Origin of the sequence: Microbacterium sp. NPDC079176, assembly GCF_040686675.1 — a bacterium.
Classification (GTDB): Bacteria; Actinomycetota; Actinomycetes; order Actinomycetales; family Microbacteriaceae; genus Microbacterium.
Genome location: NZ_JBFBLM010000005.1, coordinates 75,127 through 128,918, shown reverse-complemented (window position 1 = coordinate 128,918; position 53,792 = coordinate 75,127). Strand labels below are relative to the sequence as shown.

57 protein-coding genes (3 of these 57 cut by a window edge) are annotated in these 53,792 nt (G+C 68.9%); 14 read left to right on the top strand and 43 right to left on the bottom strand.

All coding sequences use genetic code 11. From position 1 onward, the window contains the following. The 4 genes in view from AB0P11_RS13630 to AB0P11_RS13615 are tightly spaced (each overlapping or abutting the next) and all read right to left on the bottom strand, a layout consistent with a single transcriptional unit that may run on beyond the window. On the bottom strand, positions 1-207 hold the start of the coding sequence (locus tag AB0P11_RS13630) for a DUF6286 domain-containing protein (protein WP_053098098.1). Its footprint begins 378 nt before the window's first position; 207 of the gene's 585 nt are visible here — the first part of the coding sequence; the start codon lies at positions 205-207; its stop codon lies off the left edge, out of view. Then, on the bottom strand, positions 204-599 hold the full coding sequence (locus AB0P11_RS13625; protein ID WP_056275353.1) for a hypothetical protein: 396 nt from the start codon (positions 597-599) through the stop codon (positions 204-206). Before AB0P11_RS13625 ends, AB0P11_RS13630 begins: the two co-directional genes overlap by 4 nt. Then, positions 599-787 carry a DUF2273 domain-containing protein gene (locus AB0P11_RS13620; protein ID WP_053098100.1) on the bottom strand — a complete coding sequence of 63 codons (189 nt, stop codon included), beginning with the start codon at positions 785-787 and terminating at the stop codon, positions 599-601. The genes AB0P11_RS13625 and AB0P11_RS13620 overlap by 1 nt, the downstream gene beginning before the upstream one ends. Further along, positions 784-1,308, bottom strand: a complete 525-nt coding sequence (locus AB0P11_RS13615) for an Asp23/Gls24 family envelope stress response protein (RefSeq protein WP_363522468.1) — start codon at positions 1,306-1,308, stop codon at positions 784-786. The genes AB0P11_RS13620 and AB0P11_RS13615 overlap by 4 nt, the downstream gene beginning before the upstream one ends. Before the next feature lie 223 nt (positions 1,309-1,531). Between AB0P11_RS13615 and AB0P11_RS13610 the strand changes: the two genes are divergently transcribed. Together AB0P11_RS13610 and AB0P11_RS13605 are read left to right on the top strand one after the other, a co-directional pair. After that, the gene (locus tag AB0P11_RS13610) at positions 1,532-2,107 is read left to right on the top strand and encodes an isochorismatase family protein (protein WP_363522467.1); all 576 of its coding nucleotides are present in this window, start codon (positions 1,532-1,534) and stop codon (positions 2,105-2,107) included. A 10-nt stretch (positions 2,108-2,117) separates the two neighbouring features. Then, the gene (locus AB0P11_RS13605) at positions 2,118-3,020 is read left to right on the top strand and encodes an SDR family NAD(P)-dependent oxidoreductase (RefSeq protein ID WP_285363482.1); all 903 of its coding nucleotides are present in this window, start codon (positions 2,118-2,120) and stop codon (positions 3,018-3,020) included. Positions 3,021-3,035: 15 nt separating this feature from the next. On the opposite strand, the gene AB0P11_RS13600 is transcribed toward AB0P11_RS13605, so the two are convergent. Together AB0P11_RS13600 and AB0P11_RS13595 are read right to left on the bottom strand one after the other, a co-directional pair. Further along, positions 3,036-3,401, bottom strand: coding sequence for a cupin domain-containing protein (locus AB0P11_RS13600; protein ID WP_072592087.1), 366 nt, complete (start codon positions 3,399-3,401; stop codon positions 3,036-3,038). A gap of 52 nt (positions 3,402-3,453) precedes the next feature. Beyond that, positions 3,454-3,825: a DUF4406 domain-containing protein gene (locus AB0P11_RS13595; protein ID WP_171821956.1), complete on the bottom strand. Its 372-nt coding sequence runs from the start codon at positions 3,823-3,825 to the stop codon at positions 3,454-3,456. A 68-nt stretch (positions 3,826-3,893) separates the two neighbouring features. On the opposite strand from AB0P11_RS13595, the gene AB0P11_RS13590 reads away from it, so the two are divergent. Next, on the top strand, positions 3,894-4,643 hold the full coding sequence (locus tag AB0P11_RS13590) for a DeoR/GlpR family DNA-binding transcription regulator (RefSeq protein ID WP_056275362.1): 750 nt from the start codon (positions 3,894-3,896) through the stop codon (positions 4,641-4,643). A gap of 6 nt (positions 4,644-4,649) precedes the next feature. Here the strand turns inward: AB0P11_RS13590 and AB0P11_RS13585 are convergent, their stop codons facing one another. Both AB0P11_RS13585 and AB0P11_RS13580 read right to left on the bottom strand, forming a co-directional pair. Then, positions 4,650-5,321, bottom strand: coding sequence for a GPP34 family phosphoprotein (locus AB0P11_RS13585; protein ID WP_363522465.1), 672 nt, complete (start codon positions 5,319-5,321; stop codon positions 4,650-4,652). A gap of 120 nt (positions 5,322-5,441) precedes the next feature. After that, positions 5,442-6,086: an aquaporin gene (locus AB0P11_RS13580; RefSeq protein ID WP_053098105.1), complete on the bottom strand. Its 645-nt coding sequence runs from the start codon at positions 6,084-6,086 to the stop codon at positions 5,442-5,444. 211 nt (positions 6,087-6,297) lie between these two features. Between AB0P11_RS13580 and AB0P11_RS13575 the strand changes: the two genes are divergently transcribed. The 3 genes from AB0P11_RS13575 to AB0P11_RS13565 all read left to right on the top strand — a co-directional run bounded on the left by AB0P11_RS13575 (position 6,298) and on the right by AB0P11_RS13565 (position 9,868). Beyond that, on the top strand, positions 6,298-7,680 hold the full coding sequence (locus AB0P11_RS13575; protein WP_363522462.1) for an APC family permease: 1,383 nt from the start codon (positions 6,298-6,300) through the stop codon (positions 7,678-7,680). Beyond that, positions 7,667-7,891: a hypothetical protein gene (locus AB0P11_RS13570; RefSeq protein WP_053098107.1), complete on the top strand. Its 225-nt coding sequence runs from the start codon at positions 7,667-7,669 to the stop codon at positions 7,889-7,891. Before AB0P11_RS13575 ends, AB0P11_RS13570 begins: the two co-directional genes overlap by 14 nt. Before the next feature lie 171 nt (positions 7,892-8,062). Continuing rightward, positions 8,063-9,868, top strand: a complete 1,806-nt coding sequence (locus AB0P11_RS13565; RefSeq protein WP_363522460.1) for a sigma-70 family RNA polymerase sigma factor — start codon at positions 8,063-8,065, stop codon at positions 9,866-9,868. 205 nt (positions 9,869-10,073) lie between these two features. Here the strand turns inward: AB0P11_RS13565 and AB0P11_RS13560 are convergent, their stop codons facing one another. Then, a complete protein-coding gene (locus AB0P11_RS13560; protein ID WP_285363491.1) occupies positions 10,074-11,090 on the bottom strand; it encodes a magnesium and cobalt transport protein CorA in 1,017 nt (338 codons plus the stop codon). Between the two features lie 45 nt (positions 11,091-11,135). Next, complete coding sequence (locus AB0P11_RS13555) at positions 11,136-12,419, bottom strand: serine hydrolase domain-containing protein (protein ID WP_072592090.1); 1,284 nt, start codon at positions 12,417-12,419, stop codon at positions 11,136-11,138. 90 nt (positions 12,420-12,509) lie between these two features. On the opposite strand from AB0P11_RS13555, the gene AB0P11_RS13550 reads away from it, so the two are divergent. Both AB0P11_RS13550 and AB0P11_RS13545 read left to right on the top strand, forming a co-directional pair. After that, positions 12,510-12,833: a DUF2470 domain-containing protein gene (locus tag AB0P11_RS13550; protein WP_056277548.1), complete on the top strand. Its 324-nt coding sequence runs from the start codon at positions 12,510-12,512 to the stop codon at positions 12,831-12,833. A 55-nt stretch (positions 12,834-12,888) separates the two neighbouring features. Next, on the top strand, positions 12,889-13,536 hold the full coding sequence (locus AB0P11_RS13545) for a biliverdin-producing heme oxygenase (protein ID WP_053098119.1): 648 nt from the start codon (positions 12,889-12,891) through the stop codon (positions 13,534-13,536). A gap of 12 nt (positions 13,537-13,548) precedes the next feature. Here AB0P11_RS13545 and AB0P11_RS13540 read toward each other — a convergent pair whose 3' ends face one another. Next, complete coding sequence (locus tag AB0P11_RS13540) at positions 13,549-14,943, bottom strand: AAA family ATPase (protein ID WP_053098120.1); 1,395 nt, start codon at positions 14,941-14,943, stop codon at positions 13,549-13,551. Between the two features lie 159 nt (positions 14,944-15,102). On the opposite strand from AB0P11_RS13540, the gene AB0P11_RS13535 reads away from it, so the two are divergent. Continuing rightward, positions 15,103-16,176 carry a hypothetical protein gene (locus tag AB0P11_RS13535; RefSeq protein ID WP_363522457.1) on the top strand — a complete coding sequence of 358 codons (1,074 nt, stop codon included), beginning with the start codon at positions 15,103-15,105 and terminating at the stop codon, positions 16,174-16,176. Between the two features lie 18 nt (positions 16,177-16,194). Here the strand turns inward: AB0P11_RS13535 and AB0P11_RS13530 are convergent, their stop codons facing one another. The 4 genes from AB0P11_RS13530 to AB0P11_RS13515 form a co-directional block, all read right to left on the bottom strand. After that, positions 16,195-18,204, bottom strand: coding sequence for a cytochrome c oxidase assembly protein (locus AB0P11_RS13530; protein ID WP_363522455.1), 2,010 nt, complete (start codon positions 18,202-18,204; stop codon positions 16,195-16,197). Positions 18,205-18,289: 85 nt separating this feature from the next. Then, entirely contained in the window at positions 18,290-18,577 is a 288-nt protein-coding gene (locus tag AB0P11_RS13525; RefSeq protein WP_042541574.1) for an HU family DNA-binding protein, read from the bottom strand. 321 nt (positions 18,578-18,898) lie between these two features. Continuing rightward, complete coding sequence (locus AB0P11_RS13520; protein ID WP_363522453.1) at positions 18,899-19,444, bottom strand: helix-turn-helix transcriptional regulator; 546 nt, start codon at positions 19,442-19,444, stop codon at positions 18,899-18,901. A 109-nt stretch (positions 19,445-19,553) separates the two neighbouring features. Next, positions 19,554-20,162, bottom strand: a complete 609-nt coding sequence (locus AB0P11_RS13515) for a TetR/AcrR family transcriptional regulator (RefSeq protein WP_187249222.1) — start codon at positions 20,160-20,162, stop codon at positions 19,554-19,556. Positions 20,163-20,287: 125 nt separating this feature from the next. Here AB0P11_RS13515 and AB0P11_RS13510 point away from each other — a divergent pair, with 125 nt between their 5' ends. After that, entirely contained in the window at positions 20,288-21,115 is an 828-nt protein-coding gene (locus tag AB0P11_RS13510) for an alpha/beta fold hydrolase (protein WP_363522450.1), read from the top strand. 141 nt (positions 21,116-21,256) lie between these two features. Here the strand turns inward: AB0P11_RS13510 and AB0P11_RS13505 are convergent, their stop codons facing one another. The 9 genes from AB0P11_RS13505 to AB0P11_RS13465 all read right to left on the bottom strand — a co-directional run bounded on the left by AB0P11_RS13505 (position 21,257) and on the right by AB0P11_RS13465 (position 30,646). Beyond that, a complete protein-coding gene (locus AB0P11_RS13505) occupies positions 21,257-22,081 on the bottom strand; it encodes a DUF559 domain-containing protein (RefSeq protein ID WP_363522448.1) in 825 nt (274 codons plus the stop codon). A gap of 247 nt (positions 22,082-22,328) precedes the next feature. Next, the gene (rpsN, locus tag AB0P11_RS13500) at positions 22,329-22,634 is read right to left on the bottom strand and encodes a 30S ribosomal protein S14 (RefSeq protein WP_042540535.1); all 306 of its coding nucleotides are present in this window, start codon (positions 22,632-22,634) and stop codon (positions 22,329-22,331) included. 3 nt (positions 22,635-22,637) lie between these two features. Further along, positions 22,638-22,808: a 50S ribosomal protein L33 gene (gene rpmG, locus AB0P11_RS13495; protein ID WP_017203558.1), complete on the bottom strand. Its 171-nt coding sequence runs from the start codon at positions 22,806-22,808 to the stop codon at positions 22,638-22,640. Continuing rightward, positions 22,808-23,044, bottom strand: a complete 237-nt coding sequence (gene rpmB, locus AB0P11_RS13490) for a 50S ribosomal protein L28 (RefSeq protein ID WP_042540533.1) — start codon at positions 23,042-23,044, stop codon at positions 22,808-22,810. Before rpmB ends, rpmG begins: the two co-directional genes overlap by 1 nt. A gap of 160 nt (positions 23,045-23,204) precedes the next feature. Beyond that, positions 23,205-25,325, bottom strand: coding sequence for an alpha-galactosidase (locus AB0P11_RS13485; RefSeq protein WP_363522446.1), 2,121 nt, complete (start codon positions 25,323-25,325; stop codon positions 23,205-23,207). A 63-nt stretch (positions 25,326-25,388) separates the two neighbouring features. Next, a complete protein-coding gene (locus AB0P11_RS13480) occupies positions 25,389-26,720 on the bottom strand; it encodes an extracellular solute-binding protein (protein WP_056275394.1) in 1,332 nt (443 codons plus the stop codon). 88 nt (positions 26,721-26,808) lie between these two features. After that, a complete protein-coding gene (locus AB0P11_RS13475; RefSeq protein ID WP_053099297.1) occupies positions 26,809-27,705 on the bottom strand; it encodes a carbohydrate ABC transporter permease in 897 nt (298 codons plus the stop codon). Positions 27,706-27,710: 5 nt separating this feature from the next. Further along, complete coding sequence (locus AB0P11_RS13470) at positions 27,711-28,640, bottom strand: sugar ABC transporter permease (RefSeq protein ID WP_053098126.1); 930 nt, start codon at positions 28,638-28,640, stop codon at positions 27,711-27,713. Beyond that, on the bottom strand, positions 28,637-30,646 hold the full coding sequence (locus AB0P11_RS13465; RefSeq protein ID WP_363522443.1) for a beta-galactosidase: 2,010 nt from the start codon (positions 30,644-30,646) through the stop codon (positions 28,637-28,639). The genes AB0P11_RS13470 and AB0P11_RS13465 overlap by 4 nt, the downstream gene beginning before the upstream one ends. Before the next feature lie 140 nt (positions 30,647-30,786). Here AB0P11_RS13465 and AB0P11_RS13460 point away from each other — a divergent pair, with 140 nt between their 5' ends. Continuing rightward, complete coding sequence (locus AB0P11_RS13460; protein WP_056275400.1) at positions 30,787-31,797, top strand: LacI family DNA-binding transcriptional regulator; 1,011 nt, start codon at positions 30,787-30,789, stop codon at positions 31,795-31,797. Here the strand turns inward: AB0P11_RS13460 and AB0P11_RS13455 are convergent. From AB0P11_RS13455 to AB0P11_RS13400, 12 genes are all read right to left on the bottom strand, one after another. After that, a complete protein-coding gene (locus AB0P11_RS13455) occupies positions 31,737-32,465 on the bottom strand; it encodes a DNA-3-methyladenine glycosylase (RefSeq protein WP_363522441.1) in 729 nt (242 codons plus the stop codon). The genes AB0P11_RS13460 and AB0P11_RS13455 overlap by 61 nt on opposite strands. Positions 32,466-32,469: 4 nt before the next feature. Then, positions 32,470-34,329, bottom strand: coding sequence for an Ig-like domain-containing protein (locus AB0P11_RS13450; RefSeq protein ID WP_363522439.1), 1,860 nt, complete (start codon positions 34,327-34,329; stop codon positions 32,470-32,472). Next, complete coding sequence (locus AB0P11_RS13445) at positions 34,319-35,110, bottom strand: TIGR03943 family protein (protein ID WP_232224497.1); 792 nt, start codon at positions 35,108-35,110, stop codon at positions 34,319-34,321. Before AB0P11_RS13445 ends, AB0P11_RS13450 begins: the two co-directional genes overlap by 11 nt. Beyond that, on the bottom strand, positions 35,103-36,137 hold the full coding sequence (locus AB0P11_RS13440) for a permease (RefSeq protein WP_150115130.1): 1,035 nt from the start codon (positions 36,135-36,137) through the stop codon (positions 35,103-35,105). The genes AB0P11_RS13445 and AB0P11_RS13440 overlap by 8 nt, the downstream gene beginning before the upstream one ends. Beyond that, entirely contained in the window at positions 36,134-36,550 is a 417-nt protein-coding gene (locus AB0P11_RS13435; RefSeq protein ID WP_042540517.1) for a transcriptional repressor, read from the bottom strand. The genes AB0P11_RS13440 and AB0P11_RS13435 overlap by 4 nt, the downstream gene beginning before the upstream one ends. Positions 36,551-36,594: 44 nt before the next feature. Next, a complete protein-coding gene (locus tag AB0P11_RS13430) occupies positions 36,595-37,473 on the bottom strand; it encodes a metal ABC transporter permease (protein ID WP_187249213.1) in 879 nt (292 codons plus the stop codon). Further along, positions 37,470-38,318, bottom strand: a complete 849-nt coding sequence (locus AB0P11_RS13425) for a metal ABC transporter ATP-binding protein (RefSeq protein ID WP_295104374.1) — start codon at positions 38,316-38,318, stop codon at positions 37,470-37,472. Before AB0P11_RS13425 ends, AB0P11_RS13430 begins: the two co-directional genes overlap by 4 nt. Further along, a complete protein-coding gene (locus tag AB0P11_RS13420; RefSeq protein WP_072592100.1) occupies positions 38,315-39,310 on the bottom strand; it encodes a zinc ABC transporter substrate-binding protein in 996 nt (331 codons plus the stop codon). Before AB0P11_RS13420 ends, AB0P11_RS13425 begins: the two co-directional genes overlap by 4 nt. Positions 39,311-39,463: 153 nt before the next feature. Then, positions 39,464-41,143 carry a glycoside hydrolase family 13 protein gene (locus AB0P11_RS13415; protein WP_363522435.1) on the bottom strand — a complete coding sequence of 560 codons (1,680 nt, stop codon included), beginning with the start codon at positions 41,141-41,143 and terminating at the stop codon, positions 39,464-39,466. A gap of 45 nt (positions 41,144-41,188) precedes the next feature. Then, the gene (locus AB0P11_RS13410) at positions 41,189-42,067 is read right to left on the bottom strand and encodes a carbohydrate ABC transporter permease (protein ID WP_053098134.1); all 879 of its coding nucleotides are present in this window, start codon (positions 42,065-42,067) and stop codon (positions 41,189-41,191) included. Next, complete coding sequence (locus tag AB0P11_RS13405) at positions 42,067-43,068, bottom strand: sugar ABC transporter permease (RefSeq protein ID WP_230100920.1); 1,002 nt, start codon at positions 43,066-43,068, stop codon at positions 42,067-42,069. The genes AB0P11_RS13410 and AB0P11_RS13405 overlap by 1 nt, the downstream gene beginning before the upstream one ends. Beyond that, complete coding sequence (locus tag AB0P11_RS13400) at positions 43,065-44,408, bottom strand: extracellular solute-binding protein (RefSeq protein ID WP_083569407.1); 1,344 nt, start codon at positions 44,406-44,408, stop codon at positions 43,065-43,067. The genes AB0P11_RS13405 and AB0P11_RS13400 overlap by 4 nt, the downstream gene beginning before the upstream one ends. A gap of 101 nt (positions 44,409-44,509) precedes the next feature. Between AB0P11_RS13400 and AB0P11_RS13395 the strand changes: the two genes are divergently transcribed. Together AB0P11_RS13395 and AB0P11_RS13390 are read left to right on the top strand one after the other, a co-directional pair. Continuing rightward, positions 44,510-45,730, top strand: a complete 1,221-nt coding sequence (locus tag AB0P11_RS13395; protein ID WP_230100918.1) for an ROK family protein — start codon at positions 44,510-44,512, stop codon at positions 45,728-45,730. 4 nt (positions 45,731-45,734) lie between these two features. After that, positions 45,735-46,274: a 2'-5' RNA ligase family protein gene (locus tag AB0P11_RS13390; RefSeq protein WP_230100917.1), complete on the top strand. Its 540-nt coding sequence runs from the start codon at positions 45,735-45,737 to the stop codon at positions 46,272-46,274. On the opposite strand, the gene AB0P11_RS13385 is transcribed toward AB0P11_RS13390, so the two are convergent. The 5 genes from AB0P11_RS13385 to AB0P11_RS13365 form a co-directional block, all read right to left on the bottom strand. Then, on the bottom strand, positions 46,265-47,179 hold the full coding sequence (locus AB0P11_RS13385) for an aldo/keto reductase (protein ID WP_363522431.1): 915 nt from the start codon (positions 47,177-47,179) through the stop codon (positions 46,265-46,267). The two genes, AB0P11_RS13390 and AB0P11_RS13385, sit on opposite strands and share 10 nt — an antisense overlap. Positions 47,180-47,246: 67 nt before the next feature. Beyond that, the gene (locus AB0P11_RS13380) at positions 47,247-48,602 is read right to left on the bottom strand and encodes a dihydrolipoamide acetyltransferase family protein (RefSeq protein ID WP_053098139.1); all 1,356 of its coding nucleotides are present in this window, start codon (positions 48,600-48,602) and stop codon (positions 47,247-47,249) included. Between the two features lie 36 nt (positions 48,603-48,638). Continuing rightward, positions 48,639-49,619, bottom strand: coding sequence for an alpha-ketoacid dehydrogenase subunit beta (locus AB0P11_RS13375; RefSeq protein WP_363522429.1), 981 nt, complete (start codon positions 49,617-49,619; stop codon positions 48,639-48,641). A 115-nt stretch (positions 49,620-49,734) separates the two neighbouring features. Next, positions 49,735-50,862: a pyruvate dehydrogenase (acetyl-transferring) E1 component subunit alpha gene (gene pdhA, locus AB0P11_RS13370; protein WP_053099303.1), complete on the bottom strand. Its 1,128-nt coding sequence runs from the start codon at positions 50,860-50,862 to the stop codon at positions 49,735-49,737. Positions 50,863-50,958: 96 nt separating this feature from the next. Beyond that, positions 50,959-52,032 (bottom strand): histidinol-phosphate transaminase, encoded by a 1,074-nt coding sequence (locus AB0P11_RS13365; protein ID WP_171821958.1) that lies wholly within the window; start codon positions 52,030-52,032, stop codon positions 50,959-50,961. 52 nt (positions 52,033-52,084) lie between these two features. On the opposite strand from AB0P11_RS13365, the gene AB0P11_RS13360 reads away from it, so the two are divergent. Continuing rightward, a complete protein-coding gene (locus AB0P11_RS13360; protein WP_053098140.1) occupies positions 52,085-52,489 on the top strand; it encodes a phage holin family protein in 405 nt (134 codons plus the stop codon). 27 nt (positions 52,490-52,516) lie between these two features. Here AB0P11_RS13360 and AB0P11_RS13355 read toward each other — a convergent pair whose 3' ends face one another. Next, on the bottom strand, positions 52,517-53,792 hold the 3' portion of the coding sequence (locus tag AB0P11_RS13355; RefSeq protein WP_072592105.1) for a hypothetical protein. The gene runs 2 nt beyond the window's last position; only the last 1,276 of its 1,278 coding nucleotides appear in the window; only part of the start codon is in view: it crosses the right edge, with 1 base visible at position 53,792; its stop codon occupies positions 52,517-52,519. Continuing rightward, a protein-coding gene (locus tag AB0P11_RS13350; protein ID WP_072592106.1) for a hypothetical protein crosses the window boundary here: on the bottom strand, positions 53,791-53,792 show a 2-nt sliver of it. The gene runs 262 nt beyond the window's last position; only 2 of the gene's 264 nt are visible here; the start codon falls outside the window, past its right edge — the gene reads right to left on this strand; the stop codon is cut by the window's right edge — 2 of its three bases fall inside, at positions 53,791-53,792. The genes AB0P11_RS13355 and AB0P11_RS13350 overlap by 4 nt, the downstream gene beginning before the upstream one ends.

The following is a 53,792-nucleotide window of genomic DNA, read 5'->3' as shown; positions in this document are numbered from 1 at the left end:
CGGCTGTGCCGTGGGCAGGCCGACCAGCCATCCGCCCGCCGCGGCGGGACCCAGCAGGAGAGCGGGCTGCGCCGCGAGGCTCAGCACGATCTCGAGCCCGATGTAGGCGAGGGCGAGGATGAGGAGGATGACCGCGACGAACATCGCGACGGTGCGCGGCGAATGCGTCTCGCGTCGGACGACGCGACGAAGAACCGGGGTGCTCATCGCACTCGTCTCCTCTCTGGGATGGTGGCACCGGTGATGGTGAGGGTGATGCGGGTCACGTCACGTCCGAGAAGACCACTGAGACTCTCCTGCAGCTGCTCCTGCAGCTGACGAGCTCGGTCGAGGACGGGGACGCTCTGGGAGATCGCGACGGTGTCGTCGAGATCGGGGACGGGAAGCGGGGTCGCTATGCGCACGGCGATCCCGCCCGGGTGCTCGGCGACGTCGACCTTCACGTCACCGCGCGGCACACCGATCAGGGTTGCGGACGCCTTCTCGGTGACCGTGCGGTAGACGCGTTCCTTCACGTCGATGCGCCCAGGGACGGTGGCCTCTGCGGTGGCGGCCCGCGCGGGGCCGCCACCGGCGACGAGGTGCTGGTCGACGCGCATCAGGAGGTGCGCCGCCCTGTGAAGGCGTCGGCGAGACCGCGGACGTCGAGCTTGCCGGAGGCGATCCGGCCGATGACGGCTCCGACGCCGGCGAACAGGGCCATGAGGAGGAATCCCCAGAACCCGAACAGCAGAGCGGCCAGGGCCAGGAGTGCGCCGATCAGGGCGCCTGTGGTGGTGGGGGTCATGAGACTCGCGACTCCTCGTTCTCCTGGTTGTCGTCACCGGGGACGTGCACGTCGTTGACCTCGACGTTGACCTCGACGACCTCGAGACCGACCAGGCGGCTGATCGCACCGGCGACGGCGGCGCGCACGTTGCTCGCGACCTCCTGGATCGGGGCGGGGTACTCGACGACGATGGTCAGGTCTGCGGCGGCCTGCGTCTCGCCGACCTCGACCTTGACGCCCTGCGTCAGGTCGGTGGCGTTGACGGCGTCACGGATGGCGCCGAAGGCACGTGCTCCGCCACCACCGAGCGCGTAGACACCGGCGACCTCACGGGCGGCGATGCCGGCGACCTTGGCGACGACGCCGTCGGCGATGACCGTCTTGCCCGCGGCATCCGAGTCGGCGGGGACGCGCGACGTCGAGAAGGCCGACGTGCGGTCGACGCGCGAACCCGAGGCAGCCGGCTTCGGCGCGGTCGGCGTCTGAGCGAGCTCCTTGTCGGCGGGGCTGGTGGGGGTGTTCTGATCCTGAGTTGCCATGACCATTCCTTCGTCTCACGATGTGCCGGCCGGGCCGTGGTGGCTTCGCCGGGAGCGTGTGTGGGTCGCTCACAGATAGGACGGGCGCCGAGCGGGATTCGTCACAGATTCGTCGGGAGAATCTGCGAGACAGGCGCCCGAGCGGCGATCGACGGCAGAGAACACGCGGTCGCTGGCCGTGCAGGCACTGGCCGTCGCGGGCCGGGACCGCGAGGATGATCGGATGAGCCACGACTCCCCCGCCACCGCCCTGCTCGTGATCGACGCGCAGGAATCCTTCCGCCAGCGACCCGACGAGTGGGCGGCCACCGCCAACCCGGGCGTCATCGACAACATCTCCCAGCTCGTCGCGTACGCGCGTCGGTCGGGAGACGCCGTCGTGTGGGTCACGCACTCCGAGCCGGGCAGCGGAGGAGTCTTCGATCCGGCCAACGGCTTCGTCCGGGTGGTCTCCGACCTCGACCCGCAGAGCGACGAGATCGCCGTGACGAAGACCACCGTCAACGCGTTCACATCGACCGATCTCGAAGATCAGCTCCGGCGCCGCAGCGTCGGCCGGGTGGTCGTCTGCGGCATCCGCACCGAGCAGTGCTGCGAGACGACGGCCCGGATGGCGGCCGACCTCGGCTTCACGGTGGAGTTCGTGACGGATGCGACGACGACCTCGGCGATCGAGGCGACGGACGGGCTCGCGGCCGTCTCGGGTGACGAGATCATGCAGCGGACCGAGAGCATCCTGGCGGCGCGCGGATTCGCGACGATCGTCCGCACGGCCGACCGGGTGGGTGTCTCCGCCTAGGTTGGAGGACATGCCCTCGCCGCTCGCGCTCCCCGACCTCACCGGCCGCACGATCCTCGTCACCGGGGCGAACGCGGGCATCGGATACTGGTGCGCGGAGATCCTGGCCACGCAGGGTGCCAGGGTGCTGCTCGGATGCCGGTCGGCAGAGCGCGCACAGGTGGCCGTGTCGTCGATCCGCGCGCAGGTTCCGGGTGCCGACCTCGACATCGTGCCGGTCGATCTCGGGTCGTTGGCGAGCGTCGCCTCGGCGACGGCATCGCTCGACGAGCGGCTCGATGCGGTGATCTGCAATGCCGGGGTCAAGGCGGCGGATCGCAGCGCCCGCACCGCGGACGGACTGGACCTCATGGTCGGCACCAACGCGATCGGACACTTCGCCCTGGTCGCCCAGCTCGACCGTCTGCTCGCCGACGACGCTCGGGTCGTGGCCGTCGGATCGCTGGCGCATCGCTTCGCCGAGATCGACCCCGGCACGCTATCTCAGCCGTGGACGGGTGCGTCGCTGCGTCAGTACGGCCGCTCGAAGGCCGCCCTGATGGCCCTCGCCTTCGAGCTGAACCGCCGGTGGCGGGGCACGGCGCGGTCTGCGCTGTGTGCTCACCCCGGTTACGCCGTCGATCCGCTGACTCCGCACCGCGACGGACTCGCCGCGGTCTCACCTCTGACGCGCGCCCTCGCGTCGGTCAGCCGCCCGCTCGTGCAGGGCAAGGATGCCGGGGCGGCGCCGATCCTGCATGCTGCCGTCGCGGCCGATGCCACCGGCGGCGATTATTGGGGTCCGGGCGGGCTGCTCGAGTTCCGCGGGGCGCCCAAGCGGGTCGCCGCGAGCGCCCAGGTGCGGTCGGTCGACGTCGGCGCGGAACTGTGGTCGGTCGCCGAGCACCTCTCGGGCGTGCGCTTCACGATCTGACGATCTGACAGCGGATCAGGCGAGCTCCTGGAGTGTCGCGGTCATGTCGCCTCCGGCATCCCCGGTGTTGACCGTTCCCTTCGGCTCGAACAGGATCGCGTGCACCTCGTCCGTCGCCTTCGGGCAGTGCTCGACCCCGCGCGGCACGACGAAGACGTCGTTCGGGTGCAGAATCACGTCACGGTCGCGGAGCTGGATGGTGAGCTGGCCGCTCACCACCATGAACAGCTCATCGGTGTCGGGGTGGGTGTGCCAGACGAATTCGCCCTGGAGCTTGACGACCTTGACGTCGTAGTCGTTGACGCTGGTGAGCCGGTGCGGCTGCCAGTGCTCGGTGATCGTCGAGAGGGCGTCGTGGACGTTGCGCACATCGTCTGTCATGCTCACGAGCCTAGCCACCGGCTGGCCACGGCCCCCTCCCGATGAGCCGCGCTCAGGCGGCTTCGGCATCCCTCGACGGGATCTCGTCGATCGATCGATACACGGGCAGCCCGCGCTCGAGCGCGATCTCGACGTCCTTGTCGGCGCCGGCGGAGTCTCCCGGCAGGCGCAGCACCGCGTCGCAGTGCTGCAGCAGTCGGTGGGCCGTCTCGTACATGACGTCGCCCTCGGCGGCATCCGTCTCGTCCATGCCTCGGAGGATCGGCAGGGCGACCCATTCGCCGATCATCGGCACATGGCCGAGACGGTGGATGGGGGCCGCGACCTCTTCGAGGACCTCGAGGTTGCGGGCGATCAGGGCGGGGTCGCCGCCCGTGCCGGAGCGGTAGGGGCCGGCGATGAGAATCAGCAGTGGTGTGTTCATGGAGAAGACTGTAACGTTAACCGTGCAGGAACGTGCAACTTCGTGAATGAACGGGATGGGAGCTTCGGATGCTGAGTGCGCAGCGAAAGGATCATCTGCGCGAGATCCTGCGCAGAGACGGTCGCGTGGTGGCGAAGGACGTCGCCACCGATCTCGGCGTCTCCGAGGACTCGATCCGTCGCGATCTGCGCGAGCTCGCCGACACGGGCGAACTCGTCCGCGTCTATGGCGGCGCTCTGCCGGTTCCGCCGGCCGATCGGCCCGTCGACGAGCGCTCGTCGCTGGCCACCGAGAGCAAGGAGCGGGTCGCCCGCCGCGCCGTCGAGCTGATCCTGCCGGGCTCGACGATCGTGCTGGATGCCGGAACCACGACGCTCGCGATGGCCCGCATGCTGCCGTACGGCGCCGACCTGACCGTCATCACCCCCAGCCCGGCGATCGCCCTCGCCGTCGCCGAGCACTCCGACGCCCGCGTCGTGATCATCGGCGGCGAACTCGCCCGCTTCTCGATGGTCGCGAGCGGCCCCCTCGCCATGGAGGCCGTGCAGCATCTCGCCGCAGACCTGTTCTTCCTGGGCGTGACGGGCGTCGATCCCGTCCACGGCCTGACCACCGGCAACCTCGACGACGCCGCCACCAAACGCGCGATCGCCGCGCGCTGTGCGCAGACCTACGTCCTGGGCAGCGAGGAGAAGATCGGCGCCATCTCGCGCTTCCCGGTTCTGAACGTCGACGCCATCACCGGTCTCGTGGTCGACCCTCAGGACGCGAACCCGGTCATCGGCGATCTCGCAGAGGGCATGCCGGTGCTGCGCTGACCGGTGTCAGGTGATGGTCGCCGCCACGATCGTCGGCGTCATGATCGCCACCATCGCGGCCGTGATCGCATCGTTGACCGCCTTGGCGACGGCATCCCCTGCCCGCGATCCTGCCGTGAGCTGCTCGATCCGCTTCTTGAGGTCGCGCGAGGACAGCCCGCCGCACTCCTCGCGCAGGATCGCGTGCGCCGCGTTGAGGTTCTGCAGGATCGCAAGCAGCGCCAGGTCGGCCTGCGTCGGAGCACCCGTTCCGGCGAGCACCGCGGCGAGCCGCGCCCTCAGCGCCTGCTCGGGCGTCGAATCGGATTCGGGAGTGCGTGCCGACCCCCAGCCGAAGAATCCGCCCTCCCCTTTGACGAGCACGCCCTGCACGATGAGCGACTCGACCACGATCTCGAGCGGATCGAGCTTGGGGCGCACCACGAGCGACTGCAGCCGCTTGCCGCGCAACGGCACGAGGCGCTGCAGTGTCGTATCGAGGATCGGGTTGCCCGTCGGGTCGGTCGACACGATCTCGATGACCGGGTTCTTCTCGTCCGACACCGCGATGCGTCCGTGCAGGGCGAGGTCGACGATCACGGCCGCGACCTCGCCGTACAGGCGGTTCACGCTCACCGCGCTCTCGACGCGGCCATCAGGCCGGAGAAGCAGCATGTGGAGTTCCTCGACGATCAGCATGCATCCACGCTATGACGGGCCACCTCACGGCGGCATCCCCCGGACGGATGATTCCGGAACACCCCCACACGCACGAACGCCGCGCCCTCCGGAGAGGACGCGGCGTTCGATGAAGAGTGGTTACGCGCCGATCTTCTTGGCATCGTCCGCGTTGAGCACGCGGAAGAGCAGAGCCGCGATGACCGCGCCGACCACGGGGGCGACGATGTAGAGCCACAGTGAGGCCCAGTCGAAGTACCCGCCGACCGAGAGGCCGAGGGCCACCGCCGGGTTGAAGCCGCCGCCCGAGATCGAACCGACGGTCGCTGCGCCGACGAACACCGTCGCCCCGATCGCGAGGCCGTAGAACGAGTTGCCCTCGGTGTCCTTCGAGGTCGCGGTGTTGAGCACGACCCAGACGAGGATCAGCGTGAACAGCGCCTCGACGAAGAAGGCGGGTCCCACCTCGACGACCAGAGCCTCGCCACCGGCGGGCCACACGGCGAAGCTGACCAGCGCGGCGAGCGCGCCACCGACGAACTGCGCCACGAGGTAGGCGATGAAGTCGACGACGCTGAGGCCGCCACGGATGAAGACGCCGACGGAGACCGCCGGGTTGAGGTGAGCGCCCGAGATGTGGCCGGTCGAGAAGACGAGCACGGCGAGCGTGAAGCCGATCGCGAGCGGAGTCAGCGGGCTCTCGCTGTTGATCGCCGCGATGATCGTGAGGACGAAGAGGAACGTGGCGATCGCTTCGGCGAGCGCCTTTCGGGGAGTACCGGACATGAGAAGTGCTCGTTTCTGAGAGGTGAGGGAAGGCGACCCCCGTCCGCCTGCGCACTCCAGCCGACGCACCCTCCGATAACGCCCCCGAATCTAGCGACGGCAGTCGGAGTCCGGGCGTACGCCGCGCTGGCGCCTGTGAAATACCTGAATGCGATGCGACGGCATGTCAACCCCGTCGCCACATCGGCACGCTTGTCCGTACTGTTCCGGGATGACTTCCGACACCGCCACGACGCCGGAGGAGCCCACTCGCCTGCGTCGCGCCATCACCGGCCCCCTGCTGTTCGCCTTCATCCTGGGCGACGTGCTCGGCGCCGGCATCTACGCCCTGATGGGTGTGCTGTCCGAGAAGGTCGGCGGGATGCTGTGGGCACCGCTGCTTCTCGCTCTCCTGCTCGCGCTGCTGACCGCGGGGTCGTACGCCGAGCTGGTCACCAAGTACCCGCGCGCCGGCGGGGCATCCGTCTTCGCGGAGCGCGCCTTCCACAGCCCCGTCGTGTCGTTCCTGGTCGGGTTCAGCATGCTCGCGGCCGGCGTGACGAGCGCCGCGGGCCTGGCGATCGCGTTCGCCGGCGACTACCTCGGCACGTTCTTCGACCTGCCGACCATTCCCGTCGCGATCGTCTTCCTCGCGATCGTCGGAGCACTCAACGCCCGCGGCATCCGTGAGTCGCTCGGCGCGAATCTGGTGATGACGGCGATCGAGCTGAGCGGTCTCGTGATCGTGATCGTCGCGGTCGGGATGTTCGTGGTCGGCGGCGGCGGCGACGCCTCGCGGCTGACTCAGACGCCCGAGGGGACGCCCGTCGCCCTGGCGGTCCTGTCGGGAGCGGTGATCGCCTACTACTCCTTCGTCGGCTTCGAGACCTCGGCGAACATGATCGAAGAGGTCAAGAATCCGCGGCGCACCTATCCGCGAGCCCTCTTCGGCGCGCTCTTCACCGCCGGTGCGGTGTACGTGCTCGTGGGGGTCGCGAGTTCCATCGCACTGCCGGCGTCCGAGTTGCAGGAGTCGAGCGGACCGCTGCTGTCGGTCGTCGAGGCCGCGGGTGCCAGCATCCCCTCCTGGCTGTTCAGCCTGATCGCCCTGATCGCGGTGGCGAACGGTGCACTGCTCACGATGATCATGGTGAGCCGCCTGACCTACGGGATGGCCGAGCAGAACCTGCTGCCCGCCGTGCTCGGCCGCGTGCTGCCGAATCGAAAGACCCCGTGGGTGGCGATCCTCACCACGACCCTCGTCGCGATGGGACTCACGCTCGTCGGCGATCTGGCGACGCTCGCCGAGACCGTCGTGCTGCTGCTGCTCTTCGTCTTCCTCAGCGTCAACGTCTCGGTGCTGGTGCTGCGACGTGACCGCGTCGAGCACGATCACTTCCGCATCTGGACGGTCATCCCGGTGCTGGGCATCGCCTCGTGCATCCTGCTGCTCACCCAGCAGCGAGGGGTCGTCTGGCTGTTCGGCGCGATCCTGCTGGCGGTCGGCGCCGTGCTGTACCTGCTCGCCCGCTGGGGCCGCAACCGCTCCGACCGTCGCGACCACGACGGAGCCCCGTCATCCACCACCACGAAGGAGAACGATGAGCACGCCTGATCTCACCCCCGACGCCGATGACGCCATGACGAGCGAGGAGAAGCGCCACGACCAGCTGACCGCGGCCCCTGATGCCACCGAGGCCGATGCCGCCCCGCGCATCGAGGTCTCGGAGCACGACGGGAACACCCGCATCGACATCCTCCCCGATGCCGCCGTGCGGCCGGGACCCGGACCCGGGGTCGAGGTCGACGACGAGCCCGAGCAGTAGCCGGAGCGGCGGCGATAACGCGCGCGGGATTGCCCCCGCGATACTTCAGCGTTCCGATATATCACGACTCACCCCTCGAAAGCAAGCTCTGAGCGTATGCTGACTCCGAGACCGCCTCCGCGGTCTCGGAGTCGGTGACCCGGACCCCGTCACCACGATCGGGGGGACGCCATGAGCATCACCACAGATCCGAGCACCGACACGCGGTCGGATGCCGAGCTCGCCGACGCGACGCGCAGCGGAGACGCCCGAGCGTTCGCCGTGCTGTGGCAGCGCCATTCCGAGGCGGGGCTCCGCGCGGCCCGGGCAGTGACGCGTTCCATCGACCCTGACGACCTCGTCAGCGAGGCCTTCACGAAGACGTTCAGCGCGATGCAGAACGGCGGCGGACCGACCGATGGCTTCCGGGCGTATCTCTACGCCGCCATCCGCAACGCCGCCGCGACGTGGGGCGGCAAGCAGAAGGACATCCCGATCGAGTTCATCGAGGAGATCCCCGATGAGGCCCCCGACGCGATCGAGCAGCTGTCGGACAAGACGATGCTCGCGGCGGCGTTCAAGAATCTGCCCGAGAACCACCGCACCCTGCTCTGGTACCTCGAGGTCGAGGGCATGAAGCCGCGCGAGATCGCTCCGCTGATGGGACTGACTCCGAATGCCGTGTCGGCGCTGGCTCTCCGCGCTCGCGACGGATTCCGCCATGCCTGGCTGGATGCGCTCATCGCCGACCCTTCCCGTCCCGAGGAGTGTCGCTGGGCGTGCGGGCGGCTCGTGCGCCGCTCTCGCCGCCCGGTGAGTCGGCACGAGCGCCCCCGCCTCGAATCCCATCTCGAAGGGTGCGCCGGCTGCACGATCATCGCGCGAGACATCGACACGGCCTCGTCGAAGCTGCGAGCCGTGCTGCTGCCCCTCGCACTCGGCAGTGCCGGCGCCGCCGCCTACGCCGCTCTCGAGCCCGGCGCGGCAGCGAGCGCATCCGTCATCGGACCGTCCGCCGCCCTGCGGACCCGCCGCGTGCTCACCATCGGGATCGCCGCGGGAAGCGCGGTCGCCCTTGCGGCGACGGTCGCCGTGGCGATGGTCGGCCCCTGGTCGCAACCCGCGGCAGACGGCGACCGTGGTGAGGCGTCCGGGCCCGCCGCCCGACCAATCGCCCCGACTCCCGGTGCCACACCCGCGACGGACGACGACACGTCACCGACGCCCCCACCTGTCGCACCGCTCATTCCTGCTCCGGTGGAGCCGCCAGTGCAGCCGGTCGTCGAGACGACTCGGCAGGACACACCTGTGCGCGCCGTTCCGGAGCCGCCGAGCGCCCCGGTGGCCGCACCGCCGGCGGCGGGCCCTCCGGCGACCAGACCCCCCGTAGCGACCCCGCCGGTCGAGGTCCCGCCGGTCGAGACCCCGCCCGTGTTCGCGATCGGTCCGGACGGGTGGGACACCAGCAGTCCCCTCGCTGTCTCGGTGAGCGGCACCGGCATCCCCGGCAGCACGGTCGCCGTCATCGACGAGCTCGGCTCCGTCCTCGCCCAGGCGACGGTCGACGGCGACGGTGAGTTCACGCTCTCCGTCGCGGGAGGCGAACTGAGGCAGGGCATGACGCTCACGGCCCAGCACACCTCACCCTCCGGCGACGTGGACCTCAGCGAGCCGGTCGGACCCCTCGCATTCCCCGTGCCGGTCATCTCTGGCGATCAGCCCCGCCCCCACCTCGAGCGGGGGGATGCTGACGCCGACGGCGAGCAGGACGACGCGCTCGTCACTCTCGAGGGCATCCCGGGCGGCTGGGTGCAGGTCGCCGTCGACGGCGTCGTGGTGCCCCACCTCATCGCCATCGACGAGGTGACCTCCGACGACTACATCCCCGACATCCACCTCGGATTCCACCTGCTCACCCTGCGATACGTCGATGCGGAGTCGGGCGTCACCGGTCCTGGAGCCGACTACGCGGTCGTCGTCACCCCGGGCGGCAAGTGACGTCCGGGCACGGATCCGACCGGAATATTGGTTGCGGCGTCAGGAACGGGCGTCGTCAGCGTCTTGATAGTGGGACGAGAAGCCGGCCCTGGGGACCTGAGTCGACTTCGTGTCCGAGAGCTCGCGTTCCCCTACGGACGCGGCACTCGCGGGTGGGGCTGCTCCCCAGTCCCACCCGCATTCCCTTCCGCACCCGTGTGGGGGCCTACAGCCAGCCCTTGCGCTTGAACGCCCAGTAGAGCCCGACGCCCATCGCCAGCATCAGAGCGACCGCCATGGGGTATCCGAGCGTCCAATGCAGCTCGGGCATATGGTCGAAGTTCATGCCGTACACCGTGCCGACGAGCGTCGGGGCGAACAGGATCGCCGCCCAGCCCGAGATCTTCTTGACCTCGTCGTTCTGGCGGATGCTCAGCTCGGTCATCCGCCGCATCTCCTCGTTCTGCCGCCGCGCCACGATCGTGGACTCGACGGTCAGCGCGTTGTCGAGCACCGTGCGGAAGGTGTTCGCGCGCTCCGACACGCGCAGAGTGTGGTCGAGCACGTCGCGCAGGTACCGCTGCAGCTCCTCGTCGACCTCGTACTTCGTCGAACCTCGCAGCAGCGAGTCGAGCATGCCCGCGAGAGGCTGCACCGCGCGCTGGAAGTCGATCACCTCACGACCGAGTTCGTAGATGCGCTGCGTCGCGTCGACCTCGTCCTCGAAGAGCTGGCTCTCGATCTCGTCGATGTCGTTCTCGAGTCCCGACAGCACGGGTGCGTACTCGTCGACGACCTCGTCGAGGATCGCATAGAGCACCGCCTCCGGACCGAGCTTCAGCAGACCGGGGTCGTCTTCGAGTCGGCGTCGCACCCTCGCCAGGTCGGGAGACTCCGCGTGGCGGATCGTCACCACGAAGTCGGGCCCCACGAGCACATGGATCTCTCCGAACTCGACCTCCTCCGCGGCATCCAGATACCGGGCGGATCGCAGCACCATGAACAGCACGTCTCCGTACCGCTCGAGCTTCGACCGCTGGTGACCCGAGAGCGCATCCTCGACGACGAGAGCGTGGATGCCGAACTCGTCGGCGACCTCGCGGATCTCGGCTTCGCTCGGCCGGTACAGACCTATCCAGCTCATGCCGCCGCGCTCGCGCAGCACCTCGAACGTCTCACTGAGGCTCCGCGGATTCTCGGTGCGGACCCCGTCGACGTAGATCGCGTTGTCGATGATCGCCATCGGCGTTCCCTTCGTCGGTATGCCGCGGCGGTCGTGCGCCGGGCCCTAGGCGGCCGGCGGTGCGACGCAGGCGACCGCCGAGTCCGTGATGGCCTGGTGATACTGCTCGGCCGTGAACGGAAGCCCGAACTCGGGAGCGGTCTCACCCGCGGCTGCAGGCACCTTGGAGGCGATCGCCGCGAGCTCCCACGCCAGGTACATCGCGGTCGTCGCGCCGGTCGTCGAGTTGTTCAGCGACACCGCGACCGTGAAGCCCGTCTCGGGGTCGGAGAACGCCGACGTCTGATACCCGGGAGTCCAGCCCGCCTGTCCGACCATCGAGCCGACGAGCAGAGCGCCGCCCGTGGCCTGGAGCCAGGAGGGAGCCTGGGGGCCCTGCGGCAGGGGAGCTCCGAAGCGGTTCGGCTCGTCCTTCGTGCGCAGCTTCTGCGCGGCTTCGGCCTGGGCGTACCGACCGAGATCCTCGATCGTCGACACGACGCCGGAGTCGGTGTAGCCGGTGCTCGACGAGAGCGTGGTGATGTCGACCGGGGCAGCACAGTCGTACCCGCCTTCGACGGGCGTCAGGTAGTGCCCGTTCATGACCGGTCCGTCAGAGGGCGGGGCCGGGGCCGGCGAAGGCAGCGACGTCGCCGAGAGACCGAGCGGCTGGGTCACGTACTCGGCGATCAGCTCGGACGCCGTGCGGCCGGACGCCCGCTCGAGTGCGAGTCCGAGCAGCAGGTAGCCGGCATCCGAGTTCGTGTAGGTCGTCTTCGGAGTGGTGCGTGGGGCGCCGAGGCCGTACGCCGCAAGCTCGAGGGGTGCCCACACGCGCTCGGGGGTGGTGAGCCATGCGGCCTGCGCGGTCGCCTCGGACGAGCCGACGCCGCTCGTGCTGTTGCACAGGTCGAGCAGCGTGATGTCCTTCATGTCAGCGACGCCCGAGACGTGGTCGGGCACGGGGTCGTCGAGATCGACCACGCCGTCATCGGCCAGACCGTAGAGCACGTCGCACGTCATGAGACGCGTCATGTCCGCGATCCGGAAGGACATGTCGGTGCTGATCTCTTCGTCGCCGCCGGGGGTCTGGGTGCCGAGACCGGCGACCCAGCTGCCGCTCCACGGAGCCCACACGCCCACGACGGCGCCCGAGGCACCCGATGCGGCGAGCGCGTTGGTGATGGCCGCCTCCATGGCGGCGACCGTGTCGTCAGGCAGAGGGCCGTCGACCTGGGACGGAGGCTGGTAGCTGAACTCCGGTTCGGCCGTGCAGCCGGTGAGGAAGAGCCCGAGCGCGGCTGCGCCGGCCACTGCTGCGCGGAACGTGCGCGACGAGAGAAGCTGCATGAAAGGGGACCCCCGGAAGACGTGTCTCCCGAGTCTAGAACGCTCATCCTGAAAGAAAGGCATCACCGAACGCCGTTTAGGGTGATCACCATGCCCCACACGTTCGATGCCGACGTCGTCTCCGCGATCCTCCGCCACATGAACGGCGACCACACCGATGACAATCTGCTCATCACGCGCGCCTTCGCGCCGGCCGGAGGGTCTCAGTCGGACGAGATCACCGACGCCGTGATGACGGACCTCGACGGCGACGGCGGAGTCTGGAAGGTCACCCGCTCCGGCGAGGCCTCAGAGCTGCGCATCCCCTGGCCTTCCGGTCCGATCACGGAGCGCCCCGCCGTGCGCCGCGAGGTCGTCGCGCTCTATGATCTCGCCTGCGAGAAGCTCGGGGTCGAGCCGCGTCCGCACGCATGACGCTCGGCTCACCGAGGGGTTTCCTTTCAGGTTAGGCGACCCTTACACTGGGCACATGTCCGAGATCCTCTCCTTCTCCGCAGCCCTCCGTGAGCGCTCCTCCGGTTCGCACTCGCGCAGCGAGGGTGCCGGCTTCATGTCCGACCTGCTCAAGGGCGAAGGATCGCGCGAGGACTACATCGCGCTCGTCGCGCAGCACTACTTCATCTACGAAGCCCTCGAGGGCGCGGGCGAGCGCATGCGCCAGGACCCCGTGGCATCCGTCTTCCTCAGCGACAAGCTGACCCGCCTGCCCGCGCTCGAGGCCGACCTCGAGTTCCTCCTCGGGGCGCACTGGCGCGATGTGATCGTCGCGCTGCCGACCACGCAGCGCTACGTCGAGCGCATCCGCCAGGTCGGGGCGACCTGGGCCGGTGGCTTCGTCGCGCATCACTACACGCGCTACCTCGGCGATCTGTCGGGCGGCATCTTCATCGGACGCGTCATGGCACGCCGCTTCGGCTTCGAGACCAACGGCATCGGCTTCTATCTGTTCGACGACATCGCCGACCCGTCGGCGTTCAAGGACGTCTACCGCGAGCAGCTCGACTCCGCCCCCTGGGACGACGCCGAGCGCGAGCGCGTGATCGACGAGGTCCTGCTCGCCTACCGGTTCAACACCGAGCTCTTCGAAGACCTCGACCGCGCACGCGTCGCCGCCTGACGACGAACGGGCTCAGCCCTTCCCGACCTCGGGAGTGGATGCCGCGAGCCACGCGTCGCGCATGAAGCGGCGCACATCCTCGTCGACGCGGATGTCGCTCGGGCGCAGCGCCCTCGACAGGTAGAGCCCGTCGAGGGACGTGAGCCGAGACAGCGCCACATAGGTCTGCCCTGGAGCGAAGGCGCCTGAGCCGAGGTCGATGATCGCGCGGTCGTAGGTCTTGCCCTGCGACTTGTGGATCGTGACGGCCCACGCGAGGCGCAGCGGGAACTGGGTGAACTCCGCCACGACGTCACGGCTCAGCTTCTTGGTGCTCGGCTCGTAGGAGTATCGGAACCGCTCCCAGACCGCGGGCTCGACGTCGACCTCTTCGCCGTCGATCTCGACGCGCACGGTCTCTCCGAGGATCCGCACGACCGTGCCGATCGTGCCGTTCACCCACCGCGGCGGCTCGCCCGACATCGAGGTGTCGTTGCGGAGGAACATCACCTGCGCGCCGATCTTGAGCTTGAGCTCCGACTCGGCCGGCAGCGACGCCTCGCCCTTGCCGAACTCGCCGCTGACCTCGGCACGCGCCGTCTGCTCCTTGCCGGGCAGCGCTGCGAGGTGGCGGCTGTTGATGGTGTTCACGATGTCGTTGCGGGTGGCGAGGGTGATCATCGGCACCTCTCCCGGCTCCGGGTCCGGCGGTGTGCGCGCGCCCTGCGTGTTCAGCACTCCCGCGATCTCCGCGGTGACCCGCCCGTACCGCACCGCGTTCAGCATCGCCTTGAAACCGTCATCCGACTGCCGGTGGATCTGCACGAGCTCGCGCACGTGCAGCTCGGCCCGGGTGTCGACGGCGAACAGTCCCCCGTCGTCATCGTCACCCTCACCGCCGGCCGGACCCGCCCAGACCTTGGCGTCGAAGAACCAGAACGAGCGGTAGTGGTCCTTGACGTAGCGCAGCTCGTCGCCGCGCGGCGGCACGGGAGCCAGCTGATACGGATCGCCGAACATCACGATCTGCACTCCGCCGAACGGGATGCCCCGCTTGCCCCGCGCCTGACGGAGCGAACGGTCAATCGCATCCATCAGGTCGGCGTTGACCATCGAGATCTCGTCGATCACGAGCGTCTCGATCGCATTGAGGATCCGTCGCGTGTTGTCGTTCTGATCGATGTCCGAGTCGCCGATCAGTCCGATCGGCAGCCGGAACAGGGAGTGGATCGTCTGACCCTCGACGTTGAGCGCGGCGACGCCGGTCGGCGCGCAGATGGCGATCTGCTTCTTCGTGTTCCACGAGAAGTACTGCAGCAGCGTCGACTTGCCGGTGCCCGCTCGACCGGTGATGAAGACGTGCTCGCTGGTGTCCTCGATCAACCGGAACAGCTCTTGCTGCTCTTCGGACAGGGCGGGAAGCGACACGGTTCTCTCACACGGACGGAGGCGGGAATGCACGGCGAGACCGTGCCTCCCCATGCTACGTGGCGGCGCCGCCCGGCATCCGAGGAACACAGCGATCGCGGCCGACGCACCCCGACTCACGCACGGCGTCGTCCCAGGCCACGCTTCTAGACTGACGCCATGCAGCAGGTCGAGACGAAGGCGCCCCGGCGCTCGCGCCTCGCTGCCGATCTCGCGCTCCTCGCGGTCGTCGGCCTCGTGCTCGTCGCCGCTCTCGGTGCAGGTGGGGCCACCCTGTACCGGCAGTTCTACGGGCCGTCGGCGTTCGTCGTGCGCTACCTCGACCTGCTCTCGGAAGGACGAGCGGCTGACGCTCTGCGCGTGCCCGGCGTCGCGATCGATCGGGAGACCCTCGAGATCGCCGGCATCGGAGCCACGGCGTCGGAGGCGCTGCTGCGTCACTCGGCACTCGCGCCGCTCACCGACGTGGAGGTGCAGTCGGAACAGGCCGACGAGTCCGGCAAGACCGAGGTGACCGTGTCGTACGAGGCGAGCGGGCACGCCGGCACCACCACCTTCACCGTCGAGCAGGACGGCTGGGCGGGGGTCACCCCCAACTGGCGCTTCACGACGAGCCCGCTGGCCGTGGTCGAGCTCACGGTGCGCGGTGCCGATCAGTTCGCCGTCAACGGCTTCGAGATGGATCGCCGCCAGGTCTCACCCGCCGGGGCGGAGGCCGCACCCCTCGATCCCCTTCCACTGCTGGTCTTCACGCCGGGGCTGTACTCGGTCACCGTCGACACTGCGATCGCGGAGTCCGAGGGCATCGGTGTCCTCGCCGACACCCCGCTCGCCACCACGCCCGTCGACGTGCAGACCGAGCCCACCTCGGACTTCGTCGCGGTGGTGCAGCAGCGGGTCGAAGAGTTCCTCACCGCCTGCACGACGCAGGAGGTGCTGCAGCCGACCGCCTGCCCGTTCGGCCTCGAGGTCTCCAACCGCCTCGCCTCGCTGCCGAAGTGGTCGATCGCCGCACAACCACAGGTGAGCGTCGTGCCCGACGGCGGACACTGGAAGATCCCCCCGACGGATGCCGTCGCGCACGTCGACGTCGAGATCCGCTCGCTCTTCGACGGCTCGGTTCAGGAGCGGTCGGAAGACGTCCCGTTCCAGGTGAACGGATCGATCACGATCCTCCCCGACGGCAAGGTGTCGATCCGGGTCGGATCCCCCGACGAGGAGTCCACGGGCTGACGCCCGCCGGGAGCACGGTCACCGCGCGTCGCGCTCCGCCTGACGCAGGTCGCGCTCGGCGAGAGCCGCGAGTTTCTGGTTGTACTCCTCGAGCTCCGCCTCGCCCGTGCGGTCTGCATGACGGTCGCGGCGCTTCTGCAGCTTGGTGTCGCTGCGGCTCCACTGGATCGCCACGGTGATCGCGAGGATCAGAGTCGGGATCTCTCCGATCGACCACGCGATGCCGCCGCCGATGTACTGATCCTCGATGGGCGTCGGGCCCCAGGTGCGCCCCATCGACCCGAACCAGTCGGCGACCATCAGCCCCTCCTGCATCATGATCGCGACGCCGAAGAAGGCGTGCATGGCCATGATGGCGATCAGGGTGATGAGGCGCCCCGGGTAGGGCAGACGGTAGGGCACCGGGTCGGCGCCGACCAGGCTCAGCACGAACAGGTAGCCGGAGATGAGGAAATGCGCGACCATCCACTCGTGGCCGAGGTGCTCGAACATCGACCAGCGCACCAGGTCGGTGAAGTAGAACGCCCACAGCGACAGGATGAAGATGCCCGCCGCCACGAACGGGTGGGTGACGACCTTCGAGAACGGCGAGTGCACGGCCCACATGATCCATTCGCGACCACCGCGGGTGCCGTCGTCGCGCTTGTGGATCGCTCGAAGGGCCAGCGTGACCGGCGCCCCCGAGACCAGCAGCAGCGGGATCGCCATCGACAGCATCATGTGCCCCAGCATGTGCACGCTGAAGAGATACTCCTGATACGCGTTGATCGGGCCGCCCGTGACCCAGAGCAGCATCAGCATTCCCAGCACCCAGAACACGGTGCGGTGGATCGGCCAGCGGTCACCACGGAGCCGCAGTCGGCGCACGCCGGCGAGGTAGAGGAAGAGGCCGAACCCGGCGGCCACCAGCCAGAGCACGTCGATGTCCCACGCCGTGAACCAGCGGTCGATCGTGAACTCCGGCGGCAGCGGGGAGCGGGTGAGGTTCTCGGCGGGGGTCTGCACGAACGCCGCCTCCTCGCCGGTGGGCGGGGGCGTGCGCGCGAGCGCGGCGGCAGCTCCCGAGGCCAGACCCATCAGAGCGACCTCGCACAGCACCAGCATCCAGAACCAGCGCGCGGCTCCGTCGTCCTCGAGCCGAGGGATCAGGCGGGTGCGATACCAGGCGCCCAGCATTCCCATACCGACGAGGAGCACGACCTTCGCGAGCAGGATGGTGCCGTACGGCGTCCAGAGCTGCGAGATGTCGCCGAACGAGACGACGGAGCGGGCGAGACCCGAGATCGCGACGACGGCGAACGCGGCGATCGCGAGACTCGAATAGCGGCTCACCAGCTGCGCCGCGCCCACGCCCGAGCGGTCGCGCAGGATCACGACGAGCAGCAGGCCGCCGAGCCACACGGCCGCGCCGATCGTGTGCAGCAGGATCGAGTTCACCGCGATGTTGTGACCGGCGAGCTCCCCGGAGTGACCCTGCGTCGCCAGCGGGAGGAAGGATGCCGCGGCGAGGATCGCCGTGATGAGCGTCGGCGTCCACGTGCGCCACGCGAACGCGAGCACGGTGATCACCGAACCCATGATGGTGGTGATCAGCCATGACTGACCGAGCGGCAGTTGCAGCAGGAATCGTCCGAGCTGCTCACCGAACTCGCGCTCGGCGCTCAGCTGCGGGTTGAAGGCCGCCATGAAGGTGAAGAATCCGCTGATGCCGGCGGTGACCGTGAAGACGGCAGCGCCGGCCGAGGCCGTGTTGAGCGCCGTGTCGAATGACTTCTCCTCGCTGCGCAGGGCGAACAGCGCCAGCACGAGCGAGCCCAGCATCGCCGCGGCCGCGATGTTCATCACGAGCTTGACGATGGGGGTGGCCCAGCGCACGAAGGGACCCGGATCCTGCAGAAGCAGCGGAGCCGCGCCTCCGCCGATCACGAGGGCGAAGATCACGCCGATCAGTCCGGTCGCGAGCAGGATGCCGATTCCGGCCGCGCGATACGCGGAGCGGGTCGGGGTCTGCACGGCGCGGGCACTCACCCCTCCAGCCTAAGCCGCGGATCCGGGGAGGACGCACGAAGGCCGCCCCCGACGGATCGGGAGCGGCCTTCGAAGAGGTGCGGTCTTACTTGACGGCAGCCTTGAGCTTGGAACCAGCGGTCACCTTGACGCGGTGGCCGGCCGGGATCTTGATCTCGGCGCCGGTCTGCGGGTTGCGGCCCGTGCGAGCTGCGGTCGCGACCTGCTCGAACGAGATCCAGCCCGGGATCGAGACCTTGCTGCCCTTGGCAACAGCGTCGGAGACCGAGGAGAACAGCGCGTCGAGGACACCCGAGACGGTGGCCTGGCTCTGGCCGGTGGCAGAAGCGATGCTCGCGACGAGCTCGGTCTTGGTGATGGACTTGTCAGCCATGTCATCCTCCAGCGACGAGGTTCCCGTCGCATCGTTGTGGTTCAGAGGGCTGCTGCCCTCCGTTGGTCGAGTGACCGCCTTGAATGTACCAACCACCACCCACATTTCCGCGTCATTTCGCGGGTTTTGGGCTTTTCGGCGGCGTGTCGTGGGGCAGAAGTGACGAATGTGACTCGTGGGGCATCGATTTCAGCGCGCCCGTCGGCCTCATCGTGGGAAGGAGATCTCTTGCCGCGAAGGGGCGGAATCACCGTTCGATCCTTGCGTGAGAGAGATCTCCTTCGCTCGGCGCGCGCAGATCAGCCCGGGCGACGACGCGTCTCAGGTCGGTTCGGCCGTCGTCGTGGCGGTCGGGGATGCGTCGTCGGCCGCGGCGGAGGCCATCGCGGCGCGGCGCTTCGCACGACGGGTGCGGGTCTCCTTCGACAACGGATACCGGGCGTCCAGCCGTGGCTCGAGGACGATCCGACGCAGCGCAGTGAGGATCACGTACCCGCCCACCCAGTAGGACAGGAACAGCACGAGTCCATACGAGAACGTGAAGCTCAGCAGCGTGCACACGATGCCGATGCCGACATAGAGCCAGGTCCAGGCGTGGGCGATGCGATCACGCGCGGCCTGCTGGTCATCCGTGCGCTGCTGCAGCGAATCGACCCGGCTGCTGAGTGCCTCATCGTCGATCGTGGCGAAGAGGTCCCGCACCGGCACCTGCAGCGCATCCGCGACCAGAGACAGCGTCTCCAGGCTCGCATCCTGTCCGGCTTCCAGGCGCTGCACGGTCCTGAGTCCCACGCCGCTCTCGGTCGCCAGTCGTTCCTGAGTCCACCCCTGCGCCTGGCGCAGTTCTGTGATTCGTGTCGTGTTCATGTCCTCCATGCTCTCCAGCGGCCCCGATCCGCCACCACGCCACCGAGCCGCCAGTCAGCCGCCAGCTGGCCGCCATCGACCCGCCGCCATCCGCCGCCCCGTCGCCGCGTCAGAGCGGGCGGTGGGCGGCGACCACCGAGCGTGCGGTGCGCTCGAACGCCGGCGTGACCCGCTCGTCTCCGTCGAGGTACCCGCCGACGAGCGCGGCGTCGCGCAGCAGCACGAGGGACGCCGCGACATCGACGGGGCTCTCGAGGCCGGCCTGCTCGGCGACGGCCTGGAGCGTCGAGCGGAACCACTCCCGGTGCTCGTCGATCAGCAGACGGACGGCACCGTCGGCATCCGGATACTCCGCTGCCGCGTTGATGAACGGGCAGCCACGCGTGTGCCGGAGGCGGATGTCGGCGGCGATGCCGTCGATCACGGCGTCGACCAGCTGCGCAGGATCCGTCACCGCCTCGCCCGCGTCGGCGAACATCGCGCGGAGCATCTCGTCTTCGTTGCGCAGGTACGCGAGGACGAGGTTCTCCTTGCCGCCGAACTGGTTGTAGAGCGTCGCCCTGGTGACCGCGGCCTCATCGATGATGCGGTCGACGCCGACCGCATGGATCCCCTCTTCGTAGAAGAGCCTGGTGGCGGTGTCGATCAGCCGGGTGCGGGCTGCGCTGGGCCGCTTAGGAGCCGTCGTCGGAGCGGAGCTGGAAGTCGTGGTCTTCATGATGATCCCTCTCATCGTGTCATCCGATTCGGGTTTTCGGGAATAGGTTGTGCTAGATAGAACGTTCGGTCTACTATCAGCGTAACACACTCGCACCGGGCGGGGCAGACGCAGGAGAAGAAACGATGAACAGCACTGACAAGACCCCGATCGTCCTGATCCACGGACTCTGGATGACGCCGAAGAGCTGGGACACGTGGGCCGAGCGGTTCCGCGCGCAGGGCCACGAGGTGATCATCCCGGGATGGCCCGGGATCGATGACCGCTCCGTCGAGGACATCCGCCGCGACCCGTCGGCCCTCAAGGGGATCGGCCTGAAGCAGATCGCCGACAACTACGAGCGCATCATCCGTGCGCTTCCGGTCAAGCCGATCATCATGGGCCACTCGTTCGGCGGCGTGCTCACCCAGATGCTCGCCGACCGCGGCCTCGGCGCCGTCTACGTGGGCGTGGCCCCGGGACAGACCGCCGGCGTCACCGCACTGCCCCTCTCGACCCTGTGGACCGGAACGCCGATCCTCTCCAACCCCTTCGGCATCAACGGAGCCAAGCCGCTGTCGAAGCGCCACTTCCACTTCACGTTCGGCAACGACCTCCCCCGCGCAGCATCCGACGCCCTCTGGGAGGAGTACGCCGTGAACTCCTACAACAAGGTCTTCTTCGAGGGCGTGACCTCGGTGCTCAACGAGAAGGGCGGAGTCACCCACGTCGACTACGCACGCGCCGACCGCGCCCCGCTGCTCGTCATCACCGGCGAGATCGACCACGTCGTGCCCCCGGCCATCGGACGCGCGATCGTGAAGAAGTACCACTCGTCCGGCAGCACCGCCATCGTCGAGTACAAGGAGTATGCGGGCCGCACCCACCGTCTCGTCAGCCAGGACGGCTGGGAGGAGATCGCCGACTACGCGCTCAGCTGGGCGGTGGAGCACGCGACAGCATCCGTCGCCTGATGCGGGGCGCTGCGGCGCCTCGGAGGGCATCTGCGATACGGAGAGCGCCTCGATGTGCGAAGGAGATCTCGCGCAGCGAAGGACTGGATGAGGCATTCGGTCCTTCGCTGGGTGAGATCTCCTTCTCTGCAAGCGAGGACATCAGCCGAGATGCCTGCCCTGAGCGACAGCATCCATGATGATCGCCTGCACTTCTGGCCAGCGAGCCATGATCTGCTCGTATCCGAACCGCAGCACGTGATAGCCACGGAGCATGAGCTGTGCGTCATGCTCGATGTCAGCCGTCCGCTGTGCTCCGACGTGTGTCGCTCCGTCGATCTGAATCACTAGGCGCTCGCCGATCAGGAGGTCGACACGGTGTCCGTGCAGCCACGCCTGCTGCACCATCGCAAGACCCAACCACCGCAGCCTCGACACGAAGATCGTATCGAGACCCGAGTCCGAGAACGGCCTGGCGGATTCGAGCAGCTCCCGGGCGGCGGGCGGCAGCTCGAATCGCGACAGCACACGCTCGTCGACGAGCCCCTTGTTCAGAGCCGACTCCCAGATCACCAGGGCGGTCTCTCTCCGCTGGCAGCGCGCCACCACGGCGAGGGTGTTGACGAGCCCGTCGACGGTGGAGTCGGGGTCGCGCTGAACCACCGGGCGCGACCAGTGGACGACGACCTGCGACGGCACCCGCACGCGGGCGGCATTCGGACGGGCAGCCACGTGGACGGACGATGCGTTCGGCACCCACAACCCCATGCGCTCGGCTGCGGTGACGCAGGTGATGACGACCCCGCGAGTCGCGGCGCCCACGACGATCGGGTCGGCGTCGGGCAGCGCAATCCATCCTCGACGGATCGATCTCACCGCACCGAGCTCCTTCGCACGGCGCAGTGTGTGAGCGCTCACCCCGAGTGACCGAAGTCGCTCGACGCGCGCGACCCCACCCTGACGTTCGAGCTCGGTGACCGCATCCATCAGGCGATACTCCCCCGTTTTCGGCTTCCGAGGAGGCCGCGCACCCGGGCCCTGTAGAGAACCGTGAACTCGGCCCCTCGGTGCAGAGCGACTGCCGCGAAGGAGATCTCATGCAACGAAGGAGCGAATGGCGCAGCATCCCCTTCTCAGCGAGAGATCCCCTTCGCAGCGAGCGCCGCAGGCCCGGGCATAGCGAAAGGGGCGAGGATCCGAAGATCCTCGCCCCTTTCGGCTTGTCTGCTGAGACTTACCAGCTGGACTTGGTGACACCGGGCAGCTCGCCACGGTGTGCCATGTCACGGAAGCGGACGCGCGAGACGCCGAACTTCGTGAGGACACCGCGGGGGCGGCCGTCGATGACGTCGCGCGAACGCACGCGAGCCGGCGACGCGTTGCGCGGCAGCTTCTGCAGGCCGACGCGTGCGGCCTCGCGGGCCTCGTCGGTGGCGTTCGGGTCGACCAGGGTCTTCTTCAGCTCGGCGCGACGCTCTGCGTAACGCTCGACGATGACCTTGCGCTGCTCGTTGCGAGCGATCTTGCTCTTCTTAGCCATTGATCAACGCTCCTCTCGGAATTCGACGTGCTGACGGATGACCGGGTCGTACTTCTTGAGCACGAGGCGGTCGGGGGTGTTGCGGCGGTTCTTCTTGGTCACGTACGTGTAGCCCGTACCTGCCGTGGAGCGCAGCTTGATGATCGGACGTACGTCCTGAGCCTTCTTGGCCATTAGAGCTTCACACCCTTCGCCTGGAGGTCCTTGACCACGTTCTCGATGCCGCGGACGTCGATCACCTTGATGCCCTTGGCGGACACGTTGAGCGTGATCTTACGACCGAGCGAAGCGACGAAATAGGTCTTCTTCTGCACGTTCGGGTCGAAGCGACGCTTCGTCCGGCGGTGCGAGTGCGAGACGTTGTGACCGAAGCCGGGAACAGCTCCTGTCACCTGGCACACTGCTGCCATGATGTGACTCCTTCTATACCGTGAGACCGGACGGTCTCACCCAAGATCCCTTGTCTGCGCGCCACCCCGCATCGCCGATCTCTCGGCCGAAGAAGGGGAAGCACGCGAACTACGCACAGGAGTGTGCGCAGACAAAGAGTCAGTTTAGCACGACCCCGAGTCAGACCCGAACGACCTCGAGCAGCAGCGCCGCCCCCGGCGCGAGCAGGGGCAGGGGCACCCCGACCGTCTCGAAAAACGCGCCGGTCGCCCCGATCCCGGCATCCAGCCAGGCGGGATCCGAGACCTGGTGCCGCGTCGCGGTGCCCAGCTCGTCCCGCACCCGCAGCCGGTAGCGCCCGCCGGGCTGCAGTCCGGGGATGCGGGTGCGCGGCGTGAACGCGTCGACCGACGCACCCTGCCGCACCCACGCGAACACACCGCGCGAGCCGTCGACCGCGACGACGCCGTGCAGCAGCGTCTCGTCGTCGACCTCGTCGCTGCGCACGGTGACCCCGGAGTGCAGCAGCGGCCGCAGCTCGCGATAGAGCGCCGTCCAGCGGGTCAGCGCTTCCCGCTCGTCATCCGTGCACCGCGTGATGTCCCACTCGATGCCGGCGTGCCCGAACAGCGCGGTGGCCATGCGGAACGGCAAGGATGCCGCGCGATGCGTCGTCTCGGCGACCGGCGGACCGACGTGAGACCCCACGACCTCCGGGGGCACGAGAGTGCCTGTCCAGCGCTGGATCTGCTGCCGTTCGATCGGATCGTTCGAGTCCGAGCCCCAGACGCGCTGGGTGCGCTGGAGCACCCCGAGGTCGACGCGGGCTCCGCCGCTCGCGCACGACTCGATCTCGAGAGAGGGATGCCGCTCGCGCAGCGCGTCGACCAGGGCGTAGAAGGCGGCCGTCTGAGCATGCACGGACGCGCGGCCGGTGTGCGGCGACACCGCGGCGTGCAGGTCGCGGTTGTGGTCCCACTTGATGAAGTCGATGCCGATCTCGGAGACCAGGGCGTCGATGCGCTCCAGCAGGTGGGCCGCAGCATCCGGGTTCGCCAGGTCGAGCACCTTCTGATGCCGCCAGGTAGGCGCGTCGGGCGCGGCCTGCAGCACCCAGTCCGGATGCTGCGCGGCGAGGTCGGAGACCGGGTTCACCATCTCGGGCTCGAACCAGAGACCGAACTGCATCCCGAGACCGTGCACCTGATCGGCGAGCGGCCGCAGCCCCTCCGGCCACTTGGCGTCGTCGATGAACCAGTCGCCGAGTCCTGATCGGTCGTCGGGCCGTCCGCGGAACCATCCGTCGTCGAGCACGAACCGCTCGACGCCGACGGATGCCGCAGCCTCGGCCAGCTCTATGATCTTCGCGGGGTCGTGGTCGAAGTACACGGCCTCCCAGGTGTTGAGCACGAGGGGGCGCGGCGTCGTGGGGTGTGCGGAGAACGCGCGGACGGTCTGATGCAGGCGGGCCGACACGGAGTCGAGCCCGCTCTCGCCGTAGGCGAGGAACACCTGCGGCGAGACGTAGGTCTCCCCCGCGCCGAGCCGGATCTCGCCGGGCAGCAGCAGTTCTCCCCCGCCGAGCACCGCCCCGTGAACGCCGGCACCCTCGGGAAGACGCTCGACGCCGACTTCGAGGTCCCCGCTCCACGCGACGTGCGCGGTCCACAGTTCCCCTCGGCGGAAGCCGAACCCGTCGGTGCCGATCGCGGTCAGGTACGGGGCGTCGTGGCCACCGCGACCGCGGCGCACCTGACGCAGGTGCGCTCCGTGGCGCAGGGCGCCTCGCTGTGGTCGCCGCTCGCCCGTCCAGCGTCCGGTGTGATCGAGCACCTCTGTCGCATGCGCGGGGATCGGCAGCAGGATGCGCGCGGCGAGCAGGTCGAGCGGCTCGGCAGCATCCGCCGTGCTCGTCACCGACACCTGGGCGGTGAGCACGCCGACGGCATCCAGCTCGAGATCGAGGACGACGGATGCGCCGGCCGCGGGATCCGCGAACTCCCCGCGCAGCGATGACTCCGTCGCCTTCCACCCGGTCGAGCGCAGCAGCGGAGCGCTGTGCAGCCCGCCGCGGTGCCAGGCGAGCGCCGGGGCGCCGGACCATCCGTCGGCTTCGACGGCCAGCAGCGGGACGGTGCGCGAGGCGTCGAACGAGCTGAACGTCACAGCCCCGGTCGACGACACCGCGAGTGCGTCGAGGTCGGCGGTGTCGAGCGCCGCGCCCCAGTGCAGCAGTCGCGCACTCGTCGTGTCGATGACGACGCTGACGCCGGCCGAGGTCAGGTGGACGAGTTCGCTCATTGCCGCTCCAGACGAAAAGGGGGAGGCCCGCCCGTGAGCATACGGGCGGGCCTCCGAGAGGTGTTACTCCGTGACGGGGATCGATGCGGCCTTGAGCGCGTCGATGGTCGCCGTCTGGCCCTTCTCGATCGCGTCGAGCAGAGTGCCGTTGCCCGAGACCGCGGCCTTGAAGCCGTCGGACACGTCCGAGTAGGTCTGGGTCATGGTCGGGCCCCACGCGAAGTCGGGCGAGACCTGGGTGGCGGCGTCGGCGAAGACGTCGTAGATCTTCTGTCCGCCGTAGAACTCGACGCCCTCGGCGTAGACCGGCAGCTCGAGACCGGCTGTCGTGGCCGGGTAGAGGTTGGCGGCCTCGGCGAGCGCGGTCAGCGCCTCATCCGACGTGTTGAGCCACAGCGCGAACTTCGTCGCCTCGTAGACGTGCTCGCTGCCCTTGAGGACAGCGGTCGACGACCCGCCCCAGTTGCCGGCCGCGGTGCCGCCGGCCTCCCACTGCGGCAGCGGTGCGACAGCCCAGGAGCCGGCGGTGTCGGGGGCTCCGCTGGAGATCGAGTTGGCGCCCCAGACGGCGGAGTTCCAGGTCCAGACCTGACCGGAGTTGTAGGCGTTGTTCCACTCGTCGGTCCAGGCGGGAACCGTGGCGACGAGGTCGTCGTCGAGCATGCTCTGCCAGAAGTCGGCGACCGTGGTGGTCGCGTCGTCGGCCAGCGACACCGTCCAGCCCTCGTCGTCGCTCGAGAACCACTGAGCGCCGTCCTGCCAGGCGAAGCCGGCGAACTGGTTGATGTCCGACTGCGAGAAGTTGGTGATGTATCCGCCGAGGTCACGGATCTTCACGGCCGCCTCGCGGTACTCGTCCCACGTGGTGGGGATCGCGATGCCGTTCTGCTCGAACAGGTCGGCGCGGTAGAACAGCGCCATGGGGCCGGTGTCCTGCGGAACGCCGTAGACGCCCTCGGTGCCGAGGGTGACCTGTCCCCAGGCCCAGTCGACGAACTGGTCCTCCGCGGCGACGACGTCCTCACAGCCGCTGAGGTCTTCGAGGCCGTCCTGCACGAGGAAGTTCGGCAGCGCGTCGTACTCGATCTGACCGAGGTCGGGCGCATCGCCGGCCTTGATCTGGTTGAAGAAGTTCTGGTACGTGCCGCCGTTGCCGTTCGGGCCGGTCTGCACGTCGACCTGGATCTCGGGGTTGGCCTCGTTCCAGATCTCGACGACGTCTTCGATGCCGGGGATCCAGGAGGTGAACTCGAGCGTGACGTCGCCGTCCGCCGGGGTGCACGCGGCGGCTTCGCCGCCGGTGCCGGAGCTGTCTCCGCCGGACGCCGAGCAACCGGCGAGCGCGAGTGCCGAGATGGCGATGACAGCGGCTGCCTTCATCTTCGAATGCTGCATTTCGATCCTTTCGTGGATGCGATGGGGGTGGTGCGGTAGGGATGGTGCGGTGGTGCGGGCCGCCCGGTCGGTCCGGGCGGCCGCCTGCTCACTTCAGGGCGCCGGCGCCCAGTCCGTTGCGCCAGAAGCGCTGGAGCAGGAGGAAGGTGACGATCAGCGGGATGACCGACAGCAGAGCGCCGATCAGCACGAGACCACGGAGTTCCGGCAGCTGGTTCAGCTGGTTGTTCCAGTTGTAGAGACCGAAGACGACCGGGAAGAGGTCTTCGGATCGCAGCATGATCATCGGCAGGAAGAAGTTGTTCCAGATGGCGACGAACTGGAAGAGGAACATCGTCACCAGCGCGGGCGTCATCAGTCGGATGCTGACCGTGAAGAACGTGCGGATCTCCCCCGCGCCGTCGAGCCGACTCGCCTCGAGCAGTTCGTCGGGAACGGAGGAGGCCGCGAAGATCCGCGCCAGGTAGACGCCGAACGGACTCACGATCGACGGCAGGAACACCGACCAGAACGTGTTGGTCAGCTGCGCCTGGCTGAAGATGAGGAACAGCGGCAGCGCGAGGGCCGTGGCCGGAACCAGCACTCCGCCGAGCACGATGTCGAACATCAGGTCGCGGCCCGGGAACCGGTACTTCGCGAGGGCGTAGCCGGCCATGGCGGCGAGCAGGGTCGCGATGGCACCGCCGAGCGCGGCGTAGAGCACCGAGTTCAGCAGCCAGCGCAGGTAGACGCCGTCGCGGTAGGCGAACAGCTCGGCGATGTTGTCGAGCAGGTGGAAGTCGGCGAACCACAGCGGGGCGGTGGTCAGGATGTCGCCGGTCTCCTTGCTCGACGCGACGAGCAGCCACCACAGCGGCAGCAGGAAGTAGACCGTGAACACGGCCATGATCAGCATGGCGCCGGTGCGGGAGATGCCCGATTCGCGAGCACCCTTTCCGCGCGGGGCCTGTGCGCGCGAGCCCCGACCGGGGGCGACGATCGTCATGGTGCTCATGCGTTCTGCTCCTTGCGCTGCATGTACTTCATGAATCCGAACGACAGCACGAACGTCGTCACGGCCAGCACGACCGAGAACGCGGCCGCGAGGTTGGTGTTCGGGATGGATGCCGTGGCGTAGACGGTCATGTTCGGGGTGAACGTGCTCGTGACCGCCGAGCTGAACGAACGGAAGACCTGTGGTTCGGCGAGCAGCTGCAGCGTGCCGATGATCGAGAAGATCGCGGTCATCACGATCGCCGGGCGCACCAGCGGGATCTTGATCGACCAGGCGATGCGCCACTGTCCGGCGCCGTCGAGGATGGCCGCCTCGTAGAGCTCCTGCGGGATCGAGAGCAGCGCCGAGTAGATGATCAGCATGTTGTAGCCGACGTAGACCCACGTCACGACGTTCGCGATCGACCACAGCACGAGGTCTGCCCCGAGGAAGTCGATGTTCTTGGTGATCGCGGTGAACGGCGAGAGGTTCGGCGAGAACAGCGAGCCCCACATGATCGCGGCGATGACACCGGGCACCGCATACGGCACGAAGAACGCGAGGCGGAAGAAGCGCTTGCCGCGGACGAGCGGCGAGTCCAGCAGCAGCGCGAACAGCAGGGCCAGGCCGAGCATGACCGGCACCTGCACGACGCCGAAGGTCAGCATCCGCCCCATCGATGCCCAGAAGGCCTCGTTCTGGAAGACGAGCACGTACTGCGTGAAGCCGCCGAACACCTGCTCGGCCTTGCCGAAGGTGCCGTCGCGCTCGACCACGAGCAGGGACTGCCAGAACGCGTAGGCGATGGGGACGACGTAGAACAGCGCGAACAGCACGCCGAAGGGCACGATGAGGAACGCGATGGCGCCCTTGTGCGGGATCCGTCGGCGGCGGCCCGGCGCCTTCGGCGCTGAGGCGACCGCCGGAGCGGCGAGCGTGGTGGTCATACATCCTCCTTGATGATGCGGACCGCACCGGCCGGCACCAGGCCGGTGGCACGGGCGTCGGTGACGAGGTCGTGACCTGCGGCCGCGACCTCGGCATCCGTGGATCCGTGGTTGATGACGAACAGGAACGAGCCGGCATCGCCGGTGCGGCGCACGATCTCGACGTCGGGTCCGGCGCCGGGGACGGGCGCGACACCCGCGGATACGGCGAGCCGTGCGATCAGTGCGCGGTAGTCCTCGCGAGCGGGCTGGGTGCCGAGGAACCAGGCCTCGCCCGCTCCCGTCGCGCGCCGCGTGATCGCGGGGCGTCCGGCGGCGGGGCCGTCGACGAACGACGCGATGACCTCGGCATCCGTGGCCTTCAGGCGCTCGCTCCACACTGTCGCGGTCGTGCCGTCGGTCAGGGTGACGGTCTCGTCGGGACGCAGGGGCGTGAACTCCTCCGAGCGGATGCCGAGCAGGTCGCGGAACGCGCCGGGATAGCCGCCGGTGCGCACTCTGTCTTCTTCGTCGACGATGCCGCTGAAGAAGGTGATCAGTGCTGTCGCGCCGTTCTCGACCGCGCGGGCGATCGCCGCGGCATCCGCATCGCCGATGAGGTGCAGCGCGGGGACGATCAGCAGGCGGTGGCCGTCGAGGTCGGCGCCGGGGCGCACGACGTCTGTCGTGATGCCGGCATCCGCCAGCGCGGCATGCGCGGCATGCACCTGGCCGAGGTAGGTCAGCGCCTCGCTCGGACGGCCCTCGTTCTCGGCGGCCCACCAGCTCTCCCAGGAGAAGAACAGTGCGGCGTCGGCGACGACGCGCGTCCCGGCGACCTCGCCCAGGCGATCGAGGAGTCCGCCGAGCGCGACGACCTCGCGCCACTGGTCGGAGTCCTCGCCCGCGTGCGGCACGAGTGCCGTGTGGTACTTCTCGGCGCCCTGGGTCGACGCCCGCCACTGGAAGAAGCAGATGCCGTCGGCGCCGCGCGCGATGTGGGCGGCGATGTTGCGCTGCAGCTCACCGGGAGCCTTGGCGAGGTTGTAGGGCTGCCAGTTCACTGCGCCGGTCGACGTCTCCATGAGCAGCCACGGCGCACCCTGGGCGAGGCCTCGGGTGAGGTCGGCGGCGAACGAGAGCTCGCCCCGCGCGTCGTCGAGGCGACGGTCGAGGTAGTGGTCGTTGGCGATCAGATCCATCTCGCCCGCCCACGACCAGTAGTCGAGGTTGCGGATGTGCGCGGTGACCATGAAGTTGGTCGTCACCGGCACGTCGCTCCGCTCGCGCAGGATCGCGGCTTCGGCGCGGTAGAGCGCGAGCTGCTCGTCGGAACTGAAGCGCTGGAAGTCGAGGATCTGCCCCGGGTTGCGCAGCGAGAGGGCCTGAGCGGGCACCCGCACGTCGTCGAAGTCGCTGTAGCGCTGGCTCCAGAATGTCGTGCCCCACGCGCGGTTCAGCGCGTCGATGTCGGCGTACCGCTCGCGCAGCCAGCCACGGAAGGCCTCGGCGCTCGTGTCGCAGTAGCAGAGCGCGTTGTGGCAGCCCAGCTCGTTCGACACGTGCCAGAGCGCGACGGCCGGGTGGTCGCCGTAGCGTTCGACGACACGGGTGACGACCTCCGCGGCGTACGCGCGGAAGAGGGGCGAGCTCGGGCAGTACCCCTGACGACCCCCCTGCTGGAAGACGGTCCCGTCTTCGCCGACCGGCAGGATCTCGGGATGCTGCGCGGTGAGCCACGGTGCGGGCGAGGCCGTGCCGGTGCCGAGGTTGATGCGGATGTCCGCGGCGTGCAGCAGCGCGATGATCTCGTCGAGCGCCGCGAAGTCCCACACTCCCCTGGCGGGGTTGATCGACGACCAGCCGAAGATGTTGATCGCCACGAGACCCACGCCTGCCTGCTGCATGAGCCGCACGTCGTCGGGCCAGACGCTGCGGTCCCACTGCTCCGGGTTGTAGTCGCATCCGAAGACGAGGCCGCGCCCTGCGGAGAGGGTGGCGATGCGGTCGGACACAGCGGCGGCCATCGGTGACGCTCCTTTGCGGATCATGTGTGCACGTGCACAGTTCGCTGCGTCGAAACAGTGATCGGGATTTCTGTGAACGTGCACACATCGTCGCATGTCGTGGCGAATCCCGTCAAGTCCGGGTCGCTAGGCTGTCGATCATGAGCACTTCGGCCCGTCGTCGCAGCACCGTGCACGATGTCGCGCGCGTCGCCGGAGTCTCCAGGGGAACCGTCAGCCGCGTGATCAACGGCGGCTACGTGTCGGACGCCGCGCGCACCGCGATCGAAGAGGCGATCCGCGAGGTCGGCTACGTGCCGAACACCGCCGCCCAGAACCTCGTGCGACAGCGCACCCAGGCCATCGCGTTCATCGTGCACGAGCCGCACGCGCTGTTCCTCGAAGACCCCAACATCGGCGCGATCATGCTCGGCACGAACGAGACTCTCTCCGAGGCGGACTACCAGATGGTCTGCCTCGTGGTCGACTCGGTGCGAGACACCGAACGCGTCGCCCGCTACCTCAACGGCGGGTTCGTCGACGGCGCTGTGATCGTCTCGGCCCGAGCGCAGGATCCGATCACCAAGGCCGTGATGCGACTCGACCTGCCTGTCGCCTACGTCGGCCACCCACCCGACGTCGATGCCGCCTGGGTCGGCGTCGACAACCGCGGCGCCGCGCAGGCCGTCACCTCACGTCTGCTGGCGACCGGTCGCACGAGGGTCGGCATGATCGCCGCCGCCCTCGACCGCGACTCGGGCACCGATCGACTCGCCGGATTCACCGACGCTCTCGGCGACGACTTCGATCCGGACCTCGTCGAAGAGGTGCCGCTGTACTCCTACGCCGACGGAGCCGCCGCCATGAGGCGACTGCTCGACCGAGCACCCGACATCGACGGAGTCTTCGCCGCGTCCGACGCAGTGGCCGCCGGAGCGATGTGGGCGCTGCGCGAAGCGGGACGGCGTGTGCCGGATGACGTCGGCGTGGTCGGCTTCGACAACAGCACGTGGGCGACGCGCACCACCCCGCTGCTCTCGACCGTCGACCAGCCTGCCGAAGGTCTCGGGGCCGCGGCCGCGGCATCCGTCCTCGCGCAGCTGCGCGACGATCAGCGTCCGCGCGAAGGGATCATGCTGCCGACGCCCGTGGTGTGGAGAGACTCGGCCTGAGCGCCCCTCCCCCAGCGGAACGGCGAGACCGTCGGGTCGCCGGAGATCCAGAAGCGCCAGGGGAATGCCGCGGTCCCGGCGATGCCGGCCACACCGACCCTCGGCCCGGTCGCCACATCGGTCACCGGTTCGTCACGCAGCCACAGCTCGGCGCGGGCGCCCGCGAACTCCGCTCCGGTGATCGCGTCGATGCCGTCGTGGATCGGATGCCGCAGGCCCGCCGACTGGCCGAATCGACCGGGCCCCCGCGCGAGGTCGCGCAGCGCAGTCGCCGTCAGAGGGGGCGTCGCACGGCGGCGCACCGCGACGGCATCCGCCCCGTGCACCACCTCGCCCGCACGCAGCAGGATCCCGCCCGCCTGACCCTCGAGGCCCGAGACGACGTTCACGCACGAGTGGATGCCGTGACTCAGATAGACGTACAGGTGCCCCGGCTCGCCCCACATCGTCGCGTTGCGTGCGGTGCGCCCCATGCGCGCGTGCGACCCGGGGTCGGCCGCCGGTCCCGTGCCCTGCCCGTGATAGGCCTCGACCTCGGTGAGTCGGAGTCGCACCTCGGAGCCGGCCACGACGGTGCGCAGCTCGCCGCCGAGCAGCAGCGGAGCGACCTCGACCGGCAGCCCGCTCAGCTCGGCGCGGGTCGCTCGGTGCAGGGCATCCGTCGGCATGGGCTCAGAACTGGGGGGCCGTCTGGCACCACGAGGCGTCGAAGCCGGTGAGCGCCACGATCTCGTCACCCGTGCGCAGGTCGAGCAGGTGCGTCTCGAGGTTCTCGGGCAGCGGCAGCAGCATCTGGTCGTAGGGGTTGTCGGCGAGCTCCGGCGCTATGACGACCGCGGCGTACTGACCGCTGGGCGACGCGCAGGCCTGCAGGATCGAGTCGGTCGAATCGACCTCGACGAGCGGTGTCGCCGCGCCCTCGTCGTTGACCCGGATGACCGCCTGACCGACGGGCAGACCGTTCTCGTCGCGCGACACCACGTGGCGGAGGGTGCCGCCGGGGTACGGCGTGATCGTGATCGCGGTGCCGTAGTCGGGAGTCGATGCTTCGAGCGGCACCTCCGACCCGTCAGCGAGGTTCAGCTCGACCACCGTGCCGTCGAGTCGCTCGACGATCGCCGTGTACGTGCCCCGCGAGATGCCCTGGATGATCGTCGCGAGTCCGAGGGACTGCACTCCCGCATCGGTCGAGCGGTCGACCAGCGAGAGCGCACCGTCGAAGTCGATGAAGAGCACGGCGGAGCTGTCCGGCACGAACTGCCAGACGAAGATGTTCGCCTCCTTGCCCCCGACCTCTGTCACCACCGGTTCGTCGTCGCCGCTCAGCGATTGGGTGACGAGCACGCTGGCGCGCCCCTCCGTATCGCTGAGCTCCTTGTCGGAGTAGCTGTAGCCGACCAGACCCCCGCGGTCGGAGACCTGGATCGCCCCGACGTATCCGACACCGGGCAGCTCGAGCTCGCGCTGATCCGTGCCGTCGCGGTCCATCACGAGCAGCTTCGAGCCCTCGTCCTCCTCGACCGAGACCACGAGCTGCGACGACGTCGCGCGGAAGTCGTTGATCTTGTCGGCCGCGAACACGGGCTGTGCCTTCTCACCCGACAGGTCGGTGCGGAAGATCTGGTCGTTCCCGTCGGGGTCTCGGCGCAGCAGGAAGATGTGGGATGCCGGAGTCGAGAAGCTCGTCGACAGCGTGGCGCTCGGGCCGCCTCCGGCGCCGACCGCATCGGCGACCTTCACCGTGTACTCGGTGTCATCGTCGAGCGGCACGGTGAAGCGGATGCCGATGCCGCGGCCCGCGGCGTCGAGGGTGAAGGGCACGGCGGGATCGACCGTCACCTGCGATTCGTCGATCGCGGCGAGGGACTGGTTCGCGGTGAGGATGACCCGGCTGCCGGAGGTCTCGATGGCCTCGGTCGGGTCGACCTGCACCTCGGTGATGCGGGGTCCCTGGGTGAGGCTGACGACGCCGAGTCCCGCCCCCACCAGCACGAGGATGCCGAGCACAGCGCCGAGCGCCAGCAGGAACCGGCGGTCGCTCGGGGTGTCGGACTTCTCGGGCTTCGCGGGCTTCTCCGGCTTGGCGGGCTTCTCGGGCCTGGCGGCCTTTGCGGGCTTGGCGGCCTTCGCCGGCTTGGGCTTCTTCTCGGCCTTCGGCTTCTTCTCGGCCTTCGGCTGCACCGGCGCCGGGGGCGCGTAGTCGGTCGTGGAGTGAGCCGCGAACGACGTTGTGGACTCCGCATCAGGCGGGACGAAGGTCGAACGCGTCGGCCGTTCGCCGCCGGCCCCGCGAGCCCCGCGAGCCGCAGGCGAGACGACAGGCGTGTCGGTCGCAGGAGACGTTCCGGCTCGCTCTGCCCCGCCGCCCTCGTCCGGCGATTCGGCGGTGGGTTCGGCTGCGCCGGCGTCGCTCACCGACGGCGACGGGGAATCCGCGGCAGCAGCGGCCGCTTCCGCCTCGCGGGCGGCGCGCAGCTCGGCGCGCGTGCGCGGCACCGCCGGGAGGTCGGGGCGCTCGTCGTCAGTACTCATACGGGTCCTGAGGCTCGTCGATCGCGGTGACGGTGGTGGGCTCGACGTGCAGCGAGCCGTCGGCATCCGCCTTGACCGTGCCCTCGACCTCGACCCACTGGCCGGTGTCGAACTCTCCCGCGTCGATCGTCACCGGCAGCGTCGCCGGCTGCGCGTCGATCACGCAGTGCGTGATGACGAGGCGCGTGAGGTTGACGCCGTCGGCATCCGTGGGGGTGACGAAGCCGGTCAGCGTGACCGTCTTGCCGTCGTAGGCGGCGGTGTTGGTCGCCGTCGCGAACACGCTCGCCCAGTCGCCCACCCCGAAGGTCGCGGTGTCGGCGACCCCGAGGGTCACATCGTCGGCCCCGGCGAACAGCGCGGTCTGCTCTCCGACCCGCGACATCGCCAGCTCGACCGACAGCGATGCGGGCGGCAGCACGAGTGCTGCGATGACGACACCCGAGGCGACGACACCTCCGGTGACCGTGCCCACGAGGGCGAGGCTGCGGCGAGGCGACGGCTCGGCATCCGCATCCGTGCCGTGTCCGTGATCGTGTCCGTGGTCGCCTTCTTCGCCGAGCGGCAGGGTGCACGACCAGATCGCTCCGGCAAGAGTCACGACGGCCGCGGCGCAGGCGAACCACACCGACTCGGGGCTGATGTAGAGATTCAGGCGACCGGTCAGGCCGAGTCCGAGCGTGACGACCGAGATCACCGTGGCGAGACCGATGCCGAGCCAGCGGGTGCCCAGGGCACGGGCGCGCGAGCGGGCCTGCGTGGGGTGCGCGTGATCAGACAAGGACGTTCACCCCGATCCCGATCGCGAAGGCGGCGAACAGCACCACGCCGACGATCCCGACGAGGGTGCGGGTGGTGAAGGTCGTGCGCATGAGAGCGAGCATCTTCACGTCGACGAGCGGGCCGACGAGCAGGAACGCCACGAGCGCGCCCGACGAGAAGGTGGAGGCGAACGACAGGGCGAAGAAGGCGTCGACGTTCGAGCAGATCGCGACGGTCATCGCGAGGGCCATCATCGCCAGGATGGACAGCACCGGGTTCGAGCCGATCGCCAGCAGCACCTCGCGCGGGATCAGCACCTGCACCGCTCCGGCGAGCGCCGACCCGATCACGAGCGCGGGCATCACGGCGCGCAGCTCGACGAGGAACTGCGTGAGGCTGCGGCGCACCGGTGTGCCGTGCTCGTGCGTGACGCGGTCGCAGGTGTCGATGAACCGCTGGGTGAGCAGCGAGTCGGGCGAGGGGTGGCGGCTGTAGATCCAGCCGATGAGGTTGGCGATCAGGTATCCGCCGATGAGACGGGCCACCAGGATGCCGTCATCGAAGCCGAATGCCGCGTGCGTGGTCAGGATCACGATCGGGTTCACGATCGGGGCGGCGATCAGGAACGTCAGCGCCTCGGCCGGTGCGAGCCCGCGCATCATGAGGCCGCGGGCGAAGGGCACGTTGCCGCACTCGCACACCGGGATGAGCATGCCGAGCAGCGACAGCACCGCACGCCGGGCCCACGCGCGCTTCGGCAGCCAGCGGTGGATGACGTCGGCGGGCAGCCACACCTGGACGACGATCGACAGCAGCACGCCGAGGATCACGAACGGCAGCGCCTCGATGAGCACGCTCAGGGCGAGGGTCAGTCCGTCCTGAGCCCTGCTGGGCAGGCTGGCGGTGAAGAGCGACGGAAGGAACCGGTCGATCAGGAAGAGCGCGAGCACGATCGCGGCGCCGAGGCCGACCCCGATCCACGGCGAGCGCGGCGATCGGGAGGGCCGGTGCGAGTGCACCGTCCGTGGAGCGGCCTGGGTGGTCACGCGTTCGCTGCCTCTTCGGCGTCCCGCTTGTTGGTGCAGGAGGCGCACAGCCCGAAGATGTCGACCACGTGCGCGGCATCCGTGAAGCCGTGGAGGGCTGCGGTGCGGTGCGCCCACTGCTCGACGTCGGTCGCCTCGATCTCGACCGTGAGTCCGCAGTTGCGACAGATCAGGTGGTGGTGGTGGCCCTGCGTCGTGCAGGCGCGGTAGAGCGCCTCGCCTTCGGGGCTCTGCAGCGAGTCGGCGTCGCCGGCTGCGGCGAGTCCGGCCAGGGCCCGATAGACCGTGGCGAGGCCGATGCCGGTGTTGTCGTCGCGGAGCGAGGCATGCAGATTCTGCGCGCTGACGAATCCTCGCGCGTCGGCGAGGGCTTCGCGCACGCGATCGCGCTGCCAGGTGTTCCGCTGAGCCATACCCACGATTCTAGGCGCGCCGCCCTTGCCGGGCCCTGGGAACGTCAGGCCCGCACGCGGCGCACGCCGCCTCGGGCGCGCTGGATGATCCAGCACACGACGTAGATCGTGAACGACAGGGTCGTGATGTACGGACTCACCGGCAGCGTGCCCGCGAGGGCGAGCAGGATGCCGCCGACGGCCGACACGAACCCGAAGAGCGCCGCGAGCAGAGGCACCGCGACCGGCCCGGCCGAGACGCGCATGGCGGCCGCCGCGGGAGTCACGAGCAGCGCCATCACGAGCAGGGCGCCGATGATGTGCACGCTGACCGCGACGATCAGACCGAGCAGCACCATGAAGAGCAGGCTCACCGCGCGGGTCGGCACACCGCGGGCCGCGGCCGACTCGGGGTCGAGCGAGTCGAAGCGCAGCGGGTTCCACATGAGCAGCAGCCCGAGCAGCACGACGATGCTGATGCCGAGCAGCCACCCGAGGTCGGGGCTCGAGACCGAGACGATCTGTCCGGTCAGCAGACTGAAGCGGTTGGCGCTGCGCCCGTCGTAGAGCGACAGGAAGAGGATACCGAGGCCGAGGCCGAACGGCATGAGCACCCCGACGATCGAATTGCGATCTCGGGCCTTGGCCCCCAGGACGCCGATCAGGATCGCCGCCACGAGCGCACCGCCGAGAGATCCGACGACCACGCTGCCCCCGAAGAGCAGCGCTGCGGCGGCACCCGCGAACGAGAGCTCGCTGACGCCGTGCACCGCGAACGCGAGGTCGCGCTGCATCACGAAGACGCCGATCAGTCCGCCGACGATGCCGAGCACCGCACCCGCGATGATCGAGTTCGCGAGCAGGGCGACGAGCTCGCCGTAGTCCTGGAACGAGAACACGTCACTCCAGTCGACCGCAGGCACGATGCCGGTGATGACGGTCATGCGGCACCTCCGTGGTCGTGGTCGTGCAGGTGGTGGGGCTCGGCATCCGGCACCCCGACGACGACGAGTCGGTCGCCGGCGCGCAGCACGAACACCGGGGTGCCGTAGAGCTCGGTGAGCACTCGGGTCTGCAGCACCTCTTCGGGGGTGCCGAGCACGAAGCGACCGCCGGCGATGTAGAGGATGCGATCGACGCGGCCGAGGATCGGGTTGATGTCGTGGGTGACGAACAGCACAGCGGCGCGGCGATCGCGACGCTGGCGGTCGATGATGTCGGTGATCGCGACCTGGTTCGCGAGATCGAGGTTCGACAGCGGCTCGTCGCACAGCAGCAGGGCGGGTTCGTCGGCGAGCGCCTGACCGACGCGCAGTCGCTGCTGCTCACCGCCCGACAGGAGGCCGACCCGGCGGTCGGCGTAGTGCGCGGCTCCGACCGAGGCGAGCAGCTGATCGACCTTGGCCTTGTCGCCGCGGTGCGGGATCGGGAAGCCGAAGCGGCTGCCCTGCACGCCGAGCGCCACGAGATCGCGGGCTCGCATGCTCGTGTCGGGAGCCAGCGAGCGCTGCTGCGGGATGTATCCGATGCGCGGGTTGCCCTTGCGCACCGGCCCGCCGGCGACCGAGATCTCGCCGGCCGACAGCGGCTGCAGGCCCAGGATGCTGCGCAGCAGCGTGGTCTTGCCCGAACCCGACGGTCCGAGCACGGCGATGAACTCCCCGGGCTCGACGGTCAGGTCGAGGCCCGACCACAGTTCCCGGTCACCGCGCTGGAGGGCGGCTCCCCGCACCTCGAGCACGGGGTTCGACTTCTCGGCTCCTGCCCGCGCGTCGGCGGCGGCGCTCACGACTGGAGCGCGTCGGCGAGGCTCTGGATCGCGTCACTCATCCACTCAGAGTACGACGATCCTTCGGGCAGCAGCTCCGTGAACGCGACGAGAGGGATGCCGGCGGCGGTCGCGGCATCCTCGACGCGCTGCGTCTCGGCCCCGCCGGTCTGCGCATTGGTGAGCACGGCTGCCACGTCGCCGCTGGCGACGACGTTCAGGGTCTCGAGCAGGGTCGCGGGGGCGACATCGCTGCCCTCCTCGACCGACTCCGCGAATCCCTCGGGGGTCACATCGGTGAGTCCGGCGGCGGTGGCGATGTAGCCGGGCAGCGGCTCGGTGATGATCACATCGGCGCCGGCGGCATCCGTCTTGAGGGTCTCGAGGTCGGCTTCGAAGCCCTCGAGGTCGGCGACGATGTCCTCGGCGTTGGCGGTGAACTCCGCCTCGCCGTCGGGGTCGATCTCGGCAAGCTCATCGGCGATCGCCTCGACCACGTGGATCATCGTGTGCGGGTCGAACCAGACGTGCTCGTTGAAGCCTTCGATGTGATTGTGGCCCTCATGCCCCTCTTCACCCTCGGCGTGGTCGTGATCGTGCTCTTCCTCGGTCGCGCCCTCCTCATCGGAGTGACCCTCGTTGCCCGGGAAATCGTGCGAGAACTCGACGGCGGTGACGATGTGCGGGTCCTGGGCATCCTGCAGCAGGGTGTCGATGAAGCCGTCGTAGCCGCCGCCGTTCTCGATCACGAGGTCGGCCTTCTGCACCGTCAGGCGGTCACGGGCCGAGGCCTCGTACGAGTGCGGGTCCTGCGTGGCCGAGGTGATGATCGAGGTCACGTCGACGCGGTCGCCGCCGATCTGCTCGGCGAGCGAACCGTAGACATTGGTGCTCGCGACGACCGTCACCGCTCCGCCGTCGCCGCCCTCTCCCGCAGCGGGGGTGGTCGAGCATCCGGCCAGCGAGAGTGCGGCGACGGATGCGAGGGCGAGGGCGACGAACGGCTTCTTCATGTCCCCCACTCTAAACGCTAATGAGAACCATTATCAAATCGGTGGGCTGGGGTGGCACGCTCCACGATCGATTGCAGGGCCGACGCACGGATGCAGGACGAGAAACCGTGTTCTCGCCCTGCATCCGTGCTTTCGTCCTGCAATCAGACCGGCTCAGCCGAGGAGACCCGGCGCGATCCACACGGTCGAGTCCTCCGGGACCGCCCCGTCGACCACCGTGCCGAGGACGACATCGGCGGCATCCGCTCCGAGGTCGAACGGCTCGGTGCCGAAGTTCGTCACGATCTGCCAGCCGTTCGGGCGAGCGAAGCGCAGCACATCGGGCCGGCCGGTCTCGATCCATTCCAGGCTCTCCTCGGTCTGCAGCTCGTGCCGCAACCGCAGCGCCTCCCGGTAGAGCGAGAGCGTCGACGACGGATCGGCGGCCTCGACATCGACCGCGGACTCGGCGAACCACGCGGGCTGCGGCAGGTGCGCCTCAGCGGATCCGAAGCCGAACGACGGTCCGGATGCGGTCCAGGGCAGCGGCACGCGGCATCCGTCCCGTCCCAGTCCGTCGAAGACGGCACCACGGAAGAACGCCGGGTCCTGACGCTGCTCGGGCGCGACGTCGGCGACCTCGTGGAGGCCGAGCTCCTCCCCCTGATACAGGTAGGTGCTGCCGGGGAGGCCGAGCAGCAGCAGCGTCGCGGCGTGCGCTCGGCGAAGACCCGCCTCGCGATCGAGCTGATCCTCCGGCCCGCCGGCCGCGACCCACTCGACCCCTTGCTTCACTCCGGTGCGCCCCTCGAGCGGCGCGAGACCGTAGCGCGTCGCGTGACGGGTGACGTCATGGTTCGACAGCACCCACGTCGTCGACGACCCCGTGGCCTCGGACTGCGCGAGGTTGTCGGTGATGATCGTGCGGAACTGCGTCGCGTCGAAGTCGGCGACCAGCAGGTCGAAGTTGAACGCCTGCCCGAGCCCCTCGGCCGAGGCATACCGTGCGCGGCGCTCGGGAGTGCTGACCCAGGCTTCGGCCACGGCGGTGCGGGGCGGGTCGTACTCGTTGAAGACCCGGCGCCACTCGGCGTAGATCTCGTGCACGTCGTCGCGGTCGTGCAGCGGATGGTTGCCGTCGTGCGGGAGCAACTCGAGATCGGCGGTGCTGGGCAGCGGCTCGGTCAGATCCTTCGTCAGCATGTGGGCGACATCGATGCGGAAGCCGTCGACCCCGCGGTCCGACCAGAAGCGCAGCGTCGTCAGGAAGTCCTCGCGCACCTCCGGGTGGTCCCAGTTGAAGTCGGGCTGTTCGGGGGCGAAGCTGTGCAGGTACCACTGGCCGTCATCGACCCGCTCCCACGCCGATCCGCCGAACGCGGCGGTCCAGTCGGTCGGCGGCTCCGCGCCGTCGGGACCGGATCCCTCACGGAAGATGTACCGCTCGCGGGCCGCCGAGCCGCGGCCTGCGGCGAGCGCCTCCTGGAACCACTCGTGCAGGTCGGACGAATGGTTCGGCACGATGTCGACCACGACGCGGATGCCGCGCTCGTGCAGCGCCGCGACCATGTCGTCGAAGTCGTCGAGCGTGCCCAGGCGCGGATCGACGTCGCGGTAGTCGGCCACGTCGTAGCCCCCGTCTGCCAGGGCCGACGGATAGAACGGGCTGAGCCACACGGCGTCGATGCCGAGGTCGCGCAGGTAGTCGGCCCGCGAGACGATGCCAGGGATGTCACCGAGGCCGTCGCCGTTCGCATCGGCGAAGCTGCGGGGGTAGATCTGGTAGACGGCGGCCTGGCGCCACCATGCGGCCGTCGTGTCGTCGCGGGTCTCGGTGAGAAGCGCATCGGTCATGAGGGGTGTTGCTCCTTCGTGTTGCGGTCTGGGGGGGGCGACGTGTCAGCCCTTGACGGCGCCCTGTGTGACGCCCTCCATGACGAAGCGCTGCGTGAACAGGTAGGCCAGGATCGCCGGGGCCATCGCCATGAGGTACGAGGCGAACGACACGTTGTAGTTGTTGCTGAACTGGGTCTGGAAGAGGTTCTGCCGCACCGGCAGCGTCTGCAGCGCGGGATCGGAGATGATCAGCGACGGCATCATGAAGTCGTTCCAGGCGTAGAGGAAGGCGAAGATGCCGACCGTCGCGCTCATCGGCGCCAGCAGCGGGAAGATCAGCTGCCAGAACGTCTGCCAGGTGGTGGCGCCGTCGATGCGGGCGCTCTCTTCGAGCTCGATCGGGATCGACCGCAGGAACGCGGTGAACAGCAGCACGCTGAAGCTCAGCTGGAACATCGTCGCGAGGATGATCACGCCGAACGGGTTGTCGAGTCCCACCCAGCCGGTCAGCTGGATCTGCGGCAGCGCCACCACGGGGAACGGGATGAACATCGCGGCGAGCAGGTAGAAGAACGACCAGCGGAACAGGCGGTGGTCCCAGTTGCGGACGATCGCGTACGACGCGAAGGCCGCGAGCACGATCGTCGCGATCACGGTGCCGGCCGTGACCAGCAGCGAGATGCCCGCGCCGACCGGGAACTTCGTGAGATTCCAGGCCTCGACGAACCCGTCGATGCTGAAGGGCGCCGGCAGCGAGAACGCGTTGCCGTCGACCGCCTGACCCGTGGTCTTGAACGCCATCGAGATCGTGACGTACAGCGGCAGCAGCACGGTGACGGCACACAGGATCAGGATGATCGTGCCCGACCAGTTGACGCGCTCCATGCGGACGCGCGGCTTCTTGCCCGAGGTGGGGATGGTGGTGAGTGTCTGCGTCGACATCAGAGTGCGTTCCTTCCGCGGGTCAGCGAGAGCTGCAGCAGGGAGATGAGCACGGCGACGATGAAGAAGATCGTCGCGTTGGCCATCTGGTAGGCGTAGTCGCCGCCGTTGAAGCCCGCGATGATCGTCATCGCGACGCTGCGGGTGGCGGTGCCGGGACCGCCGTTGGTGAGGCCGACGATGATGTCGTAGGCGTTGAGGAAGCCCTTGAAGCCCAGGATGACGTTGATCACCACGTACCCCGCGACGAGCGGAAGCGTGATGCGGAAGAGCTGCTGCCTCTTGTTCGCTCCATCGATGCTGGCTGCCTCGTAGACCTCGCCCGGCACCGAGAGCAGGCCGGCGATGTAGATGAGCAGTGTGCCCGGAACCGCCTGCCACGCGGTGACGATGACGATCGCCACCCACGCGAGATCGGGATTCGCGAGCAGGCTGGTCGAGAGCCACGGGATGCCGGTGGCGGCGCCCGCGGCAGGGATCGAGTTCGAGAACAGGAAGTTGAAGACGTAGGCGATGATGATGCCCGAGATCACCATGGGGATCACGAAGATCGTGCGCAGCCCCGTCTTGAACCGGATGCGGGAGGTCAGCCCGACCGCCAGCAGGAACGCGATCACGTTGACGACGATCACCGTGGCGATCGAGAAACCGAACGTGAACAGGTAGCTCTGCAGGATGGCCGGGTCGCTGAACATCGCGATGTAGTTGGTCAGCCCGTTGAAGCTCCACTCGCCGATGCCGATCGAGTCGGTGAAGCTGAAGAAGATGCCCATGATGCCGGGCACGGTGATCGCGAGCGTGAAGATGACCAGCGTCGGCAGCAGGAACAGGTAGTAGATCGGCTCGACCTTGCGGGTGCGGCGACCGAGCTTGCGGGTGCCTCCCGTGATGATCGCCGTGGTGTCGGTCGTGGGGGTGTTGGGCTTCGTGATCGTGCCCGCCGTCGGCCTCGACGACGAGGGGTTGGGGGCTGCCGGGTTGGGCAGAGCGGTGTTCGTCATGGCGTGGACTCCTCTGTCTCGCCGGATGCTGAGTCCTCACCGGAGGCGTTGTCCTGGGTCGACGGGATGGGAGCGCGGAACGCGATCCTCGCCCAGTCGGCATCCATGGTGCGCAACGTGGAGGTCGGGGACGCGCCCAGCACCATCGCCTGCGCGTAGTTGAAGACCGGCAGGGTTCGGGGCACGAGCACCGAGGGTCCCTGATAGATCTGGCCGTTGTCGTAGTACTCGATCATTCCCTCGATCCGAGGGTCGTCCGGGGCCGGTGCGTCCTTCGTCGGGGTGAACCCGAGCTGCGACGCGTTGTAGGCCTCGATGTTCTCGGGCTGGAACAGGTACTCGAGGAAGTCACCTGCTGCCTCCTGGTGCTGCGACCCCTCGGGGATCATCGCGGCGAGGTCCATGTTGACGCGCACGCCGAGGTCGGCGGGATCGTCGGTCATCGGCAGCGGGAAGGTGCCGAGGTCGAGGTCGGGAGCCGTCTTCTCGATCTCGCTGAACGCCCACGGCCCCTGCAGGTACATCGCCGCCTCGCCCTTGCCGAATGCGAGATTGCCGTCGCCGTAGCCGCGGCTCGCGGCATCCGCGTTGGTGTACTCGGTCGCGAGGGTCATCATGCGGTCCATGGGCTCGGCGAAGTCCTTCTCGAACGACACCTCGGAGTCGGGACCGACCTCGGTACCCTCCTCCGCGAGGGTGTCGAAGAAGTCGATCACGTCGACCGAGCCGCCGGCGGTGTAGTCATACCAGCCCTGCGCGACGGTCCAGTCGTCCTTGAAGGTGGCATAGAAGGGGTCGATTCCCGCCTGCTTCAGCTGGTCGCACACCGCGAGCAGCTCGTCCCACGTCTGCGGGACCTCGAGGCCCTGCTCGTCGAAGATCTGCTTGTTGTAGATGACCGACGCGCCCATCACCGAGTACGGCAGCGCGCTGGTGCGGCCCTCGCACGAGCCGTACTGCTCCATGAGCGGCTGCAGGTCGTCGCGGATGGTCGAGGCGGCCTCGGTGTCGGAGAGATCCGTGAGCGCGCAGCGCTGCACGAACCGGGCGATCTCGTAGTTGTAGTTGGCCAGCATGATGTCCGGCGGGTTGCCGCGCACGAAGCTCGCCGACACGACGTCGACACCCGAGGTGTCGATCTCGACGCGCACCTTGTCCTGCGAGGAGTTGTACTCGGCGACGAGCTCTGTCATGAACTCGATCGCCTCGCGTTTGCTGAACGTGAAGCGGATGGTCTCGGTTCCGCCGGCCGTCGAGCAGCCGGTCAGAGCCGCTCCGACCAGGGCGAGCGCGGCCGCACCGGCCACCAGCTGCGCCGGGCGTGGGGGTTTCACAGACACCGTCGTCCTTTCGTCCTGTAGATCCGCAGACTAAATCTAGTGAGCGAATTTACTTTGATGAACGGTACTCTCTCATCTGGACGAGAGTGAGGTCAAGGCCCGTGACAGAAGTCTCCGCAGGTCTCGGCACCGGACGAGCCAGCGTCGGCGCCATCCTCGACTTCGCCTGGGCGGCCGGGGAGTTCACCGCGACCGAGGCGATGGCGAGCACCTCGCTGACCCGTTCGACAGCGATCGACGGGATCGACACCCTCGTCGACGCCGGGGTGCTGCGCGAGCTGCCCAACGCCCGCGCCGCCGGAAGCTACCGCGCAGGACGCCCGGCGCGACGTTTCGTGCTGGCATCCGACCTGGGCGTCGTCATCGGGGTGGATGCCGGAGACACCCACCTCGCGGTGACCGTCGCCGACCCCACCGACCACACTCTCGTGCACCACCGCACCGACCTCGACCCGACGCAGACCGCGGCAGCACGCCGTGCCACGATCCTCGACCAGATGCAGCACGCGCTCGCCGAGGCCGAGGTCTCGCGCGAGGCGGTGCTCGCGATCTGCGTCGGCGTCGCCGCGCCCGTCGACCGGGCGGGCATCTCTCCGCCGCATCCCGAGGGCTTCTGGGAGCGCACGAACCCCGGTCTCGCCGAGGCGCTCGCCGACTGGGCCCCCGTCGTGGAGATCAAGAACGACGCGCAGCTCGCCGCGATCGCCGAGGGCTCGGCCGGCGCAGCCATCGGATGCCGTGACTACGTCGCCCTGCTCGCGAGCGAACGCTTCGGCGGCGGCGTCGTGGTCGACGGCCACGTGCTGCACGGCGCTCACGGCGGAGTCGGCGAGGGTGTCGTGTTCGACCACATCATCGGCGTCGGCTCGGCCTTCGGTCTGCGCTACGCCCTGCAGGATCAGGTGCGGGCGGCGGTCGAGAGCGGCGAGATCTCCTTCGAATCCCCGATCGGGCGGCTCGCACGCGAGGAGCGCATCGACCCCCGCGCCGTGCTGACGGCGGCGGCAGCCGGCGATGCCGATGCGCTCCTGGCCACCTCCCGCGTCGGCGCGACGCTCGCCCGTGTGGTCGGCGTGCTCGGCAGCATGTACGACCCCTCCCGCGTGATCGTGTGCGGGGCGGTGGCCGAGAGCATCGCCCCCGTTCTCACGGCTGCGCGCGAGGTGCTGCCGGCCCAGCTGCACCTGCCGGCACCCGAGATCCTCGCCTCGACGCTGGGCGCCGAGGTCGTCTCGATCGGCGCCGTCGCGACCGCGCGCAGGGCGGCGCGCGAGGTGGCCGTGCCGCTGCTCGCGGAGCGGCGGCTCAGCGCGGTGAGCTGACGTCGTGCGAGAACCAGAGCCGCAGCGCTCCCCGTCATCGATCGAACTGCTCCTCGACGCAGGGGCCGAGGCCGCGGTCCGGGCCGAATGGAATGCTCTCGCGGCGCGCGGCCTGTCGAGCCTCGCGGGGCACACGTCGGCGAGCAACCGCCCTCACATCACGCTGGTCGCACGCGTCGACCTGTCACCGCCCGGACCAGATGTCTTCGCCGGCATCCCGTCGTTCCCGATCACGCTGGGCGCTCCCCTGCTCTTCGGCTCCGGAGATCGCCGTGTGCTGGCGCGGAGCATCGTTCCCCGTGCGGAGTTGATCCACCTCCGCGAGACGATCCTCTCCGCCGTCGGGCCGGGTGACGATGCCCCGCATACCGCGCCGGGCGAGTGGATGCCGCACGTCGCCCTCGCCCGACGGTTGCGGGTCACCGATCTGGCGGACGCGCTGGATCTCATCGGCGGCGACATCCACGCTCACGCGCGCAGTGTGCGGCACTGGGACCCCGGCACCGCGCAGATCACTGCGCTCGCGGAGCTGCGTCAGGCGTAGTCGCTGTCGTCCACCGGGGAAGGCGCCGACCCCAGGCTCTCGATGGCGCCCCACAGCGCCTCCGGGACCTCCGCCTGCTCCAGCTCGTCGAGCTGCTCACGACGATGCGGTCTCGACACCCCGACGACTGTGGAGTCGACCAGCGGGGACCGCAGCGAGTAGTGCAGCGCTGCGGCAGCCATCGACGTTCCATGGTCGGCGCAGACGCGCTGCAGACGCTCGGTCCACCTCAGCAGCTCCTCGCCGGCAGGTCGATAGGCGTACTGCGCACCGGAATGCGGCCCCTTGACGAGCAGTCCCGAACCGAAGGGCGCAGCGTTGAACACGGCCATGCCGCGTGCCTTGGCGTCGGCGAACACACTGTCAGCCGAGTGATCCACGAGCGTGAATCGGTTGTGGATCAGCACGGCGTCGAACACCCCCGTCTCGACGTACTTCGCCATCAGCGGGACCGGAGCCGCCGCCACACCGATCGCGTCCACCACGCCGGCGCTCCGCAGTTCGATGAGCCCCTGCACCGCGCCCCCGATCGAGATCGTGTCCTCGAACGACACCGAGTACGGGTCGTGCAGGTGCAACAGCGGAAGCCGGTCGACCCCGAGCCGCGCGGTCGTCTCCTCGAACGAGCGGAGGACGCGGTCTCGGTCGAACACGCCCGTCTCAGGGTCCTGATCCACCTTCGAGATGACTCGCGAACCGTCCATCCCCAGCTCGCGCAGCGCGATGCCGATGACGGCTTCGGATCGACCGGCCGAGTAGTTGTTCGACGTGTCCACGAACCCGTGCCTGCTCGTGAGCAGGTCGATGGCGACATCGACGGCCGCTCTCTCCTCGGCGGATCCCGGCTCCGAATGCCGGCCGAGGCCGGAGGTTCCGAGGGTGATGGCAGTCGGTTCGATCCTCATCCGCGTTGAGTCCGTTCTGTCGGGGCGGTCATCACGGTTCTCCGCCACTGTATCCCCGCTGTCCGCCTCACTCCACGAGCAGTGCGGGCTCCTCGAGCACGGATGCCACGTCGGCGATGAAGCGGCTCATACCGTCGCCGTCGATCACGCGGTGGTCGAACGAGCCTGCGACCGTGGTCACCCAGCGGGGGCGCACCTCGCCGTCGACGACCCACGGCTTCTGGCTGATCGTGCCCATGGCCACGATGCCCGCCTCGCCGGGGTTGATGATCGGGGTACCGGCATCCATCCCGAACACACCGATGTTGGTGATCGTGATCGTGCCACCCTGCTGGTCGGCGGGGCTGGTCTTGCCCTCGCGCGCCGTCAGGGTGAGCCTGTTCAGAGCGCGGGCGAGGTCCTTCATGCTGAGGTCCTGCGCGTCCTTGATGTTCGGCACGAGCAGACCGCGAGGCGTCGCCGCGGCGATGCCGAGGTTCACGTAGTGACGCACCGCGATCTCCGCGCCGCCCTCGGTCTCGATCCACGCAGCGTTCACCATCGGGGTGCGACGTGCGGCCCAGATGACGGCGCGGGCCATGATCAGCAACGGCGAGACGCGGATGTCGGCATAGTCGGGCGATGCCTTGAGCCTCTTGACGAGCTCCATCGTGCGGCTCGCGTCGATCTCCTTCCACACGGTGACGTGCGGAGCGGAGTACGCGCTCTGCACCATCGCCGACGAGGTCGCCTTGCGCACGCCCTTCACAGGGATCGACTCGGTGCGGTCGTCGGACACCGGGGCGGATGCCGGCGCTGCCGACACTCCACGGGCGAGGCCCGCCGGCGTGCTCTGCGGTGCGGGCACGGTCTCTTCGCGCACGGCGCCCCACTCGGGCGTCTCGATGTTGCGGAAGACGCTGGCCTGCGAGGCGTGGGTCATCACGTCGTCGCGGGTCACCTCGCCGTCGGCTCCGGTGGGCGTGACCGTGGTGAGGTCGACACCCAGGTCGCGGGCGAGCTTGCGGATCGGCGGCTTCGCGATCACGCCGACCGACGAGCGCACCGGGCGCTCCGCCGGACGCTTGCGCCGCGACGTCGCACCGCCGCCCGTGCCGTAGCCGACGAGAACCGACCCGCCGCCCTCTTCCGGCGCGGGGGCCTCCGCGGTGGCGATCTTGCCGGGTCCGGCGTCGTCGCGCGCATCGGTCACGAAGGTGATGATCGGCGAGCCGACCTCGACGGTCGCGCCCTCGGCGGCGAGCAGCTCGCCGACGACTCCGGCGTGCGGCGACGGCAGCTCGACGAGCGACTTGGCGGTCTCGATCTCGCAGATGACGTCGTTGATGGCGACGGAGTCACCCGGCGCGACCTTCCATGCCACGATCTCGGCCTCGGTCAGGCCCTCGCCCACATCGGGGAGGTTGAAGTTCTGCGTGCTCATGTGCGGTCCTTTCGGAACGGTGAGATCAGGGTGAGATCAGTAGGCGAGCGAACGGTCGACGGCCTCGAGGATGCGGTCGGCGTCGGGGAGGTAGGTGCCCTCGAGCTTCGCGGGCGGGAACGGAGTGTCGTATCCCGAGACGCGGAGCACGGGAGCTTCGAGCGCGTAGAAGACGCGCTCCATGACGGTCGCGGCGATCTCGCTGCCGATGCTGACGAAGCCCTGGGCCTCCTGGGCGTAGACCATGCGTCCGGTCTTGCGCACCGAGCTCAGGATGGGCTCGTAGTCGACCGGAGACAGCGACCGCACGTCGACGACCTCGCAGCTGGTGCCCTCGGCCTCGGCGAGCGCGGCCGCCTGCAGCAGGGTCGTGACCATGGCTCCGTGTCCGACGAGCGTGACGTCGGATCCCGTGCGCACGACGCGAGACGAGTGCAGCGGGGCGGCGGACGCGTCGAGCTCGACCTCGCCCTTCTGCCAGTAGCGGCTCTTCGGCTCCATGAAGATCACCGGGTCGTTCGACGCGATGGCCTCCTGGATCATCCAGTACGCATCGTTCGGCGTCGACGGCGACACCACCCGCAGGCCGGGGGTGTGCGCGAAGTAGGCCTCGGGGCTCTCCTGGTGGTGCTCGACCGCTCCGATGTGCCCGCCGTAGGGGATGCGGATTACGATGGGCAGGCTGATCCTGCCCTCGTGGCGGTTCGTGAGCTTGGCGAGCTGGGTCGTGATCTGGTCGAACGCGGGGAACACGAAACCGTCGAACTGGATCTCGATCACCGGACGGAACCCGGCCATCGCGAGCCCGATCGCGGTGCCGACGATGCCCGACTCCGCGAGGGGGGTGTCGAGCACGCGGCGGTCGCCGAAGTCGCGCTGCAGGTGCTCGGTGACCCGGAAGACACCGCCGAGCTTGCCGATGTCCTCGCCCATGAGCAGGACCTTGGAGTCGTCTTCGAGCGCCCGGCGCAAACCCGAGTTCAGCGCCTTGCTGAGGGGCATCGTCTCGAGGGTCATGCGTGCACCGTCCTCGACGTCGTGAACTTCTGCGGCCATACGCACGTTCGGCGGCCACTGCGCGCAGCGCGGGCCGCGAAAGTCGCTCCTGGCCGAGAATCCTGAAGGCAGTCCATCACTTGCCGTCTCCTTCGAACGATGCCTCGTAGCGCGTGTGCCAGGCCTTCTGCTCCGCCACGAGCGGATGCGGGTCGCTGTACACGTGATCGAAGATCTTGTCTGCGGTCGGCGATCCGAGCTCGACGCTGCGTGAACGCAGGTCCTCGGCGGCGTCGGCCGCCTCGGCATCCACGTCGGCGAAGAACTGCCCCGCCGCTCCCCTGTTCTCGAGGAAGGCGCGCATGCGGTCGATCGGGTCTCGCAGCGCCCACGACTGCTCTTCGTCGGAGCCGCGGTACTTCGTGGGGTCGTCGCTGGTGGTGTGCGCGCCGAGACGGTACGTGACCGCCTCGATCGCCCGGGGACCCTGGCCGCTGCGGGCTTCGTCGAGAGCGACGCGCGACACGGCGTAGCTGGCGAGGACGTCGTTGCCGTCGACGCGGACGCTGGGGATGCCGTAGCCGGCGCTGCGCTCGACCAGCGGCACCCGCGACTGCGTCGCGACCGGCACCGAGATCGCCCAGTGGTTGTTCTGCAGGAAGAAGACGGTGGGAGCCTGGTAGCTCGCGGCGAAGACCATCGCCTCGTGCACGTCGCCCTGGCTCGACGCCCCGTCGCCGTAGTAGACGATGACGGCTTCGTCCTTGTCGACGTCGCCGGTGCCGGATCGACCGTCGAAGTTCAACGCCATCGCGTAGCCGGCTGCATGCAGCACCTGCGAGCCGAGAACCAGGGTGTAGAGGCGGGTGTTGCCGTTCTTGGGGTCTGTCGGATCCCAGCCGCCGTGCGAGACACCGCGCATCAGCTTGATGATGTCGACGGGGTCGACGCCGCGGATGCGCGTCACGGCGTGCTCGCGGTACGACGGGAAGAGCGTGTCCTGGGCGCGGGCGGCGCGGGCCGAACCGACCTGGGCGGCCTCCTGCCCACGACTCGGCGGCCACAGCGCCAGCTGTCCCTGTCGCTGCAGGTTGGTGGCCTGGGTGTCGATCGCGCGGATGACCACCATGTCCCGGTAGAACTGCTCGAGCTCGGCGTCGCTGATCGCCTCGATCAACGACAGATACTGCTCAGCAGCCGGACTCGGCGTGAAGCGGCCATCCTGATCCAGGACGCGGACGAGTTCAGTCTCTGACGAGGTCACGACCCCCACGCTACCCGCGCGCGCATGCCCGGTCACGCATACCTAGGACGTCCTCGCATCTGCCGGGAACCCGGAGAAACGGCGGAACGGCGCGGATCAGCGCAGTGACGATGCGACCTCGAGCACGCGCGCCACGGATGCCTCCTCGCCCACAGAGATGCGGATGCCGTCACCCGGGAACGGGCGCACGATGAGGTCGGCGGCGACGAATGCGGCGGCGACCTCGTCGGTGCGCTCGCCGGTGGGCAGCCAGATGAAGTTGGCCTGCGAGTCGGGCACGTCCCAGCCCTGCCGACGCAGCCCCTCGAGCAGGCGCGTGCGGCGCTCGACGATCACCGCGACGCGCTCGAGCAGCTCGGACTCGGCGTCGAGGCTCGCGATCGCGGCGTTCTCGGCTGCCGACGTGACGGAGAGCGGGATGCCGGTGGTGCGCGCGGCATCGAGGACCTTCTCGTTGCCGATCGCGTATCCGATGCGCAGGCCCGCGAGTCCGTAGGCCTTCGAGAAGGTGCGCAGCACGACGACGTTCGGATGCCGCTCGAACACCCGCTCGGCGAGACCGTCGACCGCCCCGGGCACCGTCACGAACTCGGCGTAGGCCTCGTCGAGGACGATCAGCACATCGGCGGGGACGCGCTCGACGAACGTCGCGAACTCGTCGCTCGTGATGATCGGACCGGTCGGATTGTTCGGGGTGCAGAGGATGACGGCACGCGTGCGCTCGGTGACCGCCTCAGCCATCGCGTCGAGGTCGTGACGGGAGTCGGGCGTCAGCGGCACCTGCACCCCGGTCGCGCCCGCGACGAGCGGCAGGCTCGGATAGGCCTCGAACGAGCGCCAGGCGTAGACGACCTCGTCACCCACGGAGGCGGTCGCGAGGATCAGCTGGTGGAGGATCGAGACGCTGCCCGCAGCCACGTGCACCTGGTCGGGCTCGACGGCGTACCGTGCACCGAGTCGTACGCGAAGGCGGCCGGCGGTGGCATCCGGGTATCGGTTGATGGGCGTCGTGTGCTGCAGCGCCGCGGCGACCGACGGAAGCGGCTCGAACGGGTTCTCGTTGCTCGAGAGCTTGAATGCGTCGGGGCCCGCCTGCTTGCCCTGTCGGTACGGCGCCAGGGCGGCGATGGCGGGACGGATGCGCGGAAGGATCGGGTCGGTCACAGTCATGAGTCTAGATTCCGCGGCGCTCCCGCGCCCCACATGGAAGACTGGACGGACTATGCGCTTCATCATCCGAGTCGTCGTCAACGCGTTCGCCCTCTGGGTCGTGACGCTGATCCCCGCCCTGCAGGTGCAGATCAGGGCGTTCGCGCCGGGCGAGACCCTGCAGCTCGTGCTGACCCTGCTCGCGGTGGCCGCGATCTTCGCGCTCGTGAACACCGTCATCGGCACGGTGGTGAAGATCGTCGCGTTCCCGCTGTACATCATCACCCTCGGACTGATCGGCTTCGTGATCAACGGCTTCCTGCTGTGGCTCACGGCGTGGATCACGAGCGGGTTCGGCTGGGGTCTCACGGTCGGCAGCTTCTGGTGGGGCGTGCTCGCCGCGCTCATCATCTCGCTGATCAACGGTGTCTTCGGCTTCATCCTGCGTCCGCAGAGCAAGAAGCAGCGTCGGGACTGACGCCTGCCTGCGCACCTCGCGCGGCCGTCATCCGACACGCTCGGCCTGATACTCGGTGCGCTCGACCACCTCGGCGGTGTCGAGCTCGCGCCAGAACTCGTGCATCGCATCGATTCGCTGGTCGCTGAGCTCATCGGCCATCTCCGCGGTGTCGATGTACGTGTCGAGGTGGTGCGCATCGACCGTCAGGTCCCCGAGGGTGTCCTGCGGGGTTCCTTCAGTGAGCAGGGTGATGCTGTCATCCGACCCGGTCCCCTCGGGCGATCCTCCGCCGGCCAGCCCGGAGACCACGTCGTCGGAATGACGCAGCTGGATGATGGTCTGGTCGTCATCCAGGGTCGGCTCGACCGGGCTTCCCGCCGTGATCTGCATCTGCACGTCGAACGGACTCTCCATCGCGAGGTGAGCGGCGACCATGGCCGATTGCGAATGGGCGACGACATCGACCTCATCGCCCGGCTGCGCCCCCGCCGCCTCGAGCGCCTCGATCGTCGCCTGATACGACGCGGATCTCTTCCCGGTGTAGAGCTCGGCGTTGGACTTGGAGTCCCACGGCTGCGCACCTCCCCACGCGACGCTCTGCGTTCCTTCCAGGTAGGCGACGAACTTCGTGGTGCCGTCGGCGAAGGAGTACTTCTCGACGGCGACCTGCGCTCCGACGGCGACCGGCATGCGCCTCAAGGCTCCGGCCAGGCCCGAGGGCGCCCCCTGGGGCGAGGACGTCTTCACCGGCGAGACCGTGACGGGGTCGGCCGTGCCCTGCAGCCTCTCGCCGGGGAGCACCTTGCCGAACCCCGAGAACGCCCCGACGAGCGCCGCGGTCCCGAAGACGTGGTCGTACAGGGCGGGCGTCACGAGGTTGCCCGTGAGGCCTTCGAATCGTCTGGCGCGCCACTGAGCGACGAGGTCGTCGGCCATCTTCGAGATGCGTTCGTCCGACGCAGCAAGACGATCGGCTCGTCGTGTCAGCCGCTGCGCCGTGCTCGGATCGGTCTGCGCGAGCATCTCCGCCTCCGCTCGCAGCTCGACGTATTCGTAGGCATCGGCCATGAGAAGGGTGGACTCGGCGGTCTCCTGGCACTCGGAGCGGAGTCGAGCTACGTGCTCGCCCGACGCCCACAGCCCCACCGTGTCGACGTGCTCGCTGAAGCCAGGAGAGTCGACGATGATCCGATGCGCTCGCATGATGGCCGAACGCGCATCGTCATAACGGGAGGCGACGGCATCGATGCGGTGAGCGACATCGCGCAGCACGTCGGGGTCGACGGCGATCGCTCCCCCGTGGTCGATCGTCAGCCCTGTC

Excerpts from the sequence above, each read along its gene's own strand:
- AB0P11_RS13625 (WP_056275353.1), bottom strand. The coding sequence starts at position 599 with ATGCGCGTCGACCAGCACCTCGTCGCCGGTGGCGGCCCCGCGCGGGCC.
- AB0P11_RS13620 (WP_053098100.1), bottom strand. The coding sequence starts at position 787 with ATGACCCCCACCACCACAGGCGCCCTGATCGGCGCACTCCTGGCCCTG.
- AB0P11_RS13615 (WP_363522468.1), bottom strand. The coding sequence starts at position 1,308 with ATGGCAACTCAGGATCAGAACACCCCCACCAGCCCCGCCGACAAGGAG.
- AB0P11_RS13610 (WP_363522467.1), top strand. The coding sequence starts at position 1,532 with ATGAGCCACGACTCCCCCGCCACCGCCCTGCTCGTGATCGACGCGCAG.
- AB0P11_RS13605 (WP_285363482.1), top strand. The coding sequence starts at position 2,118 with ATGCCCTCGCCGCTCGCGCTCCCCGACCTCACCGGCCGCACGATCCTC.
- AB0P11_RS13600 (WP_072592087.1), bottom strand. The coding sequence starts at position 3,401 with ATGACAGACGATGTGCGCAACGTCCACGACGCCCTCTCGACGATCACC.
- AB0P11_RS13595 (WP_171821956.1), bottom strand. The coding sequence starts at position 3,825 with ATGAACACACCACTGCTGATTCTCATCGCCGGCCCCTACCGCTCCGGC.
- AB0P11_RS13590 (WP_056275362.1), top strand. The coding sequence starts at position 3,894 with ATGCTGAGTGCGCAGCGAAAGGATCATCTGCGCGAGATCCTGCGCAGA.
- AB0P11_RS13585 (WP_363522465.1), bottom strand. The coding sequence starts at position 5,321 with ATGCTGATCGTCGAGGAACTCCACATGCTGCTTCTCCGGCCTGATGGC.
- AB0P11_RS13580 (WP_053098105.1), bottom strand. The coding sequence starts at position 6,086 with ATGTCCGGTACTCCCCGAAAGGCGCTCGCCGAAGCGATCGCCACGTTC.
- AB0P11_RS13575 (WP_363522462.1), top strand. The coding sequence starts at position 6,298 with ATGACTTCCGACACCGCCACGACGCCGGAGGAGCCCACTCGCCTGCGT.
- AB0P11_RS13570 (WP_053098107.1), top strand. The coding sequence starts at position 7,667 with ATGAGCACGCCTGATCTCACCCCCGACGCCGATGACGCCATGACGAGC.
- AB0P11_RS13565 (WP_363522460.1), top strand. The coding sequence starts at position 8,063 with ATGAGCATCACCACAGATCCGAGCACCGACACGCGGTCGGATGCCGAG.
- AB0P11_RS13560 (WP_285363491.1), bottom strand. The coding sequence starts at position 11,090 with ATGGCGATCATCGACAACGCGATCTACGTCGACGGGGTCCGCACCGAG.
- AB0P11_RS13555 (WP_072592090.1), bottom strand. The coding sequence starts at position 12,419 with ATGCAGCTTCTCTCGTCGCGCACGTTCCGCGCAGCAGTGGCCGGCGCA.
- AB0P11_RS13550 (WP_056277548.1), top strand. The coding sequence starts at position 12,510 with ATGCCCCACACGTTCGATGCCGACGTCGTCTCCGCGATCCTCCGCCAC.
- AB0P11_RS13545 (WP_053098119.1), top strand. The coding sequence starts at position 12,889 with ATGTCCGAGATCCTCTCCTTCTCCGCAGCCCTCCGTGAGCGCTCCTCC.
- AB0P11_RS13535 (WP_363522457.1), top strand. The coding sequence starts at position 15,103 with ATGCAGCAGGTCGAGACGAAGGCGCCCCGGCGCTCGCGCCTCGCTGCC.
- AB0P11_RS13525 (WP_042541574.1), bottom strand. The coding sequence starts at position 18,577 with ATGGCTGACAAGTCCATCACCAAGACCGAGCTCGTCGCGAGCATCGCT.
- AB0P11_RS13520 (WP_363522453.1), bottom strand. The coding sequence starts at position 19,444 with ATGAACACGACACGAATCACAGAACTGCGCCAGGCGCAGGGGTGGACT.
- AB0P11_RS13515 (WP_187249222.1), bottom strand. The coding sequence starts at position 20,162 with ATGAAGACCACGACTTCCAGCTCCGCTCCGACGACGGCTCCTAAGCGG.
- AB0P11_RS13510 (WP_363522450.1), top strand. The coding sequence starts at position 20,288 with ATGAACAGCACTGACAAGACCCCGATCGTCCTGATCCACGGACTCTGG.
- AB0P11_RS13505 (WP_363522448.1), bottom strand. The coding sequence starts at position 22,081 with ATGGATGCGGTCACCGAGCTCGAACGTCAGGGTGGGGTCGCGCGCGTC.
- rpsN (WP_042540535.1), bottom strand. The coding sequence starts at position 22,634 with ATGGCTAAGAAGAGCAAGATCGCTCGCAACGAGCAGCGCAAGGTCATC.
- rpmG (WP_017203558.1), bottom strand. The coding sequence starts at position 22,808 with ATGGCCAAGAAGGCTCAGGACGTACGTCCGATCATCAAGCTGCGCTCC.
- rpmB (WP_042540533.1), bottom strand. The coding sequence starts at position 23,044 with ATGGCAGCAGTGTGCCAGGTGACAGGAGCTGTTCCCGGCTTCGGTCAC.
- AB0P11_RS13485 (WP_363522446.1), bottom strand. The coding sequence starts at position 25,325 with ATGAGCGAACTCGTCCACCTGACCTCGGCCGGCGTCAGCGTCGTCATC.
- AB0P11_RS13480 (WP_056275394.1), bottom strand. The coding sequence starts at position 26,720 with ATGCAGCATTCGAAGATGAAGGCAGCCGCTGTCATCGCCATCTCGGCA.
- AB0P11_RS13475 (WP_053099297.1), bottom strand. The coding sequence starts at position 27,705 with ATGACGATCGTCGCCCCCGGTCGGGGCTCGCGCGCACAGGCCCCGCGC.
- AB0P11_RS13470 (WP_053098126.1), bottom strand. The coding sequence starts at position 28,640 with ATGACCACCACGCTCGCCGCTCCGGCGGTCGCCTCAGCGCCGAAGGCG.
- AB0P11_RS13465 (WP_363522443.1), bottom strand. The coding sequence starts at position 30,646 with ATGGCCGCCGCTGTGTCCGACCGCATCGCCACCCTCTCCGCAGGGCGC.
- AB0P11_RS13460 (WP_056275400.1), top strand. The coding sequence starts at position 30,787 with ATGAGCACTTCGGCCCGTCGTCGCAGCACCGTGCACGATGTCGCGCGC.
- AB0P11_RS13455 (WP_363522441.1), bottom strand. The coding sequence starts at position 32,465 with ATGCCGACGGATGCCCTGCACCGAGCGACCCGCGCCGAGCTGAGCGGG.
- AB0P11_RS13450 (WP_363522439.1), bottom strand. The coding sequence starts at position 34,329 with ATGAGTACTGACGACGAGCGCCCCGACCTCCCGGCGGTGCCGCGCACG.
- AB0P11_RS13435 (WP_042540517.1), bottom strand. The coding sequence starts at position 36,550 with ATGGCTCAGCGGAACACCTGGCAGCGCGATCGCGTGCGCGAAGCCCTC.
- AB0P11_RS13430 (WP_187249213.1), bottom strand. The coding sequence starts at position 37,473 with ATGACCGTCATCACCGGCATCGTGCCTGCGGTCGACTGGAGTGACGTG.
- AB0P11_RS13420 (WP_072592100.1), bottom strand. The coding sequence starts at position 39,310 with ATGAAGAAGCCGTTCGTCGCCCTCGCCCTCGCATCCGTCGCCGCACTC.
- AB0P11_RS13415 (WP_363522435.1), bottom strand. The coding sequence starts at position 41,143 with ATGACCGATGCGCTTCTCACCGAGACCCGCGACGACACGACGGCCGCA.
- AB0P11_RS13410 (WP_053098134.1), bottom strand. The coding sequence starts at position 42,067 with ATGTCGACGCAGACACTCACCACCATCCCCACCTCGGGCAAGAAGCCG.
- AB0P11_RS13405 (WP_230100920.1), bottom strand. The coding sequence starts at position 43,068 with ATGACGAACACCGCTCTGCCCAACCCGGCAGCCCCCAACCCCTCGTCG.
- AB0P11_RS13385 (WP_363522431.1), bottom strand. The coding sequence starts at position 47,179 with ATGAGGATCGAACCGACTGCCATCACCCTCGGAACCTCCGGCCTCGGC.
- AB0P11_RS13380 (WP_053098139.1), bottom strand. The coding sequence starts at position 48,602 with ATGAGCACGCAGAACTTCAACCTCCCCGATGTGGGCGAGGGCCTGACC.
- AB0P11_RS13375 (WP_363522429.1), bottom strand. The coding sequence starts at position 49,619 with ATGACCCTCGAGACGATGCCCCTCAGCAAGGCGCTGAACTCGGGTTTG.
- AB0P11_RS13365 (WP_171821958.1), bottom strand. The coding sequence starts at position 52,032 with ATGACTGTGACCGACCCGATCCTTCCGCGCATCCGTCCCGCCATCGCC.
- AB0P11_RS13360 (WP_053098140.1), top strand. The coding sequence starts at position 52,085 with ATGCGCTTCATCATCCGAGTCGTCGTCAACGCGTTCGCCCTCTGGGTC.